Annotated in this window: 47 protein-coding genes and 2 pseudogenes; 38 read left to right on the top strand and 11 right to left on the bottom strand. The window is 31.1% G+C overall.

The features are described 5' to 3' along the window. Positions 1-111 precede the first annotated feature (111 nt). Positions 112-282: pseudogene (locus tag KPL55_RS16935) on the bottom strand (DUF503 domain-containing protein); the annotation flags it as partial. A 124-nt stretch (positions 283-406) separates the two neighbouring features. Further along, on the bottom strand, positions 407-598 hold the full coding sequence (locus KPL55_RS16930; RefSeq protein WP_216307924.1) for a hypothetical protein: 192 nt from the start codon (positions 596-598) through the stop codon (positions 407-409). Positions 599-880: 282 nt separating this feature from the next. On the opposite strand from KPL55_RS16930, the gene thrB reads away from it, so the two are divergent. The 7 genes from thrB (at position 881) to KPL55_RS16895 (ending at position 6835) form a co-directional block, all read left to right on the top strand. Next, the gene (gene thrB, locus KPL55_RS16925; RefSeq protein WP_216307923.1) at positions 881-1768 is read left to right on the top strand and encodes a homoserine kinase; all 888 of its coding nucleotides are present in this window, start codon (positions 881-883) and stop codon (positions 1766-1768) included. Between the two features lie 563 nt (positions 1769-2331). Beyond that, positions 2332-2778 (top strand): MarR family winged helix-turn-helix transcriptional regulator, encoded by a 447-nt coding sequence (locus KPL55_RS16920; RefSeq protein ID WP_216307922.1) that lies wholly within the window; start codon positions 2332-2334, stop codon positions 2776-2778. Positions 2779-2803: 25 nt separating this feature from the next. Next, positions 2804-3505 (top strand): pirin family protein, encoded by a 702-nt coding sequence (locus tag KPL55_RS16915; protein ID WP_216307921.1) that lies wholly within the window; start codon positions 2804-2806, stop codon positions 3503-3505. A gap of 118 nt (positions 3506-3623) precedes the next feature. Further along, positions 3624-4223, top strand: a complete 600-nt coding sequence (locus KPL55_RS16910; protein WP_216307920.1) for a nitroreductase family protein — start codon at positions 3624-3626, stop codon at positions 4221-4223. A gap of 384 nt (positions 4224-4607) precedes the next feature. Next, positions 4608-4883 carry a hypothetical protein gene (locus KPL55_RS16905; RefSeq protein ID WP_216307919.1) on the top strand — a complete coding sequence of 92 codons (276 nt, stop codon included), beginning with the start codon at positions 4608-4610 and terminating at the stop codon, positions 4881-4883. An 84-nt stretch (positions 4884-4967) separates the two neighbouring features. Continuing rightward, positions 4968-5609 (top strand): hypothetical protein, encoded by a 642-nt coding sequence (locus tag KPL55_RS16900; RefSeq protein ID WP_216307918.1) that lies wholly within the window; start codon positions 4968-4970, stop codon positions 5607-5609. Between the two features lie 158 nt (positions 5610-5767). Continuing rightward, entirely contained in the window at positions 5768-6835 is a 1068-nt protein-coding gene (locus KPL55_RS16895) for an alpha/beta fold hydrolase (RefSeq protein WP_216307917.1), read from the top strand. A gap of 144 nt (positions 6836-6979) precedes the next feature. On the opposite strand, the gene KPL55_RS16890 is transcribed toward KPL55_RS16895, so the two are convergent. Next, positions 6980-7153, bottom strand: coding sequence for a hypothetical protein (locus KPL55_RS16890; protein ID WP_216307916.1), 174 nt, complete (start codon positions 7151-7153; stop codon positions 6980-6982). Positions 7154-7377: 224 nt separating this feature from the next. Here KPL55_RS16890 and KPL55_RS16885 point away from each other — a divergent pair, with 224 nt between their 5' ends. The 9 genes from KPL55_RS16885 to KPL55_RS16845 all read left to right on the top strand — a co-directional run bounded on the left by KPL55_RS16885 (position 7378) and on the right by KPL55_RS16845 (position 19631). Then, the gene (locus KPL55_RS16885) at positions 7378-8424 is read left to right on the top strand and encodes an FAD:protein FMN transferase (protein ID WP_216307915.1); all 1047 of its coding nucleotides are present in this window, start codon (positions 7378-7380) and stop codon (positions 8422-8424) included. 14 nt (positions 8425-8438) lie between these two features. Beyond that, entirely contained in the window at positions 8439-10088 is a 1650-nt protein-coding gene (locus KPL55_RS16880) for an FMN-binding protein (protein ID WP_216307914.1), read from the top strand. Positions 10089-10336: 248 nt separating this feature from the next. Next, positions 10337-12775 carry a glycoside hydrolase family 94 protein gene (locus tag KPL55_RS16875; protein ID WP_216307913.1) on the top strand — a complete coding sequence of 813 codons (2439 nt, stop codon included), beginning with the start codon at positions 10337-10339 and terminating at the stop codon, positions 12773-12775. A gap of 85 nt (positions 12776-12860) precedes the next feature. After that, positions 12861-14924 carry a methyl-accepting chemotaxis protein gene (locus KPL55_RS16870; protein ID WP_216307912.1) on the top strand — a complete coding sequence of 688 codons (2064 nt, stop codon included), beginning with the start codon at positions 12861-12863 and terminating at the stop codon, positions 14922-14924. A 91-nt stretch (positions 14925-15015) separates the two neighbouring features. Continuing rightward, a complete protein-coding gene (locus KPL55_RS16865) occupies positions 15016-15216 on the top strand; it encodes a hypothetical protein (protein ID WP_216307911.1) in 201 nt (66 codons plus the stop codon). 35 nt (positions 15217-15251) lie between these two features. After that, positions 15252-16289, top strand: a complete 1038-nt coding sequence (locus KPL55_RS16860) for a LacI family DNA-binding transcriptional regulator (protein ID WP_216307910.1) — start codon at positions 15252-15254, stop codon at positions 16287-16289. Positions 16290-16413: 124 nt separating this feature from the next. Beyond that, positions 16414-17769 carry an ABC transporter substrate-binding protein gene (locus KPL55_RS16855; RefSeq protein WP_216307909.1) on the top strand — a complete coding sequence of 452 codons (1356 nt, stop codon included), beginning with the start codon at positions 16414-16416 and terminating at the stop codon, positions 17767-17769. A 90-nt stretch (positions 17770-17859) separates the two neighbouring features. After that, positions 17860-18759 carry a carbohydrate ABC transporter permease gene (locus KPL55_RS16850; RefSeq protein WP_246599576.1) on the top strand — a complete coding sequence of 300 codons (900 nt, stop codon included), beginning with the start codon at positions 17860-17862 and terminating at the stop codon, positions 18757-18759. Between the two features lie 11 nt (positions 18760-18770). Further along, complete coding sequence (locus KPL55_RS16845) at positions 18771-19631, top strand: carbohydrate ABC transporter permease (RefSeq protein ID WP_216307908.1); 861 nt, start codon at positions 18771-18773, stop codon at positions 19629-19631. 176 nt (positions 19632-19807) lie between these two features. Here KPL55_RS16845 and KPL55_RS16840 read toward each other — a convergent pair whose 3' ends face one another. Continuing rightward, a complete protein-coding gene (locus KPL55_RS16840; RefSeq protein WP_216307907.1) occupies positions 19808-20596 on the bottom strand; it encodes an IclR family transcriptional regulator in 789 nt (262 codons plus the stop codon). A 220-nt stretch (positions 20597-20816) separates the two neighbouring features. Between KPL55_RS16840 and KPL55_RS16835 the strand changes: the two genes are divergently transcribed. The 6 genes from KPL55_RS16835 to KPL55_RS16810 all read left to right on the top strand — a co-directional run bounded on the left by KPL55_RS16835 (position 20817) and on the right by KPL55_RS16810 (position 27901). Continuing rightward, a complete protein-coding gene (locus KPL55_RS16835) occupies positions 20817-21623 on the top strand; it encodes an SDR family NAD(P)-dependent oxidoreductase (protein ID WP_216307906.1) in 807 nt (268 codons plus the stop codon). 122 nt (positions 21624-21745) lie between these two features. Further along, positions 21746-22447, top strand: coding sequence for a FadR/GntR family transcriptional regulator (locus KPL55_RS16830; protein ID WP_216307905.1), 702 nt, complete (start codon positions 21746-21748; stop codon positions 22445-22447). A gap of 164 nt (positions 22448-22611) precedes the next feature. Then, positions 22612-24012 carry a GntP family permease gene (locus KPL55_RS16825; protein WP_216307904.1) on the top strand — a complete coding sequence of 467 codons (1401 nt, stop codon included), beginning with the start codon at positions 22612-22614 and terminating at the stop codon, positions 24010-24012. Positions 24013-24051: 39 nt separating this feature from the next. Beyond that, positions 24052-25776 (top strand): dihydroxy-acid dehydratase, encoded by a 1725-nt coding sequence (gene ilvD / locus KPL55_RS16820; RefSeq protein WP_216307903.1) that lies wholly within the window; start codon positions 24052-24054, stop codon positions 25774-25776. Between the two features lie 55 nt (positions 25777-25831). Then, positions 25832-26725: a dihydrodipicolinate synthase family protein gene (locus KPL55_RS16815; RefSeq protein ID WP_216307902.1), complete on the top strand. Its 894-nt coding sequence runs from the start codon at positions 25832-25834 to the stop codon at positions 26723-26725. Between the two features lie 30 nt (positions 26726-26755). After that, a complete protein-coding gene (locus KPL55_RS16810; protein WP_216307901.1) occupies positions 26756-27901 on the top strand; it encodes an iron-containing alcohol dehydrogenase in 1146 nt (381 codons plus the stop codon). An 85-nt stretch (positions 27902-27986) separates the two neighbouring features. Here KPL55_RS16810 and KPL55_RS16805 read toward each other — a convergent pair whose 3' ends face one another. Beyond that, positions 27987-28340 carry a winged helix-turn-helix transcriptional regulator gene (locus KPL55_RS16805; RefSeq protein WP_216307900.1) on the bottom strand — a complete coding sequence of 118 codons (354 nt, stop codon included), beginning with the start codon at positions 28338-28340 and terminating at the stop codon, positions 27987-27989. A gap of 138 nt (positions 28341-28478) precedes the next feature. On the opposite strand from KPL55_RS16805, the gene KPL55_RS16800 reads away from it, so the two are divergent. Next, a complete protein-coding gene (locus KPL55_RS16800; protein ID WP_216307899.1) occupies positions 28479-29657 on the top strand; it encodes an iron-containing alcohol dehydrogenase in 1179 nt (392 codons plus the stop codon). A gap of 60 nt (positions 29658-29717) precedes the next feature. Here KPL55_RS16800 and KPL55_RS16795 read toward each other — a convergent pair whose 3' ends face one another. Then, positions 29718-30674, bottom strand: coding sequence for an asparagine synthetase A (locus KPL55_RS16795; RefSeq protein WP_216307898.1), 957 nt, complete (start codon positions 30672-30674; stop codon positions 29718-29720). A 263-nt stretch (positions 30675-30937) separates the two neighbouring features. Here KPL55_RS16795 and KPL55_RS16790 point away from each other — a divergent pair, with 263 nt between their 5' ends. The 4 genes from KPL55_RS16790 (at position 30938) to KPL55_RS16775 (ending at position 34695) form a co-directional block, all read left to right on the top strand. Then, complete coding sequence (locus KPL55_RS16790) at positions 30938-31402, top strand: Lrp/AsnC ligand binding domain-containing protein (protein WP_216307897.1); 465 nt, start codon at positions 30938-30940, stop codon at positions 31400-31402. 217 nt (positions 31403-31619) lie between these two features. Continuing rightward, positions 31620-32630, top strand: a complete 1011-nt coding sequence (locus KPL55_RS16785; RefSeq protein WP_216307896.1) for a Gfo/Idh/MocA family protein — start codon at positions 31620-31622, stop codon at positions 32628-32630. 34 nt (positions 32631-32664) lie between these two features. Beyond that, entirely contained in the window at positions 32665-33738 is a 1074-nt protein-coding gene (locus KPL55_RS16780) for a Gfo/Idh/MocA family protein (protein WP_216307895.1), read from the top strand. 132 nt (positions 33739-33870) lie between these two features. Next, positions 33871-34695 carry a tetratricopeptide repeat protein gene (locus KPL55_RS16775; protein WP_216307894.1) on the top strand — a complete coding sequence of 275 codons (825 nt, stop codon included), beginning with the start codon at positions 33871-33873 and terminating at the stop codon, positions 34693-34695. Positions 34696-34742: 47 nt separating this feature from the next. Here the strand turns inward: KPL55_RS16775 and KPL55_RS16770 are convergent, their stop codons facing one another. Next, on the bottom strand, positions 34743-35249 hold the full coding sequence (locus tag KPL55_RS16770) for a helix-turn-helix transcriptional regulator (RefSeq protein WP_216307893.1): 507 nt from the start codon (positions 35247-35249) through the stop codon (positions 34743-34745). Between the two features lie 413 nt (positions 35250-35662). Here KPL55_RS16770 and KPL55_RS26070 point away from each other — a divergent pair. After that, positions 35663-35746: pseudogene (locus KPL55_RS26070) on the top strand (carbohydrate ABC transporter permease); the annotation flags it as partial. Positions 35747-35824: 78 nt separating this feature from the next. Then, complete coding sequence (locus KPL55_RS16765) at positions 35825-36943, top strand: glycoside hydrolase family 88 protein (protein ID WP_216307892.1); 1119 nt, start codon at positions 35825-35827, stop codon at positions 36941-36943. A 126-nt stretch (positions 36944-37069) separates the two neighbouring features. Here KPL55_RS16765 and KPL55_RS16760 read toward each other — a convergent pair whose 3' ends face one another. Further along, positions 37070-37843, bottom strand: a complete 774-nt coding sequence (locus tag KPL55_RS16760; protein WP_216307891.1) for a sugar phosphate isomerase/epimerase family protein — start codon at positions 37841-37843, stop codon at positions 37070-37072. Between the two features lie 48 nt (positions 37844-37891). Then, positions 37892-39055 carry a Gfo/Idh/MocA family protein gene (locus KPL55_RS16755; RefSeq protein WP_216307890.1) on the bottom strand — a complete coding sequence of 388 codons (1164 nt, stop codon included), beginning with the start codon at positions 39053-39055 and terminating at the stop codon, positions 37892-37894. A 150-nt stretch (positions 39056-39205) separates the two neighbouring features. On the opposite strand from KPL55_RS16755, the gene KPL55_RS16750 reads away from it, so the two are divergent. The 9 genes from KPL55_RS16750 (at position 39206) to KPL55_RS16710 (ending at position 51975) form a co-directional block, all read left to right on the top strand. Continuing rightward, complete coding sequence (locus KPL55_RS16750; RefSeq protein WP_216307889.1) at positions 39206-40042, top strand: AraC family transcriptional regulator; 837 nt, start codon at positions 39206-39208, stop codon at positions 40040-40042. A 96-nt stretch (positions 40043-40138) separates the two neighbouring features. After that, positions 40139-41011: a polyamine aminopropyltransferase gene (speE, locus tag KPL55_RS16745; RefSeq protein ID WP_216307888.1), complete on the top strand. Its 873-nt coding sequence runs from the start codon at positions 40139-40141 to the stop codon at positions 41009-41011. Between the two features lie 342 nt (positions 41012-41353). Next, a complete protein-coding gene (locus KPL55_RS16740; RefSeq protein ID WP_216307887.1) occupies positions 41354-43561 on the top strand; it encodes an AraC family transcriptional regulator in 2208 nt (735 codons plus the stop codon). A gap of 251 nt (positions 43562-43812) precedes the next feature. After that, the gene (locus KPL55_RS16735) at positions 43813-44775 is read left to right on the top strand and encodes an ABC transporter permease (RefSeq protein WP_246599574.1); all 963 of its coding nucleotides are present in this window, start codon (positions 43813-43815) and stop codon (positions 44773-44775) included. A gap of 67 nt (positions 44776-44842) precedes the next feature. Continuing rightward, entirely contained in the window at positions 44843-45712 is an 870-nt protein-coding gene (locus tag KPL55_RS16730) for a carbohydrate ABC transporter permease (protein ID WP_216307886.1), read from the top strand. 104 nt (positions 45713-45816) lie between these two features. Beyond that, a complete protein-coding gene (locus KPL55_RS16725) occupies positions 45817-47430 on the top strand; it encodes an extracellular solute-binding protein (RefSeq protein ID WP_216307885.1) in 1614 nt (537 codons plus the stop codon). A gap of 400 nt (positions 47431-47830) precedes the next feature. Beyond that, on the top strand, positions 47831-48592 hold the full coding sequence (locus tag KPL55_RS16720; RefSeq protein WP_216307884.1) for a hypothetical protein: 762 nt from the start codon (positions 47831-47833) through the stop codon (positions 48590-48592). Positions 48593-48763: 171 nt separating this feature from the next. Beyond that, complete coding sequence (locus KPL55_RS16715; RefSeq protein ID WP_216307883.1) at positions 48764-51691, top strand: ABC transporter substrate binding protein; 2928 nt, start codon at positions 48764-48766, stop codon at positions 51689-51691. Between the two features lie 56 nt (positions 51692-51747). Then, the gene (locus KPL55_RS16710) at positions 51748-51975 is read left to right on the top strand and encodes an alpha/beta-type small acid-soluble spore protein (protein WP_216307882.1); all 228 of its coding nucleotides are present in this window, start codon (positions 51748-51750) and stop codon (positions 51973-51975) included. A gap of 47 nt (positions 51976-52022) precedes the next feature. On the opposite strand, the gene KPL55_RS16705 is transcribed toward KPL55_RS16710, so the two are convergent. Then, positions 52023-52490: a GreA/GreB family elongation factor gene (locus KPL55_RS16705; RefSeq protein WP_216307881.1), complete on the bottom strand. Its 468-nt coding sequence runs from the start codon at positions 52488-52490 to the stop codon at positions 52023-52025. A 240-nt stretch (positions 52491-52730) separates the two neighbouring features. Beyond that, a complete protein-coding gene (locus KPL55_RS16700) occupies positions 52731-53849 on the bottom strand; it encodes an NADH-dependent flavin oxidoreductase (protein ID WP_216307880.1) in 1119 nt (372 codons plus the stop codon). Positions 53850-54154 lie beyond the last annotated feature (305 nt).

Here is a 54154-nt window from a genome sequence, read left to right as displayed (position 1 = left end):
ATCCCCCCTGTAAGATAGTTACTACCATTTTACAGGAATTTAATGTTAGATGGTAAACTAATTCGATATCGAAATAGCTTCAAGTGGTACACTTATATAGTATCATTCACATGCAATGCCTATAACTATTATTTGGTGAATATCCTGCTCATCTACTTCTGCTACGGATATGTTAAATTTATTCTTTAGTTTTTGAACAATACTTCTTACAACCATTCGCTTTTCCTTTAATGAATGTGACCAGGATGCTCTTAGGGAAACTTTTAAAATTAAAATTTTCATATTATCACCATCTTTTTTAACTCCACATTAAATTTATTATTTTAATATATTATGTACAAAAAAAGCAGCACAATGACTACTGCTTTTGTATTAGAATTTTTTTTAATATTTAATATAAGTGTGTTTAGAGGAACTTTTTAGCACTCTTCCAATGTTTTGTAGCTAGATCATACTTTTTAAAATCAGGTATATTTCCATTAGTTTCTACCAAAGCTTTTGCTACTTTTTTTAAATCACTTCTTGTTTCACATTTATATGAATTTGATTCCACTATTGAATCCATTACGTCCTCAACTTTTTTCTGGAAATTATTCATTGTAGATCCTCCTTGTATTATACTATATTTTTATTCTATTTGAGATTGATTTAATAAATGTTAATAGATTCATTGCTTAGGTAGTTTTAACTATTTAGATACTTAATATACCTGTCTAACAAAAAAATCAAACAATATAATATTCTTATTTTCTAAAGAAAACTTGAATTTTTACCTCTAAAAGTATACTATATATAATATAATGGATAAATCTTGTCGTATTAGGAGGCTACTATATGAATTGTTTTAGCACTAAAAGCAAAGAAAATGTTGCAAAAAGTCATGTTTGAGATCAGAATACCTGCCACAAGTGCTAATATGGGACCTGGATTAGATACTCTTGGAGTAGCTTTCAAACTCTATAATAAATTTATTGTTGAAGAGATAGAAACTGGACTTGAGATTCTAGGTTGCGATGAAAAATATGCAAATAAAAATAATTTGGTTTATAGTTCGATGTTAAAAACTTTTAAGAAGCTTTTAAAAGCTCCGAGAGGGATTAGATTAACATTTAAAACAGATATACCAGTTAGTGGAGGCCTTGGAAGTAGTGCTACATGTATATTAGCTGGAATTGTTGCTGCTAATAGGTTATGTGGAGATATTTTAACTAAACAAGAGGTTTTAGATTTTGCATGTGAGATTGAAGGTCATTCGGATAATGTTACCCCAGCATTGGTTGGTGGAATGACTGTTTCAATTATGGAAAATGGAGTTGCCCATTATAATAAAGTTCCAATTAGTGGAGGTGTGAAATTCTGTGCGCTAATACCAAAACTACAGCTATCAACAGATGATTCAAGGGCAGTGCTTCCGGAAAAAGTACGTCTTAGAGATGCAGTTTTTAATGTAGGTAGGGTTTCTATGCTTATTATAGCACTTGTTAATGGTGACTATGAAGCGGTTAAATTTGCTTGTCAGGATAAACTCCACCAGCCTTATAGGATGGGTTTAATAAAAAATTATAACCAAATTACAAGTTTTGTTAAAGAGAGTGAAGCATTAGGGGCATTTTTAAGTGGAGCTGGTCCAACAATTATGGTAATGCTTAAAAAAGATGATAATGATACTGAGGACAAGCTGAAAGAATTCTTGAAAGGCTTGCCAGAAAATTGGGAAACTCTAAATCTAGAAATTGATGAAGATGGTCTAGTAATAGAAAATATTTAATATTACATACTAAAATCAGCTAATACATTAGGTAAATTAATGTATTAGCTGATTTTATTTAATTGCGAGCAATCCTAATTGCTAGTAATCTTAATTACTAGTAATCCGTAAATTTTTCATATGTAGAAATAGGGGTATGCTAAGTTTTAAAAGGTCAACTGCAGTAAGAATTAAGGGTGGCCCGTAATTATCTAAAAATTCTATTGTTCTGTTGCTTTCTAGCATTGAAGGATGCGCATAAGCAATCTGTTGACTTAAAAAAAGTATTACAATAGTTGAGCTTATTATTTTTTTATATTCAGATCGGCTAATATCTTTTAGTTTTGCCTCAAAAATAAGATTATTCAAAGTATTAATTATCGTTTTTCTAGGATAACTTAAGTTAATAGCTTTAATTATAATAAACTACCTCCTCATATATTTTTACCTCATTAGTTATATAATACTAGCAACACAGTAAAGTGTTACTATAAGTTTAAGATTATTTGAAGATAATAATTATTAAAGAAGAAATTTTGTTGAAAAAGCTTGACTATATTACTAGTTAGTACTATATTATAGATATGGATAAAGAAAAAAATACTTATGGACAATTAATAGATCTTAATTTAAAAGCATTAATAGCATTAAGTAGATGTACTCATAGTGTTCATAGACGTGAATACACAACTATAAAGGAAGCAGGCTTAACAGTTTCTCAGTTTGCAGTCCTTGAGGTCTTATATCACAAAGGAGACTTAAGGGTCAGCGAAATAATAGAAAAAATTCTTTCGACTGGTGGAAATATGACTGTAGTTATAGAAAATTTAGTTAAGGAAAATTTGGTAAAGAGATGTATTGATTCAAAAGATAAACGAGTTAATTTAATAAGTATTACTAAAGAAGGAAGAGCCCTTATAGAAGAGATATTCCCGAAACATTTAGAAAATATAAATGATGTCTTTAGTGTTTTAACAACAGATGAAAAGAAAGATTTGATAAATTTGCTTAAAAAATTATCTGGAATATGAAAAAATTTAAGAAAGGAGATTTTCGATGTTAAGAAAACTAGAAAGTGGAAAAATGGGGTTAAGTGATCTCGGATGGTTAAAAAGTAAATTTCACTTCTCATTTGCTGGATATTATAACCCTGAGAACATGGGATTTGGTGTGCTAAGGGTTATAAATGATGATTTAGTTAATCCTCATACAGGATTTGATACACATCCTCATCGCGATATGGAAATTATATCCTATGTTGTAGAAGGAGAGTTAACACATGCTGATAGTATGAGCAACAAAGGAACATTAAAACGTGGTGATGTTCAATACATGAGTGCAGGTACAGGGGTTTATCATAGTGAGCATAATTTAGGTGAAAATATAGCAAGATTTCTTCAAATATGGATACTTCCTGATCAAAGTGGGCATAAACCCAACTACGGTGAATATAAATTTGAATGGAATGAACGAAAAAACAAATGGCTAAATATGGTATCTAGTAATCAAGGAAATGCGGCTATAAAAGTCAATCAAGATGTAAATATATCAGTTTTGGAATTAGAAGAGAATAAAGAAATATATTATGAAGTAAAAGATGATAGGCAGGCATATTTAGTTCAAATAGAAGGAAGATCAAATATTAATGGGATTACTCTAAATGAAAGAGATGCCATGGAAATTTCTAATGAAAATATAAAAATACAGGCAGATTTACTTTCACATTTTCTTGTTGTAGAAATGAGAAAGTCATCATAATAGTAATAGTGGATTATATTAGAAGAATTATCTAATGCTTAACTATGGATATATTAACTTCTATATGTAAATAATATTAATAAAAAAATAATAAATAAATAATTGGAGGAATAATAATATGAAAAAAGATTTTTATACTGCTGCGGCAGACAGACGTTCGTTTTATGCAATTAGTAAAGAAAAGGTAACAAGCGATGAGGTAATTCAAGAACTTATTGAGAAGGCTGTAAAAAATACACCATCAGCATTTAATTCTCAAAGTGCACGAGTAGTTTTATTACTAGGTAAACACCATGATAAACTATGGGACATTACAAAAGAAACTTTAAGAAAAATAGTTCCTGCTGATAAATTCGGTGAGACTGAGGATAAAATAAATTCATTTGGTAATGGATATGGAACTGTTTTATTCTTTGAAGATACTACTGTAATTGAAACACTTCAGAGCCAATTTGCTCTTTATAAAGATAATTTCCCAGTTTGGTCGCTTCAATCAAGTGGAATGCATCAATATGTTGTATGGACTTCATTAGAATTAGAAGGCTTCGGAGCATCACTTCAACATTATAACGAACTCATTGAGGACCAAGTGAAAAAAGAATGGAGTGTACCAAGCAACTGGAAACTTCTTGCACAAATGCCATTTGGTAAAATAACAGCTCAACCTGACGAAAAGCAGTTCCTACCACTTGAAGATCGTATTAAGATATTTAAGTAATATATACTTTTTATTGCGCTTATAACATTTGTTAACTAAACTGGTAAGACAATATAAAAAATTAAATTTAAAAAAGCCATCCTTAAGTATAACGGGTTTACTTTAGGGGTGCAAAAGACAAAAATACAATAGTTTTAGAGTGCAAAATTACATTAATTTTTGCACTCTTTATTTTGGCTTATATACAAGTATTAATGGCAATTTATTAATACTTTACTATTAAAATTACATAACTTTTTGTAATAAGAAAAACACACGTAATAATTTAATTACATATGTAAAAATGCTTGTAAAAATGAGTACAAGAAGTCATGCAAAATGTCTATTATAACTAAAAAGGGATATACTATAAATAGTAATATATATTTTGAATGGAGGGATATGATGGAATTTATTAAGCCTAAAAATACTAATAAAGAGAATGTTTCTTGGAAGATTTCACGTAGGACTAAATTGATAGTTGAATATTATTCGAAATATACTGATTATGATGAGGCAGAGGTGGTTGATATGCTTTTGCAAAATATTTTGAAAGATAAACTCTTTATTCAATGGCTTGGAAAACGTAGAAGTAAAAAGAAAATAGATGGAATCATATTCGGAGTAGATAAGCCAGACGTTGATTTAACTGGACCTACTAATATTATGTGGGATATATAATTGTCTAAACTAAAAGATTTGGCAAATGAAACCTCATTAGATATAAATACAATATGTCCATATTCAAATATAGAATTAGAGTAGATGGACACTGACTACAAGGCTCTTACCCCTATTGACTTTGGAAAAAAATATAGGTATTTAGTCTTTACACCATCATATTTAAAGGTACAATCAACAGTTACTCCTATTCAAATGAATTATTGTAATAACCCATTTTGTAAGTGGATTGGACTACCACAAGAAAAATTTGAAAGCATAAAAGGAAATCCATCAAGATATAAAATGGTAGGTGTTCGTTCAAACGCAAGTCGTGGAATAGTATGCAATGATGATGTTATCAAAACCACACAGGGTATAAGTATGAATTGCACCACTGAAACTGTTTCAAATTGGTCTGTTGCAGAGGAAATCAAAAGGTTAATTAATATAAACTCTGTGGTTGATAAGGAAAAACAGTATAAATTTCATAAGGATGGATGTTCAGATGGTGACAAGAACGCTTTTGATAATAGAAAATACTTTTATATTTCCTTAACAATGTTAGAAGGAAAGGTAAGGGTGGCGTACGCTACGACATTGAAAACACAAAATTTCAAACATATCTTGTTGCAAGTAGCGATATTAATTCGAGATATGTGTTTAGAGCCGATATCGCTTATGATTTTAATATTACCCAAGAACAGATTGGTATTGCAAATAAGAAATTTAAGTATAGTGATATAATATATTTTTCATAATATTATGATTTAATGAAGGAATTTGTAATTGGTTTAATGAAACTTAGCTTTTTTAACTATAATCAATTATAATCATATAATTACAATAGATAAGGAATTATTCATTTAATAAAATTATTAAAGATAAAAGAAGGGGGAATACATATGAAAGGAAAAAAGAAATTAACTAAGGTGCTAATAATTATTATTAGTATTTTTGTGATATTTTTTCTCGTTAGATTTATTATTTGCCAAGTCACATTAAGAAACTCAACGAACAGGAACGAAATAAGTGAGTTACAGCAAGTCAAACTTGATAATAAAATGCAAACTGTACTTTTGGAAGGCGAAACAAAAAACCTACCTATTATGATTACAGTTCATGGAGGTCCAGGCTCTCCGATTCCTTTTAATGTTGGCTGTAGAGGTATATTCCCAGAACTAACGAACAAATATATTATGGTGTATTGGGACCAATATGGTTGTGCAAAAAATTATGAAAAACTTAATCATGACGTTACTATTGATAGTTATGCGAATATGTTGTCAGATTTAGTATTAGAAATGAAAAAACAATTCCCTAATAAAAAAATATATCTTTTCGGAATGTCTTGGGGTACTGTATTGACCTGTAAGGTTGCGAATAGGTTGCCCAATGATATAAATGGAGTTGTTGCATACGGTCAGATTATTAGAGATGTGGCAAAAGATAAAGATACTTATAATCAACTGGTTCAATGTGATTTAACAGTAGATGAACGTAAAGTATTAAAACACGTTATGGAATCAGATAATTGTGATATGAAATCACGGCTTGAAGTCTACGCATTAATAAGCAAATATACAAATGGATTCTTTTATAAGGATAAAGATGAAAGTAATTCTCGGTTCTATAAAATAATACTTAAAACGTTTTTTAGTCCAGATTATAGCCTTAAAAATGCTTATGGAACAATCGTAGATGGTAATCAAAATGTTCAAACAAATTCAAATGTTTTAGAAGAAATGTTTAATATTAATTTAACAAAAGAGTTATTACAACTAAAGGTCCCATATCTCATTTTGCAAGGAAAGGATGATATAGTAGCCTCAACTTCTATAGCAAAACAGGTGGTTGAAAATTCAAATAATCCTAATTTAAAGATAAAGGTATTTGAAAACTCAGGGCATATTCCCACTAATAACTGTTTTGAGAAAGTTATTTCATCAATAATTGATTTTAAATCAAAATAATATATAATTAGATGTTAAAAGGTATGATAAATTGTTAATTTATCATACCTTTTTTGTTGTATAAATCATTGTTGAAAATGATGTTATTTATAGGATTGCACCTCTAAAGTAAACCCGTTACCTTAAGTATGAGGCTTTTTTTAATTATTTGGTTTTTAATTTTAATTCTTCTTCAACAGGTACATCAGCAATGTCATTTGTCATGTTAGATAGTTTATACATAATTGCCATTTCAGTGTCTGAAACACCACCACTGCCTTTATTAGCATCTAATTCATTAACTGAATTCTTTGCTTTTCCTAATTTATGTTTATCCATTAACATTCTCCCTTCAAATAAGAAAATTATGAACTTGTAAATAATTTTGATATCAAGTATTTCATATAGTTTAACCATTTTAGTGAAAAGTATATCAGTAAAATAACATAAAAAACACATAATCATTTGATATGAGATACATAATTGTTTGTTAATATAAATACATAGAAGGTAAGTAAATTAAGTTCTTATAAATTAATTTACTAGATGAAAGGTTGGTAGTTATGGTTTTTAATATTGAAAATGCATTAATTATAATGTCAGTAATAATAGGTATTATTTTAATTTTATTACTTATATCTGGAAATATAAAAGAGTATATATCTCGCGAATTTTATTCGCTTGGCACCTTGAATCAATTAAAAGTATGTGGAAGAAAAGCTAATAAAGCTATTGACGAGTCAATTAGAAAGCTATGTGAGATTGACGACAAAATGTCTGTATTTAAAGAAAATAGCGAAATCTCAAAAATAAATCAATATGCTGGGAAACAGTCGTTAATAGTGAGCGAGGATACTTATTATGTTATTGAAAAGGCTATAAAATATTGCATGCTATCAGAAGGGGCTTTCGATATCACAATTAGGCCAATAGTTGCTTTGTGGGGCATTGGCAAAGAAGATGTTAGAGTCCCAGGTAGTAGTGAAATTAAACAAAAGCTTAAGGTTGTAAACTACAAGGATATAGTAATAGATAAAAATAATAGTTCTATACTTTTAAAGAATGAAAAACAGGAAATCGATGTTGGAGGTATCGCGAAAGGATATGCAGCAGATCAAGTTAGAGACATAATGATTAAAAATAAAATCAAAAGTGCTCTTATAAATCTTGGAGGAAACATATTTGTAATTGGAAGTAAAGATGATGGAAACGCTTGGACTGTTGGTATTCAAAATCCGTTTAAAAGACGTGGAGAATTTGCTTTAACTATAAGTGTAATAAACAAATCTGTAGTTACCTCAGGTAACTATGAAAGGTACTTTGAGACTGGAGGTAAAAAATTTCATCATATAATAAACCCAAGTACTGGCTACCCTTCTGAAAGCGATATTATAAGTTCTACAATAATTTCTGATAATTCTATAGATGGGGATGGACTTTCGACAGGTACATATATTATGGGAGTGTTTAAGGCTATGAGGTTAATTGAAGAAATGAAAGGCATAGATGCAATATTCATAACTAAAAATAAAGAAGTTTATGTTACATCAGGTTTGAGTGGAAAAGTTACACTTACGAATAATGAATTTGTATATAAAAATAGCATTTAAAAGGAGTGGTAAAAATGAAAAAAAAGATAAAGAGAATACAAATATTTAGATTAGCAGTGCAATTATTAATGTTTATTTTATCACCAGGCTTATTTATATTGGCATTTTCGGGTTTTAAAAGTATTTATGAAATGATAATTAAAGGTGATCTTAATTTCATTCAGGTCTTCCCTAGTTTAATTGAGTTTGTAACTGCTATTATAATAACTATAGTACTGGGGAGGTTTTTCTGCGGGTGGATTTGTGCTTTTGGAACATATAATGATTTACTTCATTTATTATCAAAACATGTATTTAAAATTAACTTTAAAGTAAACGAAAAACTAGATGCGGCGCTAAAATATGTTAAATATTTAGTATTACTATTACTTATAGTTGTTGTGTGGACAATGGGAAGTAGTGTTTTGGATACTACAAGTCCTTGGGATGCTTTTGCTTTAATAACTGATTTTCCTCAGGTATTATCAGATTACACTATTGGAGTTGTGTTTTTGATTTTAATAACGGTGGGTGCTTTCTTTGTAGAAAGATTTTTCTGTAGATATTTATGTCCCTTAGGAGCTGTTTTTAATATATTTTCAAGAATAGGTATATTGAAAATTATAAAACCTTCTGAAAAATGTGGAAAGTGTAGAGTTTGTACAAATAATTGTTCAATGGGATTACCACTTTACAAAGTAGAAAGTGTATGTGGTGGGGATTGTATTAACTGTTTTAAGTGTATTGAAACATGTCCTAGAAACAATACTAAGGTAAATGTTCTTGGTGAGAATATAAACCCAGAACTGGCCAGTTCTTTAGCAATAGCTGCTATGGTAGGACTTTATGGTGTTAACAATTTAGGTGGGATTGCCTTAGCTAAAAGTGGATTAACCACAACATCTAGTAGTTCTACAAATACAACGACTAGTACAACTAGTACTTCTCAAAAATATACGGACGGAACATATACAGGAACTGGTACTGGTTATAGAGGCGGTACAACTGAAATATCAGTTACAATAAAAGACAATAAAATTGCTAATATTGAAACAGTATCAAATCAAGATACTCCAAGATTTTATGAAAATGTTGAAAGTGAGATAATATCTGAAATGATTTCAAATCAGTCTACTTCAGTAGATACGATTTCAGGAGCAACTTATAGTTGTGAGGGGATTATAAATGCAACGCAGGATGCATTAACTCAAGCAGAGGCAAGTTCGACAGCAAGTACCGCTTCTATTAGCACTGCTGATGAAAGTACTACTGATACAAGTACTGGTGTAGCAAGTTCGGACAGTAGTGTATCAACTTCTAGTAACGATAACTCAAGCACGACTACTAATGACGAAACCTCAACTGCTAATACTACAGATGACAGCGCTAGCATAACAACAAAAGATACTGTAAGTTATACCGATGGAACCTACACAGGAACTGGTACTGGTTACAGAAGAGGTACAACAGAAATGTCAGTTACAATAAAAGATAATAAAATTATTAGTATTGAAACAGTGTCAAATCAAGATACTCCAAGATTTTATGAAAATGTTGAAAGTGGAATTATTTCAGAGATAATTTCAGCTCAATCAACTTCAGTAGATACAATATCAGGAGCCACTTATAGTTGCGAGGGAATTATTAGTGCAACGCAAGATGCATTATCTCAAGCTAAAGTATAGTAATAGATATAAGATAAAACAGGTGATATATTGTATATGTCGCCTGTTTTATTGCTTAAAAAAGATGGCAATATAAATCAAAATACAAATAAGTTATAAAAAATCTAATAAGTTATAATAAATGTAGTAAACACGCGTTAATTAAATCTAATGTAAGAAATAGGGGGTAATAAACCCCTCTATGATTATTGATATTTTCAATTATTTTCTATAAGATAGAATTATAGAAATATAAGGGGGAATAAAGTATGAAATTCGGTTATTTTGATGATTTAAATAAAGAATATGTTATTACTACGCCTAAGACTCCGTATCCATGGATTAATTATCTTGGAACAGATGATTTTTTCTCATTAATTTCAAATACTAGTGGGGGATATTGTTTTTATAAGGATGCAAGGCTACGTAGGTTAACTAGATATAGGTATAATAGTGCACCAGTGGATAGTGGGGGAAGATATTATTATATAAATGATGGTGGAGATGTTTGGACACCAGGATATATGCCCGTAAAAACAGAATTAGATTCTTATGAATGCAGGCATGGACTAGGATATACTCAAATTAAAAGTGAAAGAAATGGTATTGAAGTTGAACAATTAATGTTTGTACCTTTAAAGTATCATGGAGAAGTGAACAGACTAAAAATAAAAAACACATCGAGTGAGGATAAAGAAATTACTATTTTTTCATTTGTTGAGTTCTGTTTATGGAATGCATATGATGACATGACTAACTTCCAAAGAAATTTTAGTACAGGAGAAGTTGAAGTAGATAACTCAGTCATTTATCATAAAACTGAATATAGAGAAAGACGTAATCATTATTCATTCTATTCTGTAAATGCCGATATAGATGGATTTGATACAGATCGAGAATCATTTTTAGGATTGTATAATGGATTTGATTCACCACAAACAGTAATTAGTGGAAAATCCAACAATTCTGTTGCTAGTGGATGGTCACCAGTAGGATCTCATAGTAAAATTATAAAACTAAAACCAGGTGAGGAAACAAGTTTGATTTTTATAATTGGATATGTTGAAAATGAAGAAGAAGAGAAGTGGGAAAGTCCTGGTATTATTAACAAGACATTGGCTAAAGATATGATAGCTAAGTTTAGTACTGATGTTCAAGTAGAAAAAGGACTTGAAGATTTAAGTAAGTATTGGCTGAACTTATTATCAAAATATAACATAAAATCGGATGATGACAAGTTAAATCGTATGGTAAACATATGGAATCCGTATCAGTGTATGGTAACTTTTAATATGTCTAGAAGTGCATCATATTTTGAGTCTGGGATTGGCAGAGGAATGGGATTTAGGGATTCAAATCAAGATTTACTTGGATTTGTTCATCAAATTCCGGAAAGAGCAAGGGAAAGAATATTAGATATAGCAGCAATTCAATTTGAAGATGGTGGAGCATATCACCAATATCAACCGCTAACCAAAAAAGGAAACTCTGAAGTTGGAGGGGGATTTAACGATGACCCGTTGTGGCTAATTCTAGGCGCTGCAGCTTATATAAAGGAAACCGGAGATTTCACAATACTTAATGAACACGTGGCTTTCAATAGTGATGAAAATATAAAAGATACACTTATGGAGCATTTAAAGAGGTCTTTCTATCATGTTATAAATAATCTTGGACCTAATGGACTTCCTTTAATCGGAAGAGCTGACTGGAACGATTGTTTGAATTTAAATTGTTTTTCAACAGAACCAGACGAATCTTTTCAAACATTTGGAGATCCAGATGGAAGAGTTGCCGAATCAGTTCTAATAGCTGGAATGTTCGTGTATATAGGACCAGAATATGTAGAACTATGCAAACGATTTGGTCTAAATGAAGAAGCGATAATTGCGCAGAATCACATTGATGAAATGAGAAAAACTGTAATAGAAAAAGGATATGATGGAGATTGGTTTTTAAGAGCATATGATGCTTTTGGAAATAAGGTTGGGAGCAAAGAAAACATCGAAGGTCAGATATATATAGAATCACAAGGTTTCTGCGTAATGGCGGGTATTGGTGTAGAAGAGGGATTAGCATTAAAAGCACTAGATTCTGTAAAGGAAAGATTAGACACTAAATATGGAATAATGTTATTGAACCCACCATATAGCAAGTATGACATAAACCTTGGTGAAATTTCATCTTATCCACCAGGATATAAAGAAAATGCAGGTATATTCTGTCATAATAATCCATGGATAATGATAGCAGAGACAGTTTTAGGTAGAGGTGACAGAGCATTTGACGTATATAAAAACATTGCGCCAGCATTTCTTGAAGATATAAGTGAGATTCATAGAACAGAACCTTATGTTTATTCGCAAATGGTAGCTGGGAGTGATGCAATAAGACATGGTGAGGCTAAAAACTCATGGCTTACAGGAACTGCTGCGTGGAATTATTTCGCAATCACTCAGTTTATATTAGGGGTAAAACCAGAATATGATGGACTTAGTGTTAATCCTTGTATTCCAAAGGATTGGAATGGGTTTGAGATTGAGAGAGTATATAGAGGGGACACATATAACATTATAGTAAAAAATCCAGAGCATGTTTGCAAAGGAGTTAAAGTAATAACAGTTGATGGGGAAATTATACAAGGAGACATATTACCCGTATTTGGAGATGGAAATGCACATAAAGTAGTAATAGAAATGGGTAATTAAAACATAAGGAGGTAAACCCTCCTTATATTTTTGTTGAAAATAACTTGTAAACGATTGACAAAAAAAGAATATTAGGGGTGCAAATATGAAGAAAAGGTTTATAAAGATTAATGCTAAAAGTCTTTTAGGAAAATTAACAATAACTTTTTCATTGCTTGTAATGGTTTCATTAATTGTAACGGGGGTTTCTACTTATTTTATAACAAAGGCAAACGTTATTAAGGATTTTAAAAGTTCTTCAACGGAAACATTAATGCAAAACAAAAATTATGTAGAAATAATAACTAGTTCTGTAGATAATATGCCAGCACAGTTATATTCTAATAAAAAGTTTATATCACTAATTAATAATGATAAGGTTACTGATGAGATTAAGGATAATAATAGAGTTCTAATTGAAAATGAACTAACAAATGCAACGTTAAGTAATAGTATGAATATTATAAGTGGGATAACATTTTACAGTGAAAATGGTTTAACATCTAGTTTTCCTAGAAATCCAAGAACTTTGGAAGAGTCTAATAGCGCTATGACAGAAACTAAAAAACAGCCTTGGTATAACACAGTAGTTAAAAATGATGGGAGGCCATATTGGTTACCGCCACATGATGCCAAGATAATAGAGGGTCGCTCAGCGAGTTATTTAAGTAGTATAAGTCTATTTAAAAATACAAGTGGAAAAAAGACTATAGGGATTTTAGAAATAAATATTAGTGTAGATATTTTAAATAACGCATTAAAAGATTCAAAAATAGGTAAAAAGGGATATATATACATTATAGATGGAAATGGCAAAATTGTAGCACATAAGGATAGTAAATTAGCTGGAACAAAATTAAAGGACAATGTTTATAGTGCTATAAAAACCAGTGGAAATGGTGATTTTACATTTAAAGATGGTAATACTAAGATGTTTGGAGTGTATACTCAGTCAAAATTAAATGATTGGAAATATGTGGCTGTAGTCCCTGAAAGTGAATTATCAGCAACGGCTACTAATATACAAAAATACACTTCAGTAATTATGATTTTGTGTTTAATTGCTTGTGTTATTATTTCCTTATTCACATCCATGCAGATTTCAAGACCTATAAATGAAATTATTGGGCTTACAAAGAAGCTCGCTGACGGTAATTTAATGGTTGAAAGCAAAAACAGTAGAATCCTTGAGCTTAACGCATTAAGTGAAAATTTTAATATTATGACTAGAAAATTAAGATTTATGTTAAAGACAACAACCGCTCTAGCATCAGAAACTGATGAGATTTCAAATCAGTTACTTAATTTTACCGAGGGAAACGCGCAAACTTCAAAACAAGTTACCGCTGCGATTGCTGAAATCACAATTGGTTCTGGAGAGCAAGTAGAAAATACAATGCAATGTGAAGAAACCTCTAATGATTTAGATTTAGATATCCATAAAGGTGTGGAGGGACTCGGAAAAGTGTCAGGAGCAGCAGACGAATGTTTCTTGGTACTTGAGGATAGCAGACATATTATTAAGGGGTTAAATGAATCATCAGACAGCAATTCTAAAGCTATAACTAATGTTTCTGACACTATTTCAGAACTCAAAGACAATACAAAAAATATATTATTAATATTAAATAAAATAAATGAAATAACAAATCAAACTAATTTATTATCATTAAATGCATCAATTGAAGCTGCAAGAGCAGGGGATGCTGGTAAGGGATTTGCAGTAGTAGCCCAGGAAATAAGAAAATTATCTGGACAATCACAAGGTGCATCTATTGAGATTAGTAAAATAATAAAGCAAGTAAATGACTCAATTAGCAGTACTATAGAGATATCAAATAATGCAAAAATAGCATTTTCAGATGAGACAGCTCAAGTAATGAAAACTATTAAAGCATTTGATTCAATAAAACTCGCTATAGAAAGCGTGGTTGATGCAATGCATAATTCTGTTAATAGCATAAATCTGATTGAAAAGGGGAAGATTAGTTTATCAGATAACATAAGTAATATATCAATGCTTGCGCAGAGAAGTGCTGCTGCAACGCAGCAGGTGACTGCTTCAGTGGAAATCCAAAATAGTTCAAACGAAGACATGCATAAATTGGCACAAGGCTTAAATGAAAAGGCAGAGAGACTAAAAGAGATATTACGAAATTTTAGCTTTTAACGACATTTCATAAGGAAAGTCTCCCAAATATATTTGTGTGAGTTACATACCCTAACAAAAAGAAAACTTCAGGGGTAGTATAAATTTCCTTATGAAGTCGTTAATGCATCTTCTTCGAAGATGTTGCAGCTCCGTAGGAGATGATTTAATAGAAATATGTAAACGGTTCTACGAGAAAGGGAGCAATTTCGATATATATGAAGCTAATGATGTTAAAACTTGTTTATTTAAGGGAAAATGGACTTATTACGGTTTGAAAAGTAAGAATATATATAGTACTATTACATTATAAACACGCGTTTAAAACTATTGATAAGGGGTGTGGACATGAACAGTATAGATATAGCGAAAATAGCAGGAGTTTCAAGAAGCACCGTCTCAAGAGTAATAAACAATTATTCTAATGTTCCAGAAGAAACTAGAATAAGAATTCAAAAGATCATTAAGGATAACAACTATGTACCACATGCATCAGCTAGAATGCTTGCAGGAGTTAAGAACAGAGTAATAGGGCTTTTCATAATTGACATGAAGGTGGATTCGGGTGGTAAGCAGGTTACTAGTAGTTCCTACTTTTCACCATTTACTGGATCAGTTATTGATAATGCAAGCAAAATGGGTTATACAGTACTTGTATCCATAGTAAGTAAACAAAAGGATTTTAAAAAAGTTAAAGAAACTTTTTATAATAAGACAATATCAGGTGGAATATTTATTGGCGAAAAGAACAACGAGGTAGAAATAAAAGAAATAATACAATCTGGTTATAGGGTAGCACTTTTAGATCAATCAGTAAAATCAGATGAAGAGGTATATAAAAAATGTATAATTGTTAATGCTGATAATTTTCATGGAGCATATAAGGCTACTAATTATTTGATAGGCCTTGGACATACTAAAATTGCACATATAGTGGGAATATCGGAGAATTTATCTGGTATGGAAAGATTTAATGCTTATAAGAAGGCACTTACAGATGCTGGAATTAGCGTGAAAAACAGTTTAATTGCTAAAGGTGATTTTACAATCACAGGTGGATATAATGCTACAAATAAATTGTTGCAAAAAGGAATTCCTACTGCAATATTTTGTGGTAATGATAAAATGGCTATAGGAGCTATGCAAGCAATACAAGAGGCTAATTTGAAAGTGCCAGATGATATTTCAATAGTAGGGTTTGATGATATAGAGGTGGCAATGTATATAAATCCATCATTAACAACAGTAAGAATGACTTTACTTGAAATGGCAGCAATAGCAACAAATACGTTAATAACATCAATTGAGAATAATTCAAATTTTTCAGCAAATTATACCTTACCTATAGACCTAATTGAAAGAAATTCATGTAAAACATTAAAGTAAGCTGTTTTACATTTTTTTTAAATATGAATGAACGCGAGTTTATTAAAAACTGATTAGTATTATAATATTCCTTTAGGATGTTATTTATTGATAGACTAACTAAATATTTATTGGGGGGAAAATAATGAAAAAAAACTACTTTAAGAAATTTGCAATGTTAACTTTATCAACAATGATGGCTACTTCAATTTTTGCTGGTTGTGGATCTAGCAAAGAGGCAACTACAGATTCATCTAAGGCTCCAGTTGAAAATACTGCTAAGGTACCAGCGGACTATAAGGGAACAATAAAAATTTGGTCTTGGAATACAGAGCTTAAGGATTTAGGTATTATTGAAAAATTCAACAAAGTTTACCCTAATCTCAAAGTTGAACTTGTGTCTATTCCAAATGACAATAGTGCGTATACAACTAAGATATCATCTACAATGAGTGCTGGCGTAAATGGACCTGATGTATTCTTAGCAGAATCTGCTTATGTAAAGAAATTTACAAATTTAGATTTTTATGAAGATTTGTCAAAAGCACCTTATAATGCTGAGACACTTACAAGTAAAATGGTACCGTATACTGTAGATCTTGGACGAAACGAAGAGGACAAGTCTATAAGAGCTTTAACTTGGCAGGCAACTCCAGGTGGATTCTTCTATAAGAGAAGTATTGCAAAGCAGTACCTTGGAACAGATGATCCTGCTGAAATTCAAAAAATGATGACAACAACAGAAGATTTTATCAAACTGGGACAAACTCTTAAGGAGAAAAGTGCTGGAAAAGTTAAGTTATTAGCTGGATATAATGAATTAGTAAATGTAGCTATTGGTAGCCGTACTCAGGGATGGGTAAAAGATGATAAGTTAGTTATCGATGCTAAAATGATGGAGTATATTGATCAAGCTGCTCAAATTAGAAAAGAAGGTTTAGATGCTAAATTTACTCAATGGACACCAGCATGGACTGGATCTATGTCAGACAAAACTACTTTTGGATATATGCTTCCAACTTGGGGACTTCCTTTTGTTTTAGATCAAAATGCTCCTAAAGAGACAGGCAATTATGCATTCGTAAAAGCTCCAACACCATACTATTGGGGTGGAACTTGGCTTGGTGTATCTAGCAAGAGTAAACAAAAAGATAACGCTTGGCAGTTTGTTAAGTACCTAACTACAAATGCAGAATTTATGGAAGCACAAGCAAAAGATAAAGGTGACTTCATGAATAACGTAGATGTTCAAGCTAAATTATCAAGTACAGATGCAGGAAACAATGTATACTTGAAGAATCAAAATGTATATAAAGAATACACAGAACTAGTTAAAGGTATAGATGGTAAGTTATTTACAGAATATGATGATACTATTAATACTGCTTGGAATAAACAAATAGATTTATTAATACTCGGTAAAACTGCTTCAAAAGATGATTTTCTTAAAAAATTCAAAGCTGATGTAGTAAGTGCATATCCTGACATAAAAGTAGATTAATTAAAGGATATGTAAAAAAATAAATAATAGTTAGCCTTATTAACTGTTTTTAAGTAAATAAGGCTAATTAAACAAATAGGGGGTGTCACTTTGGCTAAAGGTAAAATAGATAGAGAAAAGTATGGATTATTATTTATCGCACCGTTTTTTATAACATTTCTTATTTTTCAATTGTATCCTATGATTTATTCATTATATGTTAGTTTTATTAAATGGGATGGTATGTCTAAGAATATTAAATTTGTAGGTCTTGCGAATTATTCAAGATTGTTTGCAGATCCTGTTTTTCTAAAGTCCATAGCTAATACTTGGATTATGTGGCTATGTGGAGGTATTCCTCAATTGCTTTTAGCGTTAATATTAGCTGTTGTACTAAATGAAGCAAGATTAAAAGGTAAAGATATTTTTAGAGCGGTATATTTCTTTCCTAATCTAGTAACTGCAACTTCAATTGGTATATTGTTTGCATTTTTATTTGATTGGCAAGCAGGCTCTGTAAATAAAATATTGATGAATATTCATTTAATAAAAGAACCAATAAACTTTCTTATGAGTGAAAATTATTCTAGAGGAATAGTATCACTTACTTCCTTCTGGATGTGGTTTGGATATAGTATGATAATATTTATGGCTGGAATTAAAAATATTCCTGAAGAACTTTATGAGGCTGCAACAGTTGATGGAGCATCTAAATCACAAAGGTTTTGGTCAATAACAATTCCTTTATTAAGGCCAACAATATTATTTTCTTTTATAACATCATTAATAGGAGGAATGCAATCCTTTGATATACCATATGCATTATCACAAGGTGCTGGGGATCCTAATAATGCAACAACTACAATGGTTATGTACCTTTATAGAACCGCATTTGTAAACAATAACTATGGATACGGTGCTGCTGTTGGGTATGCATTATTTGTAATAATACTTGTATTTGCAATAATATCATTCAAGTTTATAAATAGAAATGCTGATGATTATGAATAAGGGGGGTAGAGATGGAATATAATAATGTGTTAAAAAACGATAGTAACAAAATAGGCAGTATCATTGGTAAAATAGTTTTGTACATAGCGCTTATAGCGCTTGCCATCTTATGTTTTTTACCATTTTTTATAATGATAATTAATGCTACTCATACTAATGCTGAAATCGCTACAACCTTGTCTTTAAAACCAGGAACTGCATTAATGGTAAATTATCATAGATTACTAGAAAGCCAACCTATATGGAATGGATTACTCAATAGTATAGTAATAGCAACTGCAGTTACAGCAGTAAGTGGTTATTTTAGTGCATTAACTGCCTATGGTTTTTCAAAATTTAGATTTAAGGGAAATAAGATTCTGTTTTGGGTACTACTAGGTACAATGATGGTGCCAACTCAATTGGGTATGATAGGATTATTTCAATTAGTAAAACATATGGGTTTACTTGATTCATATGTGCCTTTAATAATACCAGCTATAGCAACTCCTGCATCTGTATTCTTTATTAAAGGATATACAGATGGTGCAATAAGTAGGTCACTTATAGAAGCTGCTAGAATTGATGGGTGTAATGAACTTACAATATTCAATAAAATAGTATTGCCTTTAATATTCCCAAGTGTTGCTACAATGTCTATATTCACATTCATTCAAACTTGGAATAACTTCTTAATACCTCTTATATTGTTATTTGATCCTAATAAGTTTACACTTCCTATAATGGTGATGCTTGCAAGGGGAACATATAAGACAGAATATGGTGCAGTTTTCACAGGTGTTGCAATCTCTATTGTACCTATAATGATAGCATTTATTTTCTTATCAAAGAAAATAGTCGGGGGACTAACAGTGGGTGGAGTAAAGGGGTAATATATTATTAGTGTATATTAAGTTGAAATTTATCAAAATAATGACAAAATCATTATTAAGTTGTATATAAAACAAAAAAAATGGGGTAACATTTAAGAATAACAAAGAGCTGTTGAAATTTATTTCAACAGCTCTTTATTTTTCTCGATTTATTGTTATATTTTTATAATATAATTCTAGTTGCTAATTGTTAAGCTGTTAGTATCAATATCGTTTTCACGAAAAAATGCTTCGATTTTTGAGCGTGTTTCAACAAGCAGTGACTTAATAAGTTCAGATTTTTGTGGTCCCATACGAAATGAAGGAATACTAACACTTAAGCCAGCTACGATGTCATCTCCTTTAAATAAAGGAACACTAATGCAATGAATATGTTCAGTGATTTCCTCTTGTTCATAGGCTATATTTGTTTCACGTATTTCGATCAGTGTTTTTTCTAATACATTAAAATCCGTAATTGTATTTTTAGTATAGGACTTAAGACCGTCTGGGTAGAGTGCTTTTATTTCGGAGATGCTTTTCCTAGAAATTAAAATTTTTCCTATAGCTGTGCAGTATAGAGGCAGTCTTTTCCCAACATAGGATACAAGACGAATTGCTTCATCTGAGTCAGCTTTTGCAACATATAAAACCATATCTCTGTCTAAAATGCCAAGTTGGCATATTTCACCACTTTTTTTTACTACATATTTCATTTCAATCTGTATAAACTGGAGAACATTCATATCGCTAGTATATGAAGAACCTGCTGAAAATGCAGCAACGCCAATAGTATATTTTGAAGTGTTTTTATCAGAAAAAATAAATTTTCTCTGAGCCATTGTGCGAATGACTGGAAAAATACTGCTTTTAGGAGCGCCAATGGCCTGTGATATTTCAGTAAGAGTTAAACCATCAGAATTTGTAGCTAGTAGCTCAAGTATATTTAATACTCTAGCAGTTGGTCGATGCTCTGATTCCTGCATGCATTGTCTCCTCCTTGTTCTTATCTGATATAAATTATATCAGAATACGCGAGATAAAGCTAAAAAAGACGGGTTTTATAAAATTAAATTAGTTATTTTAATAACAAACGTTGTTGACTAACAAAAATCAATGTGGTATAGTAAATTTATTGAGTTCGTTAATGCGTTTTAAGTTCGTAATTACGAACAAAGTGAAGTCGTAATAAGGAGGTAAAATAAGTTGATTGGCAAAAATCTTGAAAAAATATTTTCTTTAGATGGAAAAGTAATTGTTTTAACAGGTGCAACAGGTGGCATAGGAAGTGTCTTGGCCAAGACCTTGGCTAGCGTAGGTGCGGATATGGCACTATGTGGTACAAGCATCAAAAAGCTGTTGAAGCTTGAAGGAGAAATTATTAATTGTGATGGTAAAGCAAAAAGCTTTGAACTTAACATAGCTGATATGGAATCTGTAAAAGAATGTGTCAACAGAATTAGACAAGAGTATGGCAGAATTGATGTTTTAATCAATTGCGCGGGAATTAATAAAAGAGAAGGTCTTTTAGATGTTGAAGAAGACACTTATGATAAAATTATGGATGTTAACCTAAAGGGATTATTTTTCTTGTCTCAAGAAGTTATAAAGATTATGATTAAAGCTAAAAAAGGTAATATTATTAATATGGCATCACATAATTCAGTTGGGATGCTAGGTGGATGTAGTGTCTATGGAGCTACTAAAAGTGCTCTTTTAGGAATAACTAGATCAATGGCAGTTGAACTAGCACAATATGGAATTAGAGCAAACGCTATTGCCCCTGGTCATATTTTAACACCTCTAACAAAAATTACTTGGGAACATCCTGATCGAAGCAAGTTTTTAAGGCAGCGAACTGCTATGGGTAGACCAGGAATTCCTGAAGAACTTGTAGGACTAACAATTATGTTAGCATCTGATTCATCAAGTTTTATGTCAGGTATGGTTTATCATGTGGATGGTGGGTATTTGGCTGGAGGAAGTCCTTGGAATTATGATACTCAATATTAATGATAATAACAAGATTTAAATCTGTATATAGCGTTACATAAGTAAAAATGATATTATTAGTATATTATAATTAAGAAAATTATTTTAAATAATATACTAAAATGGAGTGATTATAAATAAAAATGGCTATAAAACAGGTTAAAAAAATAAATGTAGGTGAACAAGTGTTTTCACAACTTAAACAGCAGCTTTTAGATAATGAGTGGAACCAAGGTGAAAAGATTCCATCAGAAAATGTCTTAGCGGAAGCATTTGGAGTTAGTCGTGTAACTGTTCGACAAGCAATACAGAAACTTGTGATATTAGGATTACTTGAGACAAGACTAGGTGAAGGATCATTTGTAAAAGAAGCAAAAGCAGGGTTATATATGAATACAATTATTCCAATAGCCTACCTTGGAAAAAATTCTTTTGAGGAAGTATTGGAGTTTCGAAGGAAAATAGAAGGTGCAGTTGCTGAGCTAGCGACTGAAAAAATTACTGAAAATGATATTAATGAACTTGAAAATTGTTATAAGCAAATGGAATTTTATAAGGATGATTTAGAGATGTTTTCAAAGACAGACTTTGAATTTCATATGATTATTGCAAAAGCGTCAAAAAATTCATTATTCATTGAAATATTTAATATTATGAATGATGTATTAAGAAATGCTATGCTTAAAGTAGTTATTAAGAAGGGTAATTCAGCAGGTCTTTATTATCACAAATTATTATTAGAGACTATAAAAGAGCGAGATCCAAAACATGTAAGAAGAGTGATGGACGAACATATGGAAGATAACGTTAGTTCGTTTAATATGTATGGGAAGGAAGAAGAATAAGAATTTCTATCTTTCTAAGAAATAGGCTGTATGACAACCTACAACATACAGGATAATATTGTAATCGATTTTAAGTAAACGTTATTATATAGAATAAAGGAAGATTTACAAAATTAGATAATATAAAAATACAAACTAATAAAGACATTAGGGGGTACAATATTATGCTACCAAGTACATTTATATTCATTTTAATCGGTGCAGTGGTATTACTTATGCTTTTGATTTTAAAATTTAAAATGAATCCAGTTCTAGCAATATTGCTCGTAACAATTCCTATGGCAATTCTCCTTGGTAATTCACCAACAAAAGCAATAGAAGTTATTAACAACGGCTTTGGAGCAACCCTTTCAGCTATCGGTATTGTTATTATTTTGGGCAGTATTATAGCAGTTATTGTTCAGGATACAGGTGCAGCTATACCAATGGCAAATTTCTTTGTGAAGATAGTACATGGTAAAAATGTTGAACTTGCTCCAGCTATGGCAGCATTTATACTTTCAATTCCGGTATTTGGTGATATAACAACACTTCTTATGGCGCCAATAGCTAGTACACTTGCACAAAAACATGAAATAAGTATGGCTAAAATGACAGTTTTTATATGTGCAGCATTAAATATTACTCATTGCTTAGTCCCACCAACACCAGGTATTTTAGCAATTACTCTATTAATAGGTGCTGAGTTAGGTCAAGTTGTGTTATTTGGTACAGTTATAGGTCTTGTAGGATTCTTTATATTTTACTTGCTACTCAGGAAGTGGGCAGGAAAAGAAATGATACACCCTATTGATGAGTATATTGAAAGTAAAGAAGAAACAGCAACAAAAAATCATAATTTACCATCCACAATTCACTCGTTTTTACCTTTATTCTTACCTGTAATATTAATTACAGTTGCTTCTTTTATAAAGGTTTCTTTTGATCCAAATAGTACAGCTTATATGATTATTACATTTCTTGGAGATAGAGTAATTGCATTACTTATAGGTGTAGCAACTGCAATGACACTAGTAATTGGTAGAACAGAAAAAGTTAAGGAAATAGCTAGAAAACATGATCCAAAACTAGGAAAAGATTGCTCTATACTTGAGTGTATATTCAATTCTTGGGTAAATAGAGCACTAAAGATGGCAGTAATTCCACTGCTTGTAACAGGAATGGGTGGAGCTTTTGGTAAGGTTCTTGCAGCAGCTCCAGCAGCTAAAGATTTAGCAAGCATAATAGCTGGATCAGGGATACCAGCGCTAGTAATTCCATGGTTGATCGCTATGGTTATGATGGCATGCTTAGGTTCTATGACAATGGCTCAAATGACAGCAGCAGCTTTAGTTATACCGTTAATACCACTACTTCACATATCACCACTAGCTGCAGTATTGGCTATCGGGTCAGGTGCAATTGGACCTAATCATGTAAATAACAGTGGGTTTTGGGTATTCAGTGGTTTCTATAATTTAAATCCTAAGCAGGCATTAAAGTATATAACATTTCCTAGTGTAGTTATTAGTATAATTCTATTCTCTCTTGTATTCGTATTTAATTCATTAGGTTTATTAGGATAGTTTAAAATATAAAATTTAATAGAAAAGGAGATTTTAATTATGACTAACATAAAACAAAAAAGTATTCCGGAAAGGCAATTATGGGCACAGTTTGACGCTTTGCAACTTGGTACAGGATGGGATGAAGAAGATATTAAAAAACCACAAATTTTGGTAGAAGATGTATATGGAGACAGCCATCCTGGTAGTGTTCATTTGAATAAACTTACAGAACAAGTGAAATACGGTGTTTTTGAATCTGGTGGCTTTCCAGCACAATTTCATGTAACCGATATATGTGATGGTTGCGCACAAGGACACAATGGTATGAACTATATATTAGCTTCTCGTGAAGCAATTTGTGATATGGTTGAGGTTCATGGCTGCGTTTGTCCTTGGGATGGTATGATTTTAGCATCTTCATGTGACAAATCTATCCCTGCACATTTAAAAGCCGCAGCTAGACTTGATATACCGACGATATTTATTCCGGGTGGAAGCATGAGAATTGGTCCCAATATGACAACATCTTTAGTTGCTGGAGACATTGCTCTACGTCAAAAACGTAAAGGTCAAATTACAGATCAAGAAGTTAGAGATTATAAATTAACTGGATGTCCTTCTGCAGGTGCTTGTACATTTTTAGGGACAGCTAGTACCATGCAATGTATGGCAGAAGCGCTTGGTTTAGCTTTGCCAGGATCAGCTCTTATGCCAGCAACGATGACAGATATTCTTCGTAACTCTCGAAAAGCGGGTAGAGAAATTATGGGATTAATAGAAAAAGATATTACTCCTAGCAAGATATTAACTAAGGAAGCATTTATAAATGCTATTATCGTACACAGTGCTATTGGAGGATCTACTAATGCAACTATTCATCTACCATCTATAGCATTAGAGCTAGGAATAGAATTAACGCCTGATTTATTTGATGAAATTAATCATAAGATACCACACATTGGAAATATTAATCCAAGTGGTTCACAGTTAACTGAATCATTCTGGTTTGCAGGAGGTATTCCAATGGTACAACTTATGCTTAAGGAGTACTTAAACCTTGATGTTATGACAGTTACAGGAAAAACTTTAGGCGAAAACCTTGAGGATTTAGAGAAAGAAAATTTCTTTGACAGAAATCTTGGTTATTTAGCTAATTATGGTCTTAAACGTGAAGATGTAATTTTTCCACTAGAAAGTGTAAAAGAAATCGGTTCAATTGCAATACTCAAGGGGAATATAGCTCCAGAAGGTTCTGTAGTTAAGTATTCTGCATGTGTTGAAAGTATGTTTGTTCATAAAGGTATTGCAAGAGCATATAACTCCGAAGAAGATGCATACAATGCAGTTGTTAATGGTGATATTAATCCAGGTGATGTATTAGTAATTAGGTACGAGGGACCCCGTGGGAGTGGTATGCCTGAAATGTTAATGACAACAGAAGCTATTGTTTGCGATAAACGTTTAAATGGTACAGTTTCATTAGTAACTGACGGTAGATTTTCAGGTGCAACTAGGGGTGCTGCAATTGGTCATGTGTCTCCGGAAGCCGCATCAGGTGGGCCAATAGCTTGGATTGTTACAGGGGATATTATAGAATACAACATGCATGAGCGTACATTAAATGTTGTTGGTATAGACGGAGTTGAAATGTCTCTTGATGAGGTTGATAAAGTATTTAATGAGAGAGCTAAAGAAGGCGTTATTCCAAGACCAGCAAGAACAGGTCTATATAGAAGATATACAACTTCCGCATTATCAGCAATGAAGGGCGCTGGATATTAGTATACAAATTAAATTAAATTAAATTAAATTAAAAATGTGAAAAGGAGTGTTTATAATGACAGCAAGATTTTTAACACCAGTGGTAACATTATTCGATGAGTTTGGAAAATTAGATATACAATCAAATAAAAATGTTTATGATCATCTTATTAAAGGTGGAATAGATGGCATAGTTGTAATGGGAAGTACAGGTGAATTCTTCAATATGCCAATGTCTCAACAAAAGGAACTTATTGATTTAGCTGTAGGATATATAAATAAAAGAACAAAAGTTTATATAGGGACAAGTTGTATGTCAATTGAGGATACAATAGAAATGGCCAACTATGCTCACAATGCAGGTGCTGATGCTGTAATGATTATCAGTCCTTACTACTTCAGTCTTTCTGATGAGAGTATAGAATATTTTTATAATACAGTGGCAGCAGCAACAGAGGCAAACATTTATCTATACAACTTCCCAGATAGAACTGGATATGATTTATCAAAAGAAATTACACTTAGGCTAGTTAGAAAAAATAAGAATATAGTGGGATACAAGGATACAGTGATGGTAATGGCTCACACAAGAGCATTAATATCATTAATAAAATCAGAGTTCCCTAATTTTGATGTTCTGTCGGGTTTTGATGAAAATTTAGTACACAATATTCTTTGCGGTGGCGGTGGATGTATAGGTGGACTTTCAAACCTTGCACCTGAAATCTTCTCTGGATGGATAAAGGCTGTTAATAATAAAGACTTTGATAAAATGGCTGAATATCAAAAGATAGTTGATAAAATGATGAAGCTTTATGATATAGGAACCCCTTTTATACCAATAGTAAAAAAGGCAATGATGGTAAGAGGAATTGATGTGAAGGATTACTGTACTAAACCATTCCTTCAGGCTAATGAGAAACAAACAGAACAGATTATAGCTGTTATGAAAGAAATTAACCTTTTATAAAAAAAATATATATTAAAGGAGAATTTAATTATGAGTATTTACTACATTCCATCAATTAATTTACTTGGCAGAGGGTGCCTTAATGAAGTTAAAAATCCAATTAAATCATTAGGAGCTAAAAAGGCATTCATAGTTAGTGACAAGTTTTTATCATCTAATGGAACTGTTAAAAAAGTAACAGATTTGTTAGATGAAATAGGAATTGAATTCATTATATATGACGATGTTAAACCAAATCCTACTGTAACTAATGTTAATGTTGGGCTAAAAATCCTTAAAAAAGAAAACTGTGATTTCGTTATTACAATTGGTGGAGGATCACCACAAGACTGTGGTAAAGCTATATCTATTCTTGCTACTAATGGTGGTGTAACTAAAGATTATGAAGGAGTAAATAAAACAATACAGAAGTGCCTTCCAATAGTTGCTATAACTACAACAGCAGGAACTTCTGCAGAAGTTACAATCAATTACGTTGTTACAGATGAAGATCGTCATGTGAAAATGATTATGGTTGATACTAACTCACTTGCAACAATTACTGTTAACGATCCAGAACTTATGCTTAGTAAACCAGCTGCTTTAACTGCTGCAACAGGCATGGATGCATTGACTCATGCTGTAGAGGCTGTAGTTGCAAAAGGTGCATATGATGTTACAAATTCAACTGCTTTGTATGCTATAAAACAAATATTTGATTTCCTACCTAGAGCTGTAAAGGATGGAAGTGATATTGAAGCTAGAGAACAAATGTGTTACGCGTGTTTTTTAAATGGCATAGCTTTTAGCAATGCTGGACTGGGTAATGTTCACGCTATGGCACATCAACTAGGTGGTTTATATGATTTACCACATGGCGTATGTAATGCAATGCTTCTTTCTATAGTTCAAGAAGAAAATGCTAAAGGTGTTCCTGCTAAATTCCGACCAATAGCTGAAGTAATTGGAATGGATATTGCATGCAAATCAGATCAAGAATGTGTTAACTTCGTAATTAATAAAATTAAATCTCTTTCAGAAGAAGTTGGAATTCCAAAGTCCTTAAAAGATATTGGAGTAGATAGCCCTAATTATGAATTGCTTGCTGAAAATGCAATGAAGGATGCTTGTGCAGGAGCGAATCCCGTGTTTTTCAGTAAAGAGAAATTAATTGAGTTATTCAAGAAAATAGCTTAATTTGAATTCTTGAAAATAATAACTAGGGCTTCGCAAAATGCGAAGCCCTAGTTATTATTTTAATTTGTAAAAAGCGCTACTTGCTTTAATCTTCAGCAACCTTTTCAACATCCGGTTTAGGCATGTTTTTGCCTCCCCATTCACACATAGTATCTAATATTGGGAGTAAACTTTTACCTTTCTCTGTCAATGAATACTCAACTTTAGGTGGGATTTGATGATATTCTTCTCGGAAAATCAGCTTTTCGACCTCGAGTTCCTTTAATTCATGACTTAGCATTTTATGGGTAATATGAGGTACAACTTTTTTTAGCTCTCCATACCTCATTACTTTATTATCAAATAATCTGTCTATGATAATCCATTTCCACTTGCCTCCAACAATAGCCAATGTATATATTATGGGGCAATCACACTCGTCCGATGTCCAATTCGCCATTTTAACACTCTCCTTTTGTATAGTATCTACCTAAAAGGTGCATATTGTCTTTTTTAACGATACCATATATAATAATAACAAGCAAGGTAACTATAACAAGGAAGATAGAGAACAACTGAAATAGAAGGAGGAATTTAGATGAATTTTAATTATTATATACCAACAAAAATATTATTTGGACCTGGTAAACTGAATGAACTCGCAGGTGAAAGACTTCCTGGCAAAAAAGCATTAATTGTTATTACATCAGGTAATTCTGTTAAAAAATATGGTTATTTAAATAGACTTGAGACAATCTTAAAGGATAAAGGAATTGAATATACTATATTTGATAAAATATTGCCTAATCCTATAAAAACTCATGTTATGGAGGGTGCTGCTCTTGCAAAAAAAGAAAACTGTGATTTTGTTATTGGACTTGGTGGTGGTAGTAGTATTGATTCAGCAAAAGCTATTGCTGTAATGGCAAAAAATCCTGGAGATTATTGGGATTATATATTTGGTGGATCTGGAAAAGGAATGCCACTTCAAAATGGTGCTCTCCCTATTGTTGCAATAACTACAACAGCGGGAACTGGTACTGAAGCTGACCCTTGGACAGTTATAACAAAAGAGGATACTAATGAGAAAATAGGATTTGGAACAGATTGTACTTTCCCAACGCTATCTGTAGTTGATCCAGAACTTATGTTAACAGTACCTAAGAATCTTACAGCATATCAAGGATTTGATGCACTTTTCCATGCAGCAGAAGGGTACATTGCAAATATAGCAACACCAATTAGTGATGTTTATGCACTTAAAAGTATTGAATCAATAGCTAAATACTTACCTGTTTGCGTGGAGGATGGGAATAATATTGATGCGCGTACCCAAGTAGCTTTAGCAAATACTCTATCTGGCCTTGTTGAATCTACATCAAGCTGCACATCAGAGCATTCAATGGAACATGCACTAAGTGCTAAACACACTAAACTTCCACATGGTGCAGGACTAATTATGTTATCAGAATCATATTTCACATTTTTCGCATCTAAGGTTCCAGAGAGATTTGAGGCAATGGCAAAAGCTATGGGAGTTGACGTTAATTCTCTTCCTAAAGAAGAACGGCCTATGTCTTTTGTAAAAGCACTAATTCAACTTCAAGAAAAATGTGGTGTTAGTGATCTTAAAATGTCAAGCTACGGAATAGAAAAAGAAGAAATGTCTGCATTTGCAGAAAATGCCCATAGAACTATGGGAGGGTTATTTCAATTAGACCCATACACACTATCACTTGATGAAACAGTAGAAATTATGAAAAATGCATATAAATAACTTAGAAAACAAGCACAACATAAATTAAATTTATGCTGTGCTTGTTTTTTATCTTTAAAATTAGAATATATATTGCTCACCAGGTTTTCTGCAGAATAATGTAACATCACTAATTTCAGGTTGTTGTGTAATAAATCTAGTTATTCTTTCTACTCCAAAACCAGCTCCTGCAGTTTTAAATATTTCACCTTGTTTTGCAAGTTCTATATAATATCTAAAAGCATTCTCATCAGTTGCAAGTTCTCTCATTCTTAAAAGAATTCTATCTAATTTAAATTCTCTTTCTCCTCCACTTAAACCTTCGCCAAATCCTAATGGCCAAATAAGATCATAGTTTCTATAAGTTCCTAAGTTATTTAGATCTTCAGCATCATAGAATTCTCTCTTATGGTTTGTTAAGAAGAAAGGTTCTGTTGCAGCTTTTGAAGCTTCTGCTTCGAAATCATCACCATATTTTGCTTGCATTTCATCTGTACTATATTTTTTAAATGGTCCACTTATATTAAGATGATCTGTACCCACTCCAAGTCTATCTAATTCTGGAATACAGTTTTCTTTTACAAATTTAAAGATGAAAGTTATAATTTCTTCAATAAATGCAAGAATGTCTTCCATAGTTTTTTCTTTAAATTCAAAGTCTACTTGAGTAAATTCAAATAAATGTCTTGAATCACCTCTAGTTGCCATTTCAAGGCGTATGTTTGGAGATACAATATAAAGACTATCAATATCTTTGTTTAGTAAAGTCATTTGTTTATGGAATATCATTGATTTCATAACATTGAATGTTTGTTTGTTATAAGTCATTTCACATTCCTCAACACTGTGGTTTAAAGTATCTGTAATTGGAGACATCATAAGTGGTAACAACCTAGTTATTCTTCTCTTATACATAAATTCATCTACAGCTTTCAAAACTGATTGTTGAACAAATAATATATCCTTTATCTTTTTATTCTTAATTTTAGCCACGGCTGTTTCTAATAGTATTTTTTCTTCTTTTATTAATTCTGACATTATTAATTCCCCCTAATATTTTTTTGCTTTCGTTTCATCCATTGATAATATAATAATGCATTTAGCTATTTATTGCAATATATTTAAAGAAAGTTTATTATTTTTGTAAAATAGATAATTTATTAGAAAATATATTGTTAAAGTGTTAATATATTAATTATATTTGTAGTTTTTTTGATGATTTAATAATAGCTTTGGTATAATGAAATAAAGTATATAATACTAATTATCTTTTATAGTAGAAATTAGAAGGAGCTGATGTTATGGAATTAAATATTCCTGGTTTAGATGAGTTAGATTATCAAATATTAGAGATTTTAATTAAAGATTCTAGAACTCCTTATCTTGAAATTGCAAGGAACTGTCATGTAAGTGGAGGTACAATTCACGTTAGAATGAACAAAATGCAGGAAATGGGATTAATTAAAGGTACAAGACTTATATTAGATACAAGCAAACTTGGATATGATGTATGTTGCTTTATTGGAATCTTTCTTAATAAAGCATCTTCATATCCTGATGTATTAGAACAATTAAAGGAAATAAAAGAAATAGTCGAACTGCATTATACAACTGGTGCATATTCTATTTTTATCAAAGTAATGTGTAAGAGTATATCTAATCTTCAGGATCTACTAATGAATAGGTTGCAGGTAATTTCAGGAGTACAAAGTACAGATACATTTATAACTTTATCTCAACCTATAGATAGGAATATATCTCTTTAACAATCGCAAGTGTTGGCAATGCGGGAACATTATAAAACTCTAGTTAATTTAAGTATGGCACATTATAAACCCATGATAACAGAATCTATTGTTATCATGGGTTTTATAATGTGGTCAATATTTGCAATATAATAGTCAAGATGTGCAAAGATATTACATTGCTTTTGCTCTATACTAAAAGTAATGTAATATCAAATATTCAAGGGGGCCTTAATAAATGAGAAGCGCAATTGTAGGATGCGGTGGCATAGGTAATGTTCATGCTTATAATATTAATAACATGCAAGATCATAAGCTTGTAGCTTTTGCAGATATTGATTTAGAAAAAGCTAAAAAATTTGTTAAAGATTATGGTGATAGTGAAAGTAAAGCATATAGTAGTTTAGAGGAAATGCTTGAAAATGAAAAAATTGATGTTTTGCATATATGTACACCCCATTATCTACATGTTCCTATGGCAATTCAAGCGGCAAACCGAGATATAAATGTATTTATGGAAAAACCATTAGCAATTTCAGAGGATCAGGTCCATAAATTAAGAGAGGTGAATAAGAAGGTTCAAATTGGAGTATGTTTTCAAAATAGATATAACAAAAGTGTTCAATATATACGAAATCTTTTGCAAAATGGGAAAGCTGGAATAATATTAGGGGCTAGAGCAATTCTTACATGGAATAGGGAAGAAAAATATTATACGCAAAGTGGGTGGAGAGGAAGCCTTAAAACCGAGGGAGGAGGTCTTTTAATAAACCAAGCTATTCATACTTTAGATTTATTGATTTATTTTTTAGGAAAACCTAAAGCTGTTGAAGGAACTATTATAAACCATCATCTGAAAGGTATTATTGATGTTGAGGATACAGCAGAAGCATATATACAGTTTAATGAAGTTACTGCAAGTTTTTATGCAACAAACGCATTTTGCACTAATTCTCCTGTGCTACTAGAATTAGTTTGTGAAAATATGATTGTCAAAATGGAAGATACGGAGATAACGATTACGTATCCAGACAATACTATAGAAAGATTATCTTTTAAACAAGAACAGCTAGTAGGGAAAAACTATTGGGGAAACGGTCATTTTGCTTGTATAAGTCATTATTATGATTGTCTACAAAATAATAAGCATTTTCCAATAGATATTGAAGAAGCTTTTAAAGCACTACAACTGCTATTGGGTATTTACGAGTCATCTGAAAATAAGAAATTAGTTAAATTAGTTAAATAAATATAATATAGAGATTAAAATTGGAGGAGATAAAATGCAAACTGTTGATGGAATGAATTATGCACCTAAAGGAAAACCTAATCCAACTGTTAAAAAAGGAGAATTTATTTTTGCGGTCATTGCTCTTGACCACGGACATATATATGGTATGTGTAATGGTCTAACTGAGGCCGGCGGAGAATTAAAGTACGTATATGATAAAGATCCACTTAAGGTGGAGAAGTTTTGCGAGACATTTCCAGGCGTAAAAGTAGCTCAAAGTGAACAAGAAATCTTTGATGATCTAGAAGTTAAGTTGGTAGCTAGTGCTGCTATTACATCAGAGAGATGCGCCTTAGGCATACGCACTATGGATGCAGGCAAGGATTATTTTACAGATAAAGCGCCTTTTACTTCGCTTGATCAACTGCAAATGGCAAAAGATAAGGTGAAAGAGACTGGAAAAAAATATATGGTATATTACAGTGAGCGGCTTCATGTGGAAAGCGCGGTTTTTGCAGGGCAGTTAATTAAAGATGGTGCTATTGGTAAGGTATTGCAAGTTATGGGAATAGGTCCACATCGTTTAAATGCGAGTAGTCGTCCAAATTGGTTTTTTAATAAGGAACAATATGGTGGCATTCTTTGTGATATTGGTAGTCACCAAATAGAGCAATATCTTTATTATGCAGATGTTCATGATGCCACAGTAGTTAGAAGCCAGATAGCAAATTATAATCATCTTGATTATCCAGAACTTGATGACTTTGGCGATGCTATGCTTGTAGGTGATAATGGATCAACCAACTATTTTAGAGTAGATTGGTTTACCCCTGATGCATTAAAAACCTGGGGGGATGGTAGAACCATTATTCTTGGGACTGATGGATATATAGAGCTTAGAAAGTATATTAATATTGGGACAAATGATGGCGCAGATCAAGTATTTTTAGTCAATAATAAAATAGAAAAACAATATGATGTTAGTGGAAAGGTTGGTTATCCGTTCTTCGGAGAACTAATATTAGATTGCATTAATAGAACTGAAAATGCAATGACTCAAGATCATGCTTTTAAAGCAGCAGAATTATGTATTATTGCTCAAATGCAGTCAGTTAAAATTAAATAAATAAAATAATTGGTTATTTTAATTAGCTAAAACAGGCATGTTAGTACATACTAAACCTGCTTGTTTAGTGTATAATAGACATATATTAAATTATAAGAGTATAGGGAATTACATAGGGAGATGAGGCTAAGTATGAAACTAATTTCAGTGCTGCTTGTAAAGGTTATATTGCCTTTACTGTTACTTATTATAGTATTTAAGTATAATGTTATTTACGGGTTAGGTGTAGTTTTTATACTTATACTAATTGGGATTTTTTACTCTAGATCTGAGATATATGCATTTATAGGAAATAAGAAGTATATTAGTGGTAAGTACAGTGATTCAATAACATGGATGAGAAAAGCATATAATACTAAGGGTTGTATAATAAAATACAAAAATGCTTTTGGGTACTTACTTATTAAAACAGGGAACATTCAAGAGGCAGAAAAAGTTCTTACGGAACTTGAAAGTTCAAAGCTAACAAATGACGAGCAGATGATAGTTAAGGTTAATCTTGCATTATTAGTGTGGAAGAAAGGAAATATCTATCGAGCTGTAACAATGCTAGAGGATGTATATAAGGATTTTAAAAACACTAAGGTATATATAAATCTTGGATTACTTCTTACTTTACAAGGTAATCTGGAAAAAGCACTTGAGTTTAATTTGGAAGCATATGATTATAATGATTCTAGTGCTTTTATCCAAGACAACTTAGGGCGAAATTATTATCTACTTGGCATGTACGATAAGGCTCAGGAGATATATGAAAAAACTATGGCAATCAGTCCATCGTTTCCAGAAGCCTACTACAATTATTCATTAGTGCTTGCAAAAAAAGGAATGACTGATAAGGCCCTTGAATTTGCTTTAAAGTCTCTAAATTATGAGTTTATGAATATTAGTATAATAACAAAAGAAGATGCTGAGGCAAACATAAAAGAATTACAGAATGCCTTAATTAGTAAATAGAAATAACGTGTTAGTCAACTAACACGCTATATCTATTTACATCTTTTTTAAATCATATTCTTAAATTTGCCTGGTGCAATTCCTTCATATTTTTTAAATACTCTACTGAAGGTTCTAACATTAGAAAATCCAACTTCTTTTGATATCTCATCTAAATTACAATCTTTTCTTTCTTTTAACAAAATCAATGAATTACTTATTCGTGTTCTGTTAATAAAATCTAGTAGTCCATCCCCAACCTCATCTTTAAACACTTTTGAAATATAAACTGGATGAACATCAAATTTTTCCGCAAGTACAGCGACGCTTAAGTTAATATCATTATAATTTTCCTCAATAAATGGGACTACATCATTCACAACCCAATTGGAGCTACACTTATTTATTTTGTTCATATGTTTGCAAAAGGTTGCTAAAAAGATAATAAGCTGACTTTTCATTTCTTCAACTGATTTGCATGGTAAAAGTCTGCTAAGTGGGTTTAGGTCCTCTAAGAAATTATTTTTTGAGTGACTTGAAACCTCATTCACAGCTCTTATCATTGTACTTACCATATTTAACATTAAACATTGAGTTAAATCTACATTAAGGTGATTTTTACCAAAGTTTATCTCGAAAATTTCATCTACTGTTAATTTTGCACCATCATATTCTCCACATTTAATGAAATTTCTGGTTTATGAATTCTTGTGAATCCTCTACTGCCTTAAGCAAATCGGTTTTTACCTCGGCTAATCTATTTTTATTAATATTTATAAGGCATACTAAGTTGCCGTCAACTTCGATCATAAAGCCTTTGTGATTCAGGCCAATCAACTCTTCTATTATGTTTGAAAATATAAAACGAATATCATTAAAATTACTTTTACTACCGATAGGAACATCTTCTAAATATAGTAAAACAACAGAAAAAATGTTGGAATTGAATGTAATATTGTAGGAATGAAGGGCTTCAATAATTATTGTAGCAACAGTACCGATTTTATGTATCTATCCATTCCTTCAAAAGTACTTTGCTAAAGGTGTTATGATTGGAGCAGTTAAAGGTTAAGGGATCAGTTTGTAATTTAGTACGGGGTCAATTTTGTAATTATTTTAGATGAAAATATAAATTAGGAGGATAAATGATATGACAAATCAAAACAAGGTATGGGTTGAAGAAATATGGTGTAAAATTCAAAAGAAACTAACACGTACATCTCAGGAGATAGGGGTTGCCTATCCACATGTATCAACTGATGGTAAATTTGATGATATGATGAAAAGTGATATTTGTTGGTGGACAAATGGGTTTTGGCCTGGCATTATGTGGCTGATGTATGTAGGAACAAAAGAAGAAAAATATAAAACAACTGCAGAGAATATAGAAAAAGAATTAGATAAAACCTTATGTAGCTATGAGGGACTTCATCATGATGTTGGATTTATGTGGCTTACATCAGCTGTTGCCAGTTATAGAATAACTGGTAACAAAGAGTCAAAAGTACGAGGCGAAATAGCAGCGAGCTTTTTAGCATCAAGATACAATATAAAAGGGAAATACATTCGTGCGTGGAATGGTGATAATAAAGGCTGGGCAATTATTGACTGTATGATGAATATACCAATATTATATTGGGCATCAGAAGTCCAAAACGATGATAGATTTAAGTTTATTGCAATGCAACATGCTGATACTACGATGAAAAATTTTATTAGGCCAGACGGATCTGTAAATCATATTGTTGATTTTGACCATGAAACAGGAGAATTTGTGAACACTTTTAGAGGACAAGGATATGAGTTAGGTTCTTCTTGGTCAAGAGGTCAATCTTGGGCGATATATGGATTTATTCTTAGTTATATACATACACAAAAGCAAGAATATTTAGATGCTTCAAAAAGGGTTGCAAATTATTTTATCACGTGTATTGGGGGCAATTATGTACCAGATTGTGATTTCAGAGCCCCAAGTCAGCCAATAATAAAGGATACTACCGCTGGAGCAATTGCAGCATGTGGACTTATTGAAATTGCAAATAATGTCCCAGAGTATGAAAAGAAAATTTACTTAGATGCTGCAATAAACATTTTAAAATCTATGGAAAAGGAATATTGTGATTGGACAACCGATGAGCAAGCTATATTAACTATGGGAACAAAGTCATATCACGATATAAATGGTAGAAATGTACCAATTATTTATGGTGATTACTATTTTATAGAAGCTATTCTTAAGTTAAGAGGAAATAATATATTGTTCTGGTAAATGTTAAATAAAATGATTCTAGATATATTAAGTACTGCAGTTAACAAGGAAAAGAGAGTAACTAGCAAGATGTTAGTTACTCTCTTTAAATTTTGGATCAATAATTTTATCTTCATTTAAAGTAGCTTAGAATTTACAACCAAGTTTAAGCAAATTATCACGGCTTATCTTAAGCGATTCAAATGGATCGCGCTGGCATACATCTTGTTCTACAGGGCACCAGTCAACGCCAATATCATTGCAAGCTTTTATAATATCTTTAAAGTTTAGATTACCCTCTCCGATCTCGGCCATTTCCATCTGATTGTCTTTTCCTATGACCATGTCTTTAAAGTGCACTATATTCATTCGACCTTTCATTTTATTTATAAGGTCTACTGGGTTTGCACCACCAGCCTGAACCCAATAGGTATCAATTTCAAAGTTGAAAGCTTTTGGGTCGGATTCCTCAAACAGTATATCCATCCCAGTTATGCCATCGAATTTCTTAAACTCAAAGTTATGGTTGTGATAAATCAGTTGTAAATCATTATCTAATAAGATTTTACCGTACTGCGATGCCTCTTTAGCAAATCTAGTTAATGAGGCCCTATCTACACGGTATTCATCTGGCATAGAACCTATTCCAACGTATTTACAATTCCAAAATTTATGCTGTTTTATTACTCCATCCATATCATTTTTTAACCTGTCAAAACCTATATGTGTGACGCAAATTTTTAATTCTTCTTTATCTGCAATTTCTTTGACATAGCCAAAATCAATAGGACCGATTCCTGATACTTGAATAGCGTTGTATCCCATTTTTTTAACTCTGCTAAATGTAACTGCAAGGTCTTCTGGTGTTTTAAGGAAGTCTCTTAATGTGTAAAGTTGAGCAGCGATAGTTATTTCTTTCATAGAATATCCCTCCAAATTTATTTGATATTGTTAAAACTACATCTTAAATTATTTATAAGTGTTTTTCAATTCAAATGTTTGACTCACAACGTTTTCTTTTTTAAAAGAAGAAGTGGAAATTTTTTCTTGAAGTTTTTCATAAAATAAATCCTCATTTATAGGAAGGTTAACCCAGTTATCAGTCCAAGAAGAGAGTAGCATGGCATTTGATAACGTAAGACCATTTATTCCTTCTTCTCCTGGAGCCAGTAGTTTACCACCATTTAATATAACATCTATCCAGTTTCTCATAATCCCTATATGTTGGAGATTTTCGCCATTTATTGGTACATTACATTGCCAGCATTCTGGTTTTGCGAAAGGACTATCACTTTCCATTTTTAATTTGCCATTCATAACTCTGTTACGCCAAAAGGTAAGCTTGTCATCCTCAATTACAATTTTGCCATTATCCCCAGTAATTTCAAAGCGATTTGTTCCGGGTGCTTCCCCAGTTGTAGTTACAAATACTCCGGTAGCTCCATTTTCATATTCAACGTAAGCGGTTACATCATCTTCGACTTCAATTTCATGATATTTACCAAAACTACAAAAGGCCCGTACCCGAATTGGCATTCCACATATCCACTGCCAAAGGTCTAATTGATGTGGATCTTGATTAAGGAGTACACCACCACCTTCACCTGACCATGTTGCACGCCAATCGCTGGAGTTATAATATTTTTGGCTACGGTACCAATTGGTTATTATCCAGTTTGTTCTTCTTATTTCACCTAGTTCTCCATTTTGGACTAAGTCTCTTAGTTTTTCATAGAGGGGATTAGTACGTTGATTGTACATAATTCCAAATATTTTATCACTTCTCGACGCTGCTTCGTTCATTTCTCTGACTTGCCTTGTGTATGCACCAGCAGGTTTTTCAGTAAGAACATGGAGTCCATTTTCAAAACATTCTATAGCGAGTGGTGAATGATCATAATGTGGAGTTGCAATAATTACTGCATCTATTACTTTTGATGTTAACATAGATGTTGCATCTTCAAACAAAAGTACATTGTCACCTATTGTATCCTTAGCCCATTTTATTCTTTCTGGGTTAATATCACAAATTGCAGTTAGAAGCGCTCCTGGAACCTTGTTATCTATTAAATTTTGCGCGTGGGAACTTCCCATATTGCCAATGCCTATTATTCCAATACGAATTTTTTTCATAAAATATGCCCTCCTTTAATGTTTTTAAAATCTATATTACAAGTAAATTAGTTATACTTATATTATAAATTAATAATATCTTATTATCTTTGTAATTCTTGCTTGAAACATTGCAAATATTGCTTTAAAATATTAAGGGGGGCGAGAAATATGAAGGATGAAAATTTTGTATATAAAGCAAACAAATTTTTACTAATACATAGTCACACGCAGGCGCCTGTAGATGTAGATACACATATTCATAACTGTTATGAATTATATTACTATATTTCTGGTGATCTTACTTATCATGTTGAGGGACAAGCTTATAAATTAAATAAAAACGACCTGATTATTACTAATTCTCGTGAATTACATAGAATAGTTTTTGATTCCAAGGCTCCATATGAGCGGAAATTTATACAATTTAAGCCTGAATATATATCTTCTTTTCAGAGTGAAGATTACAATATGTTAAGTTTTATACAAAATAGAAAACTTGGTCAATTTAATAAAATTAATGGAAAAGATGTAATCTCTAATAAGATTGATAAACTTTGGGACCAAATATCACAACATGCACGTGATAAGTCGCCTGAGAGTAATATTATGATAAAAGCTATTTTTGTACAAATGCTTATTGAGATAAATAAAATTTTTGCAAGTAATGTAAATGTACCTATAGATCATCTTGAATACGATGAAGTAATTATAGACATATTAAAATATATAAAGGAGAACCTACATAAAAAGATAACATTAGATTTATTAGAAAATGAATTTCATATTAACAAATATTACATATGCCATTTATTTAAAAAAAATACGGGATTTACAATTATAGAATATATAACATATAAAAGAATTATGAAAGCAGAAGAGCTTTTAATTTTAGGAAGACCGATAATTGAAATTGCCAGTGAAGTTGGGTTTGGTGACTATACTAATTTTTATAAGTCATTTAAAAAAATCATAGGTGTTTCTCCTAAGAAATATATGAACAGATAAACTACAGATGTTACCGCAAATGATGATTTAATGATATACTTGGAATGAAAATAATTAGAAATATACAGATATATTTATTATAATGGAGGAATTATTATGAAAACAAATGAATTACCTAAATATTTTAAAGAAATTGATAATGAGTTATGGTTTGAGGAAGTTGAAGTTGAGAAGAAAAATTTAAAAATAAGTTACAAAGTAAATAAATGTTTTTCATATTCTAAATCACCTTATCAAGAGGTAGCTTTAATTGATACTGATGCATTTGGTCCATGTTTAGTGCTTGATGGAGTAATGCAAACTACTTCTGCTGATGGGTTTATATATAATGAAATGATAACTCATATTCCAGTACTTACCCATCAAAATCCAAAAGATGTATTGGTAATTGGTGGAGGAGACTGTGGAGCAGTAAGGGAATTATCAAAATATAAAGAACTAATTACAATTGATATGGTAGAGCTTGACGAAATAGTAACAGTTGAAAGCATAAAATATCTTCCAGAAATAAGTGGAGGAGCAGATTTTGATAAAAGGGTTAATTTTAAATTTGGAGATGGAGTTGAATATGTAAAAAATACTGATATTAAGTATGACATAATCATGGTTGATTCACCGGATCCAGAAGGGCCTGCAAAGGACTTATTTGGAGAAGAATTCTATAAAAATGTAAAAAAATCTATGAAAGCCGATGGAGTTATGGTATGTCAAAGTGAATCGCCAATGATACATCGTAATATAATTGAGAACACTAGAAAGATATTAAAAAATAATTTTAAGATTGTAAAAACTTATATAGCATTTGTACCAACTTATCCAGGTGGATTATGGAGTTTTACAATGGCATCAGATGTTTATGATCCTATCAATATGGATGTAAATAAATTGCCACTTGAAACTCGTTATTTAACAAAGAAGATTGCAAAATCTTGTTTTGATCTTCCAAATTTCATAAGTGATTTAAAATAGTTGATTTTTTATAAAAGAAGACTGAAAAATATATATTTTTTAGTCTTCTTTTACTATCATTAATTTATGGAAAAGGGAATTCATGTAAAATAGAGGTGATTTACATTTAGTGTTGAATATAATCTAGTGGTAAGAGAAGTTTTAGAGGAGTTGTAAAACATGAGATATAAAGGCATAAAAATAAAAAATTCTCCTATGAATATAAAAATGTTTTTGACTATTATATTATTTTTTATTATACCACTTATTGTTATAGTGTTCATTTTTAACTTTTACATAATTAGCTACACTGAAAGGGAGATAAGTAAATCTGTTATCACCAACCTGAAAACGATTAAAAACATGAATGACATATTAGTTGAGTCAATATCAAGAGATATAATAAAATTTTCACTAAATACAGATTTATCTTCTTTAAATGGAATAGGAAATTATAATGATCTTAAAGGTAACGCTGATAACTTAATAAAACTTAATAGAATATCTAATAGTATAAGATCTATTAATAATTCTAATTTTAGATTGCATTCTATTTATATATATCAAGAATCTTCAGATTACATTATAACTTCTAATGAAGAAGGAATAGTAATGAAGAAGGATTTCATTGATAAGGGCTGGATATCCACATATAATGAGAGAAAAGATGAATCTAATGGCACCATATGGTTAAGTGGAAGGGATGTCGGTGGAGGAAATTTAGGTAATGATAGTTCTTCAGTTGGTGTAATAACTTTTTTATTACCATTAAAAAATGTGTCGTTAGACCTCGATGGAGTTATAGTAGTAAATGTGAAAGAAAAAGAATTAAGAAACCTTATAAATAATACAGAACTAAATAATAGTGGAAGCGTTTTTATTATGGGTAAAGATGGGCAGCTAATAACCCACATAGATAAAGAAATAACTTCTAATAATAATAATAATAATAATAATAATAATAATAATAATAATAAGGATAGTGATTATGTTCGTAAGGTGATAAGTTCACCTGAAGATAGTGGATATTTAATTCAAAAGATAAATGATAAGAAGCAAATTATAGCTTATAATAAAACTAAATTTAACAATTGGATTTATGTGGGGGTATTTTCACTAAATACCTTAATGAAAAATATAAATGCACTTAAGGCGAAAATCAGTATAATTTTATTCTTAATAGTAATTATTGGAATTATAATGTCATACTTTATTTCAAAAAAACTTTATCATCCACTAAGTACTCTTGTACAGGCAGTGAAAAAGTTAAAGGGTATTGATTTGCAGGATGGCGAAAATGAAATGGCATTACTCTCAAGAGCATTTTCTACAATTGAAAAGCAGGGAGACGATTTACAAGATATACTGGATAAAAATAAAATATCTGCAAAAGAAAAGTATCTAATGGACTTATTAAACGGTGATTTTGATACCTTTAATAGTAAGGAAAATATTAGTATAGATGAAAAAGTCATGGCTGAATCGGATTTGAAATATTACGTTTGTACAATTTTATCTATTGATAAATTAGAAAATTTCCTTCCCGTATATACTAAGGAGCAACAGTACTATATGAAAATACTTACAATGAAGGTTTGCGAAGAAGTACTTAGTACATCATATAAATGTGACAGCATCCTATATGATAAAAATAAAATGGTTATTATTTTAAGCTTCGATTGGAATGAAAATGATAATTCAAAGTTAACAGCAAATTTAAATGAAAGCTATCAAAACGTACAAGAAGAGATAGCAAAGGTTTTTGATAATACGGTTACCATTGCTATAGGAGGGTTCCATGCATGCAAAGTAGGAATTAAATCTTCGTTTGTTGAGGCTCTTGAGGCTATGAAGTATAAATTAGTATATGGTTATGGGAAGATTATTAATTGGGATGACGCAATATCAAGAGAAAATGAGTATTATTATCCAAGGAATATAGAAAAACACATAATGAATAATTTAAGTCTTGGTTTAAAGAAAGAAACGATGGACGCAGTTAAAGATTTAATAACAACAATTAGGAATAAGCGAAATATACTATCTGATAATATAATGCAAATTTTCATTCAATTGGTAGGGAATACTATAAAACAGCTTATGGATAATAATATTACAATTAGCGATATATTTGGTCATGATTGTAGTATATATCAAAGCATTTCTAGTAAAGAGACCTTAGATGAGATAGAACTTTGTCTTACTAATTTTTACACTGAAATACTTGATTATATGAAAAAAAATGAAATCAATGGAAAAGACCATTCGGATAAGGTTTTTGAATTTATAAAGTCTAATTTAAAAAACAATATTGATGTTACAGCTATTGCTGATTATTCAGGAATAAGTTATTCATACGTTAGAAAGATTGTAAAAGACAAATCTGGTAAATCTGTTGTAGATTATATTAACAGCCTGCGGATTGAACAATCGAAAAATCTACTTAAAGAAACTAATATGAGTATGGCAAGTATTGCATTAGAAATTGGATATAATAATTATCAGAGCTTTAACCGTTTCTTTCAGAAGTATGAGGGTATTACACCAGGTGAGTATAGACATGTTGGTTAGATAGTATTGGTTTAGCTAATAAATATCAATATTAACAATTTGTTATTAGAAAATTACGCTTTAATTAAATTAAAGCGTAATTTTTTTATTTTATAAATGTATATGATTACATCCTCTAGATAGAACGTTTGCTTAACCATTGTTAAAAATGAAAATGATAAGCTAAAGTAAATATATACAAATTTAAACCATTGAAATACAATGATAACGAAAACAAGAAACAAAATAATAAAACCTAAAAGGAGGAAGAAATGAGCAATAACGTACCTACACAAAATCAGGTAAAAGTGAAAAAACAACTTCGTACAAAAAATAATATGATGTTCTTCATTAAAAGAGATTTCGCTTTATATCTTATGTTTTTTATACCATTATGTTTTTTATTGGTGTTTTATTATGCCCCAATGTATGGTTTAATTATCGCATTTAAAGATTATGATGTAACAAGAGCTTTCTCAGAAAGTGCATGGATTGGACTGGATGCATTTAAAGAAGTATTCCATTCAAGTGACTTTTATCAGGTGCTTAGAAATACAATTGTCTTAAACTTTTTAGATTTAATTGTAGGTTTTCCTACTCCAATAATACTAGCAATACTGCTTAATGAAGTGAGATGCAAATGGTTTAAGAAAATATCACAAACTATTATGTACCTTCCACATTTTTTATCATGGATTATAATAGCAGGAATTTCGTATCAACTATTATCACCATCAACAGGACTTATGAACATTTTAATTAGACATCTTGGAGGTCAATCGGTACCTTTTTTAACAGAAAAGTGGCATTGGCTTGCTACATATAATGTAATTGGCGTTTGGCAAACTGCAGGATGGGGAACTATTATTTATTTAGCAGCTATTACTGGAATCAATAGTGAACTTTATGAGGCTGCTGGAATAGATGGAGCAGGTAGACTTAAAAAAATATGGCATATAAGTCTACCGGGAATTAGATCAACTATTATTGTAATGCTCATAATTACTCTAGGTAGAATCCTTGGAATAGGTCTTGAAAGGCCATATGCTATAGGTAATCCTATAGTTAGGGAATTCTCAGATGTAATTAGTACTTATGTTTACAGAGTAGGAATTCAGTCTCTAAGATTTAATATAGGTACTGCGGTTGGTTTGTTTCAATCCATTGTAGGATTAATTCTTGTACTGATAACTGATTCTATAGCTAAAAAATTTGGTGAAGATGGAATTCTATAATAAGTGGCATCCTATAATAGGATGAATTTTATAATAGATGGTATTTTATAAAATAAGGAGGAAAAAAATGATCTTAGGAAAAAATGATAAAATATTTGATATCTTAATATATACGATAATAGCCATTGTAGTATTCTTATGTATAATGCCATTTATTCATATTTTGGCCCTGTCATTTAGTTCAAGTGGAGCTGTTATCGCTCAAAAGGTAACACTATTTCCAGTAGGTTTCAATTTTGAAGCATATATTCGTGTTTTTACAGATCAAACAATGATACATTCTTTATTTTTGACAATTGGAATTACGATAGCATTCACAGTACTTGGAATGTTTCTAATTATATGTGCAGCATATCCATTGACTAAAAAAAGATTAAAAGGTAGAAAAATTATGTCTATGTTATGTATCTTTACTTTATATTTTAGTGGTGGACTTATCCCTAATTATTTGCTTATAAGCAAACTTAATTTGATGAATTCTCTATGGTCACTAATACTACCTTTAGCATTTAGTGCCTTTAATATGATAATCCTAAAGAACTTTTTCGTTGCAATACCAGAAAGTCTTGAGGAATCAGCCCATTTAGATGGGTGCTCGGATGTTGGGATTTTACTTAAAATAGTACTGCCTTTATCTACACCAGCACTTGCAACATTAGCACTCTTTTATGCAGTAGGAAGATGGAATACTTTTCAAGATGCACTTTTTTATATTACAAAACCTACATTGTATCCACTCCAACTTAAACTTAATATGATTGTTTCTGCAAGTGCATCAAGTGAGAGTTTTGGAGAGTCAGGAAATGGAGCGCAATTAGTTCCAGAAGTTTTAAAATCTGCATCTGTTATATTTGCAACAGTTCCAATACTTATTATTTATCCTTTTTTACAAAAGTATTTTGTATCAGGAGTTATGGTAGGTGCAGTAAAAGGTTAATAGTATTCTACTTCACTAGTTACTTAATAGTATAATTAGTTAATAGTAATTAGGATAAGTAGTTTATATATATAAACATAATATAAAAAGAGGGGGATATATCAATGAAAAAGTCAATGATAAAACTTGGTTGCTTAACTCTTATGTCGGCACTTATGGTATCAAGTCTAGCTGGCTGTAAAGCGAAAGTTAAAGAAACAACGGTGGATTCCAATGCTGCGTATTCAGGAAGGTTTGAGAAAACTTTAGAAATAAAATTACCGGTTTATGACAGAGGTGTTCAAGGCGAGGCTGCTGTTGACAACAATTACTGGACAAAGTGGATGGCTGAAAAGGCTCTTAAAGATATTAATGTTAAGGTAACATATGTTCCAATCCCAAGGAATCAGGATGTAGACAAGTTTAATTTACTACTTGCTGCAAATGACGCACCAGATGTTATATTTAGTTACGATTATCCTGTAATATCATCATTTACATCTCGTGGAGCATTTCAGGAGATAAAACCCGAGATGCTAACCAAATACGGTCCTAACTTAAAAAAATACCTTGGTGATGAATTATTAGCATATGGAAAAATTGATGGAAAACAAATGTTAATCCCTGCTAAAAGACCTATGATGGGTGATTATTCAAGTACAATAAGAAAAGATTGGCTTGAAAAAGTTGGAATGAAAGCTCCAACTACTAATGACGAATTATATGCAGTATTAAAGGCATTTAAAACTCAAGATCCAGGTGGAGTTGGTAAAGATAAAGTTATTCCTATGGCAATGTCAGGATTCGGAAATAATTCACAAAGTACTCCATATTGGTCATTTTTGGATGACAAAATATCAGATAGAGATTTTGCTATATACTCTGATCTTATAGTCACTCCTTTAACTTGGGAACCAGCAAAAAAAGCATTGCAAATGTTAAACAAATTTTATAATGAAGGTCTAGTTAGCCCAGAATTTGCTTTGGATGCTGACGGTAAAAAGGCAGAAGCTGCTATATCTAATGCTCAAGTTGGGATATTCTCACAACGTATATCTAAAAGTCCTCCGATTTTTGAAACTTTACTTAAAAACGCGCCAGCAGCTAAATTTGAAGCTATGCCTGGATTGGTTCAAACAGCTGGAAATGAGGCAAAAGCATATGGATATTATCCTTATGGTATGCTAAGTGGTATAAATAAGAATGCTGAAAATCCAGAAGCTGTTATAGCATACTATGATTGGATGAGTAAAACAGAAAATTTAACTTCTTTAGAGAATGGTATTGAAGGAAAAACGTTTAAAACGGTAGATGGATTGCCTGTAATGGACAGTACTTATAAAGGTGCAGAAAAGTTAATATTAAATACAAATAGAGATTACCTTTGTATTTTAGCATCTGACAGAGATACAGGTGATGATGCAAAAAATATAAAAATCAAATCTTTATCTGATGCCCCAACTGGTTTTGAAAAATACTTTATTGAAAATTATAATGCATCACTAAAAGCTATGAATACAAATAATTTCACGTTTACATCACCAGTTACTTCATTAACTAAAAGTTCAAATACTCTAAAAGCTAAATATCAAGAGTATGGAATAAAATTAATTATGTGTAAACCAGATGAATTTGAGGTTCTTTATAAAACATATTCAAAAGAGTATCTAAGCAGTGGTTACCAAGAGATAATTGATGAAAAAGCAAAACTATATGATGCACAAATTGCAAAAAAATAAAATTAAAAGCATGTGAATATTTGAATTTAATTCAGCAGTTATTAAAACAAGAGTGGCTTTTGACCTTGAATTTGGGATAAAAGTCACTCTTTATTTATTGGGAGAAAATAATGTCTTGTAAACTTAATAAAAATTTAATAATTTCTTAACTCCAATATATAGTAAAGTGCTGATAACATTGATTTTATGGAGTTAAGCGATAGTTAAAGATGTTGTTAAATTTAATTAAATATAACAACATCTTTTTAAAATTGGTATTAGAGACGAGAACTAAGTTCAAATGTAACTTATTGTCTTTGGAAAGTGTGAAAGATAATGTATACTAGGGTGGAAAGGCAAAAATAGTTGTTAATTAAAAAGCATATATTAATTGAAAAGCATATATATAGGAGGAAAACAAATGAAGAATACTGTAAAAGTTGTGATAAGTCTATCTGTAGTAGTACTACTAGTTATAATCTTAAGTATATATAAAATAATTTCATCACCGCCAGCAACATCCAAAGATGCAACAGGGTCACCTGAGCAGGTGGCTGACAAAAGGATAACAGATGCAAAAATAGTGGCTGATAAAAAAGTTGCAGATGCCAAAGTAGCAGCAGATAAAATAATAGCGGATACAAAAGCAGTCCAAGCTAAAAAAGCAGCTGAGTTGAAAGCAAAAGAACTAAAAGAACAAAAGGCACAAGAGCTTAAGGCGAGTGAGGCTAAAAAAGTAGCAGATGCAAAGGCTCAAAGTGAACAATCTAAAGAAGTAGGATATATAGACTATAAGAACGAAAAATTTTCATATTCAATTACATACCCTGATAATCTTACAATAGGTACTGCAACTACGAATGGAAGTGTACTAGAGTCAAATGATGGAATGGTAAGCTTACAACTATATGGATCTAACAACGAGGCAAATGAGACTATTGATTCAATATATAATAAAGCAATTAAAAATAATAACATGTATTATAAGGTTAAATCTGGGAATTGGTTTGTTATATCTTATACAGAAGGCAATGAAATAGTATATCAGAAAAAATTTGTAGGGAAAGCATCAACTAATACATTTATTTTTAAATTTCCAGCTAATGAAAAAGCTAAATATACAAGCGTTGTGGATAAGTTAGAAAAAAGTTTTAAGACTTCTTCTACTAATAGTAGTCATTAATGCTTGATGACAAAGAAGAAATGAAAACTTCATATAATAATAATTTATAATATTAGAAATAATATCATAAATAAAGAATGCAAATAGATTTGTTTTATAAATTTATTTGTATTTTTTTATGTTATAAATAATGGTATGATAATATCAATACTATTTGAAATGAGGTTTAATATGAAGAAAAAAATTGCTGCATTAGTTTTTGCAATATTGTTTATTATTACTGCTTTTCCTTCGAAAGCAATTGCTTCTGCTGAACATAAAAATAGAGTATTGTTTATAAGTTCTTATAATTCGTCTTTCCCAATTTTTTTTCAGCAAATAGAGGGAATTAAATCCGTTTTGACAGATCAAAATTCTATAATTGATTTAGAATTTATGGATAGTAAAAGATATTTTCAAGATGAGAATATCAATAATTTCTATAATTCAATAAAATATAAAATGAAAAATAATACAGAAAAATATAATGCAATTATAGTAGCAGATGATAATGCCTATGATTTTGCTTTGAAATATCAAAATGATCTTTTTAATGGAATTCCTATTGTTTTCTTTGGCGTTAATGATGTACAGAAGGCTATAGGATCAAAGAGTAAACCACTAATTACAGGGGTAGCTGAAGCTGTTTCAGTTAGTGATACCCTAAATGTTGCCATAAAGATAAATCCAAAGGCGACAAAAATTGTAGCTATAGGAGACTCTACTGAAACTAGCATTCAGGATGTGAAGAGTTTTTATGATGAAGAAAAGAATTTTAGTAAATTTAAATTTTCAGATATAAATTTAGGGAATTTAACTACAAATGACTTTAAGAGTAGGTTAAAGGAGATAGATGATAGTACAATCGTAGTTTTTATAGCTGCATTTAGGGATATAAATGGGAGCTCAATTGACTTTGAAACAGGAGTAAAGCTTGTTTATGATAATTGTAGACAACCCTTATTTGATTTATATCTTCATGGAATTGGAAGCGGTCTCTTAGGCGGAAAGGTTGTTAGTCATATAGAGCAAGGTAAAATTGGTGCTGAAATGGTGGAAAAAATATTTTCAGGAATTTCATTTAACTTGATACCTGTAATTGATAAAAGCCCAAATAAGTATATATTTGATTATAATCAACTTGAAAAATTTAATATAAATCAAAGTTTATTGCCCAGCGGAAGTTTAATAATAAATGAAAAAGTATCTTTTTATAATTTGTATAAAAATTATATATGGTCCATTTTAAGCATTTTTACTGTTATGATATTTTTTATAATATACCTATTGACTAATATTAAATCTAGAAAAAAAGCTCAAAGAGATTTAATAGAAGCCAATTGTTCTCTAGGAGCTACTTATGAAGAATTAGAAGCATCAGCAGAGGAATTAAGGGCACAATTCGATGAAATACAGCTGCAAGATAAAATATTAGTTCATGCTAAGGAAAGTTATAGGTTAATATGCGAGGCAAGTACTGGTGGAACTTGGGATTTTGATTTAATAACAAACGTTAGAGTATTTACGAATAGCTGGTATGCTGAGTATGGATTTTTAGAAAATGACTTTATAAATATTGAAAGTTGGAAGTCCCATATACATCCAGAGGATAAAAAGGTATTTTCAAGTTATCAAAAATTAATTAAAGAAAGTTATAATGAAAAATATTCATGTGAGTATAGAATTGCAGCTAATAATCGAGATTATAGATATTTTGCAGAAAAGTCCATAGTTGCTCGTGATAAAAATGATAAAATTGTACGTATTGCAGGATCACATACAGATATAACAGAGAGAAAACTTCAGGATATTAAAATAAAGAAATTAGCATATCATGATATTTTGACAAATCTACCTAACCGAACATATTTAAATGAAAAGTTAAAAGATGAACTACTTAACATTAAAAAGAATTCCTTTGGTGGAGCAATTATATTTATAGGACTTGATAATTTCAGTCTTATAAATGAGTTTTTCGGGCATGAAACTGGGGACAAGGTGCTTATATATCTAAGCAATAAACTAAATAAGATATTTGAAAACTTAAATGAGGTGTTTGTATCTAAATTTAGTGGTGACGAATATGTAGTTCTTATAGAAAAATTAAATTCAGATGATTTAGCTAGGGGTTATATTAAAACAATTTTAGAGGCATTCGATGAAAAAATAGTAATTGAAGATAATGAACTCTATGTAACCATTAGTATGGGAATAGTTATATTTCCAAAGGATGGGGTCACAGCGGAGCAACTTCTTAAGAATGCCGATACTGCATTACATAAGGCAAAAGAATTAGGAAAGAACCGCTTCATGTATTTTGATAACTCAATGAGTGATAGCATTGAAAACAAAATGTTGCTTCAAAGTAGTATAAAAAAAGCACTAGAAAATAGTGAATTTGTTTTATACTATCAACCACAGATAGATGTTTTAACTAATGAGTTATGTGGTTATGAAGCACTAGTAAGGTGGATAAGCCCGAAATATGGTTTTATTGCGCCAGATAAATTTATAAAACTTGCAGAAGAAAATGGAACAATTGTGGATTTGGGTAGATGGGTACTTAAACAAGCATGTGAATTTTGCACTAAAATTAACATTGATGAGAAAGACAATATTGTTATTTCAGTGAATGTTTCACCAATTGAACTTATGCAATATGAATTTGTTGATAATGTGAAAAACATTATAACAAGTAGTGGGGTTTCACCAAGACTAATTGAAATTGAAATTACGGAATCTTCATTAATGGAGTCTTTTGAGGTTAGTATAGAAAAACTTAATCAACTAAAGGAATTTGGTTTAAGTATCGCTATTGATGATTTTGGTACAGGCTATTCATCATTAAAATATTTAAATTTATTGCCAATAGATGTGCTGAAAATAGATAAATCATTTGTGGATGATATTGCAATTAATAATGCAGATAAGAACTTTATTGATCTTATTATTGTACTTGCACATAGGATAGGACTTAAGGTTGTAGCGGAAGGCGTTGAGACTGAAATTCAGAGATCTGTACTTAAATCGCAAGGATGTGATATATTTCAGGGATATATCTTTAGTAAGCCAATGCCTGAACTTAATGCTATTGAATATAAAAAAATAAAAAATGAATAATAAATTACTATTAAAAAAATACTATCTTTAGATATAAAAATTAGGGAGGTAGTAAAATGAGTAGAAGGACATTAGTACCTGGTGCTGCTGGAAAACTTGAAAAATTCAAGATGGAAGTAGCAGAGGATATGGCACTAGATAACGTTGCAAGCAGAAATGTAAATATGGGAGATGTGCCTAGTAACGAAGTAAATAGAATAAGAAATTCAGGAAATATAGGTGGAGAAATGGTAAGAAGAATGGTTGAGGCTGCAGAAAAGAATATGGTTAATGGTAATAAATAAAAATATAGTAAAAAACTAAGCAAAGATATCTCTGCTTAGTTTTTTTACTATTCGTAAATTTTTTCTATAATAACGTCATAATTACCTTCAGGAGCTACAACAGTGCACTTTTCTCCAAGAGCTTTTTTATATATCGCTATTCCTAGTGGTGATTCAATACTAATGTTCATTAGCTCTGGGTTTGTCTCTACGGTAGATACTAAACGTATTTTCTCAATATCATCTGTATCAAGAAATTTAATATCAGCCTGACCACCAAGACCTAATTGGTCATCACTACTGAAGTCGTCTACTACTGTAGAGTTTCTAAGCAATTCTTGAACAGCAATTATTCTATCATTATTGGTTGCTTCCTCATCTTTAGCCGCATCATATTCTGCATTCTCACTTAAATCGCCATGGCCCTTGGCTTCCTTAATAGCAGCTGTTATTTCTCTTCTTTTTTCTCCCGTGCGTAATTTTAATTCATCCTCAAGCTTTATTACTCCACTAGGTGTTAATATTGTACTTTTCATAGTTTAGTCACTCCTAACAAATTTTCCTTATATTAAGTTGCTCTCTTTATTCAAATAAATATTACATATTAAAATTACTTAAATGTAGAGAATACGATAAAGAATTATTATATCACATTCTTAGAGGAAATATTAAATGAGATAGCGAACTTAATACAATTTTTATATATTTAATCTAAAAATGACTTTTATTAGGATGTTATTTGAAAGTATTATATAAAAGTTTTATTAAGAATCAAATTATTCGGAAATAGGGAACCAACCTGGTGTACTTGTAATAACATTCCAAAGTGGGTTTGGTATATCTAAAGATTCAACATGACTTATATTTAAACTAGTTCGTATTTCTGAGATTTTCCCACTTTGAATTTTTTCTACCCAATTTGGTTCCATGATTATCTCTCGGCCAAGGGATATGAATTCAACACCACTGTCAAGTGCCTTAATAGCATCTTCTGGTGAATGGATTGAACCTACACCAATAAAAGGTACCCTGCCGTGAATTTGATTAAGAATTTTGCAAATAATAGGTTTAGTGTTTGTGGCATCTCTCATGGAACTTTGCCAAAAATCCATTATTGAACTATGAAGGTAAGTTAGCCCTTGGTTTGCTAATACGTCTATAAATGAAAGCGAATCTTCTAAAGTTATGCCAATACTTTCAGTTTCCTCTGGTGAAAAACGATATCCGATTATAAAGTCCTTATGACCATTTTCTTTTACTGTTTTTTTTACTTCGTCAATTATAGCTAATGGGAAATTCATTCTTTTTTCTAAATTTCCACCCCAAATATCATCTCTACGGTTAGAATGAGGAGAAAAGAATTGTTGCAATAGATATGTGTTGGCGCCATGAATTTCTACACCATCAAAACCTGCATCTATTGCTAATTTTGATGTTTCACCAAACGCTTTGATTATATCTTGAATTTCTATTTCTGTCATTTCCCTAGGTGTTGTAGCTCCTGGCCTTTCTGGTGCTATTGCACTAGCACTAATAGTCTGGCCACCTGGAATTTCTCCTGGAATTGCCATTCTACCTCCATGAAATATTTGAAGAATTGCTAAGGCACCTTCTCCTTTTATAGTTTGAGCTAGTTTTTTTAGCCCTGGTAAAAAACTATTATTATAGGCCGCAAATTGGCCTTGAAATCCTTTGCCTGATTCTCTTACATAGGTAGCTGCGGTTATCACCATACCAACTCCTTTGGACCTTGCTTTATAATAACTTAATTCTGCCTCAGATACTGTTCCGTCTGCGTTTCCAGAAAAAGTAGTCATGGGTGCCATAACTATAGGGTTTCTAACAATTATTGATGAACCTAATGTTCTAGGTTTAAGTAATTTATCGATTTTCAATATAATCTCTTCCTTTCAAAATAAATTTTTCATATATATAAATTAGTAATTATTTGTAAAAACTTTATGACTACTAATACTATGTATAAGTTTTGATTTTTATTGTAATATATTATATTTTTATAATACTATATTTTATTATCTTTGTAAACAGTAATGGTTATTAAATGATAATTACTCGAGAATAGCTAATTTTATATACGGTAGATAACGGTTGATAATGGTAAGTAGCATGTATAAAGGTATACATAAGAAAAATTCTTAAATATGCCTATATATCTGGGTTGTCTCGCATAGAATTTAAA

This window comes from Clostridium lacusfryxellense, from assembly GCF_018861735.1.
Lineage (GTDB): Bacteria > Bacillota > Clostridia > Clostridiales > Clostridiaceae > Clostridium_AD > Clostridium_AD lacusfryxellense.
Note: the sequence above shows the minus strand (reverse complement) of the source record. Positions and strands in the feature narration are given on the sequence as shown.

Bases quoted from the DNA above. Each gene is read 5' to 3' on its own strand.
- KPL55_RS16930 (WP_216307924.1), bottom strand. From the start codon at position 598: ATGAATAATTTCCAGAAAAAAGTTGAGGACGTAATGGATTCAATAGTG.
- thrB (WP_216307923.1), top strand. From the start codon at position 881: ATGTTTGAGATCAGAATACCTGCCACAAGTGCTAATATGGGACCTGGA.
- KPL55_RS16920 (WP_216307922.1), top strand. From the start codon at position 2,332: ATGGATAAAGAAAAAAATACTTATGGACAATTAATAGATCTTAATTTA.
- KPL55_RS16915 (WP_216307921.1), top strand. From the start codon at position 2,804: ATGTTAAGAAAACTAGAAAGTGGAAAAATGGGGTTAAGTGATCTCGGA.
- KPL55_RS16910 (WP_216307920.1), top strand. From the start codon at position 3,624: ATGAAAAAAGATTTTTATACTGCTGCGGCAGACAGACGTTCGTTTTAT.
- KPL55_RS16905 (WP_216307919.1), top strand. From the start codon at position 4,608: ATGGAATTTATTAAGCCTAAAAATACTAATAAAGAGAATGTTTCTTGG.
- KPL55_RS16900 (WP_216307918.1), top strand. From the start codon at position 4,968: ATGGACACTGACTACAAGGCTCTTACCCCTATTGACTTTGGAAAAAAA.
- KPL55_RS16895 (WP_216307917.1), top strand. From the start codon at position 5,768: ATGAAAGGAAAAAAGAAATTAACTAAGGTGCTAATAATTATTATTAGT.
- KPL55_RS16890 (WP_216307916.1), bottom strand. From the start codon at position 7,153: ATGGATAAACATAAATTAGGAAAAGCAAAGAATTCAGTTAATGAATTA.
- KPL55_RS16885 (WP_216307915.1), top strand. From the start codon at position 7,378: ATGGTTTTTAATATTGAAAATGCATTAATTATAATGTCAGTAATAATA.
- KPL55_RS16880 (WP_216307914.1), top strand. From the start codon at position 8,439: ATGAAAAAAAAGATAAAGAGAATACAAATATTTAGATTAGCAGTGCAA.
- KPL55_RS16875 (WP_216307913.1), top strand. From the start codon at position 10,337: ATGAAATTCGGTTATTTTGATGATTTAAATAAAGAATATGTTATTACT.
- KPL55_RS16870 (WP_216307912.1), top strand. From the start codon at position 12,861: ATGAAGAAAAGGTTTATAAAGATTAATGCTAAAAGTCTTTTAGGAAAA.
- KPL55_RS16865 (WP_216307911.1), top strand. From the start codon at position 15,016: ATGAAGTCGTTAATGCATCTTCTTCGAAGATGTTGCAGCTCCGTAGGA.
- KPL55_RS16860 (WP_216307910.1), top strand. From the start codon at position 15,252: ATGAACAGTATAGATATAGCGAAAATAGCAGGAGTTTCAAGAAGCACC.
- KPL55_RS16855 (WP_216307909.1), top strand. From the start codon at position 16,414: ATGAAAAAAAACTACTTTAAGAAATTTGCAATGTTAACTTTATCAACA.
- KPL55_RS16845 (WP_216307908.1), top strand. From the start codon at position 18,771: ATGGAATATAATAATGTGTTAAAAAACGATAGTAACAAAATAGGCAGT.
- KPL55_RS16840 (WP_216307907.1), bottom strand. From the start codon at position 20,596: ATGCAGGAATCAGAGCATCGACCAACTGCTAGAGTATTAAATATACTT.
- KPL55_RS16830 (WP_216307905.1), top strand. From the start codon at position 21,746: ATGGCTATAAAACAGGTTAAAAAAATAAATGTAGGTGAACAAGTGTTT.
- KPL55_RS16825 (WP_216307904.1), top strand. From the start codon at position 22,612: ATGCTACCAAGTACATTTATATTCATTTTAATCGGTGCAGTGGTATTA.
- ilvD (WP_216307903.1), top strand. From the start codon at position 24,052: ATGACTAACATAAAACAAAAAAGTATTCCGGAAAGGCAATTATGGGCA.
- KPL55_RS16815 (WP_216307902.1), top strand. From the start codon at position 25,832: ATGACAGCAAGATTTTTAACACCAGTGGTAACATTATTCGATGAGTTT.
- KPL55_RS16810 (WP_216307901.1), top strand. From the start codon at position 26,756: ATGAGTATTTACTACATTCCATCAATTAATTTACTTGGCAGAGGGTGC.
- KPL55_RS16805 (WP_216307900.1), bottom strand. From the start codon at position 28,340: ATGGCGAATTGGACATCGGACGAGTGTGATTGCCCCATAATATATACA.
- KPL55_RS16800 (WP_216307899.1), top strand. From the start codon at position 28,479: ATGAATTTTAATTATTATATACCAACAAAAATATTATTTGGACCTGGT.
- KPL55_RS16795 (WP_216307898.1), bottom strand. From the start codon at position 30,674: ATGTCAGAATTAATAAAAGAAGAAAAAATACTATTAGAAACAGCCGTG.
- KPL55_RS16790 (WP_216307897.1), top strand. From the start codon at position 30,938: ATGGAATTAAATATTCCTGGTTTAGATGAGTTAGATTATCAAATATTA.
- KPL55_RS16785 (WP_216307896.1), top strand. From the start codon at position 31,620: ATGAGAAGCGCAATTGTAGGATGCGGTGGCATAGGTAATGTTCATGCT.
- KPL55_RS16780 (WP_216307895.1), top strand. From the start codon at position 32,665: ATGCAAACTGTTGATGGAATGAATTATGCACCTAAAGGAAAACCTAAT.
- KPL55_RS16775 (WP_216307894.1), top strand. From the start codon at position 33,871: ATGAAACTAATTTCAGTGCTGCTTGTAAAGGTTATATTGCCTTTACTG.
- KPL55_RS16770 (WP_216307893.1), bottom strand. From the start codon at position 35,249: ATGGTAAGTACAATGATAAGAGCTGTGAATGAGGTTTCAAGTCACTCA.
- KPL55_RS16765 (WP_216307892.1), top strand. From the start codon at position 35,825: ATGACAAATCAAAACAAGGTATGGGTTGAAGAAATATGGTGTAAAATT.
- KPL55_RS16760 (WP_216307891.1), bottom strand. From the start codon at position 37,843: ATGAAAGAAATAACTATCGCTGCTCAACTTTACACATTAAGAGACTTC.
- KPL55_RS16755 (WP_216307890.1), bottom strand. From the start codon at position 39,055: ATGAAAAAAATTCGTATTGGAATAATAGGCATTGGCAATATGGGAAGT.
- KPL55_RS16750 (WP_216307889.1), top strand. From the start codon at position 39,206: ATGAAGGATGAAAATTTTGTATATAAAGCAAACAAATTTTTACTAATA.
- speE (WP_216307888.1), top strand. From the start codon at position 40,139: ATGAAAACAAATGAATTACCTAAATATTTTAAAGAAATTGATAATGAG.
- KPL55_RS16740 (WP_216307887.1), top strand. From the start codon at position 41,354: ATGAATGACATATTAGTTGAGTCAATATCAAGAGATATAATAAAATTT.
- KPL55_RS16735 (WP_246599574.1), top strand. From the start codon at position 43,813: ATGAGCAATAACGTACCTACACAAAATCAGGTAAAAGTGAAAAAACAA.
- KPL55_RS16730 (WP_216307886.1), top strand. From the start codon at position 44,843: ATGATCTTAGGAAAAAATGATAAAATATTTGATATCTTAATATATACG.
- KPL55_RS16725 (WP_216307885.1), top strand. From the start codon at position 45,817: ATGAAAAAGTCAATGATAAAACTTGGTTGCTTAACTCTTATGTCGGCA.
- KPL55_RS16720 (WP_216307884.1), top strand. From the start codon at position 47,831: ATGAAGAATACTGTAAAAGTTGTGATAAGTCTATCTGTAGTAGTACTA.
- KPL55_RS16715 (WP_216307883.1), top strand. From the start codon at position 48,764: ATGAAGAAAAAAATTGCTGCATTAGTTTTTGCAATATTGTTTATTATT.
- KPL55_RS16710 (WP_216307882.1), top strand. From the start codon at position 51,748: ATGAGTAGAAGGACATTAGTACCTGGTGCTGCTGGAAAACTTGAAAAA.
- KPL55_RS16705 (WP_216307881.1), bottom strand. From the start codon at position 52,490: ATGAAAAGTACAATATTAACACCTAGTGGAGTAATAAAGCTTGAGGAT.